At 55.6% G+C, this 57,671-nt stretch carries 51 protein-coding genes, 1 pseudogene and 1 riboswitch; of the genes and pseudogenes, 37 read left to right on the forward strand and 15 right to left on the reverse strand.

The genetic code is table 11. From position 1 onward, the window contains the following. The first annotated feature begins 374 nt into the window (after window positions 1-374). From KIH86_RS28620 to KIH86_RS28645, 6 genes are all read left to right on the forward strand, one after another. Window positions 375-1,097: a GntR family transcriptional regulator gene (locus KIH86_RS28620; RefSeq protein WP_223081508.1), complete on the forward strand. Its 723-nt coding sequence runs from the start codon at window positions 375-377 to the stop codon at window positions 1,095-1,097. 253 nt (window positions 1,098-1,350) lie between these two features. Next, a complete protein-coding gene (locus KIH86_RS28625) occupies window positions 1,351-3,732 on the forward strand; it encodes a phosphoketolase family protein (RefSeq protein WP_223081507.1) in 2,382 nt (793 codons plus the stop codon). A gap of 211 nt (window positions 3,733-3,943) precedes the next feature. Continuing rightward, a complete protein-coding gene (locus tag KIH86_RS28630; protein ID WP_223081506.1) occupies window positions 3,944-5,815 on the forward strand; it encodes a GGDEF domain-containing protein in 1,872 nt (623 codons plus the stop codon). Then, window positions 5,812-7,101, forward strand: coding sequence for an ABC transporter substrate-binding protein (locus tag KIH86_RS28635; RefSeq protein WP_223081505.1), 1,290 nt, complete (start codon window positions 5,812-5,814; stop codon window positions 7,099-7,101). Before KIH86_RS28630 ends, KIH86_RS28635 begins: the two co-directional genes overlap by 4 nt. A gap of 357 nt (window positions 7,102-7,458) precedes the next feature. After that, window positions 7,459-8,586: an SGNH/GDSL hydrolase family protein gene (locus KIH86_RS28640; protein ID WP_223081504.1), complete on the forward strand. Its 1,128-nt coding sequence runs from the start codon at window positions 7,459-7,461 to the stop codon at window positions 8,584-8,586. A gap of 153 nt (window positions 8,587-8,739) precedes the next feature. Further along, window positions 8,740-9,489 (forward strand): GNAT family N-acetyltransferase, encoded by a 750-nt coding sequence (locus tag KIH86_RS28645; RefSeq protein WP_223110790.1) that lies wholly within the window; start codon window positions 8,740-8,742, stop codon window positions 9,487-9,489. 36 nt (window positions 9,490-9,525) lie between these two features. Here the strand turns inward: KIH86_RS28645 and infC are convergent, their stop codons facing one another. The 5 genes from infC to KIH86_RS28670 all read right to left on the reverse strand — a co-directional run bounded on the left by infC (window position 9,526) and on the right by KIH86_RS28670 (window position 15,184). Continuing rightward, window positions 9,526-10,041, reverse strand: a complete 516-nt coding sequence (gene infC, locus KIH86_RS28650; protein ID WP_223081502.1) for a translation initiation factor IF-3 — start codon at window positions 10,039-10,041, stop codon at window positions 9,526-9,528. Between the two features lie 175 nt (window positions 10,042-10,216). Continuing rightward, window positions 10,217-11,035 carry an aminoglycoside N(3)-acetyltransferase gene (locus KIH86_RS28655; protein ID WP_223081501.1) on the reverse strand — a complete coding sequence of 273 codons (819 nt, stop codon included), beginning with the start codon at window positions 11,033-11,035 and terminating at the stop codon, window positions 10,217-10,219. 94 nt (window positions 11,036-11,129) lie between these two features. Beyond that, window positions 11,130-12,908: a putative bifunctional diguanylate cyclase/phosphodiesterase gene (locus KIH86_RS28660; RefSeq protein ID WP_223081500.1), complete on the reverse strand. Its 1,779-nt coding sequence runs from the start codon at window positions 12,906-12,908 to the stop codon at window positions 11,130-11,132. A 309-nt stretch (window positions 12,909-13,217) separates the two neighbouring features. Further along, a complete protein-coding gene (locus tag KIH86_RS28665) occupies window positions 13,218-14,507 on the reverse strand; it encodes a sensor histidine kinase (protein ID WP_223081499.1) in 1,290 nt (429 codons plus the stop codon). Then, window positions 14,507-15,184: a response regulator transcription factor gene (locus KIH86_RS28670; RefSeq protein ID WP_223081498.1), complete on the reverse strand. Its 678-nt coding sequence runs from the start codon at window positions 15,182-15,184 to the stop codon at window positions 14,507-14,509. The genes KIH86_RS28665 and KIH86_RS28670 overlap by 1 nt, the downstream gene beginning before the upstream one ends. Before the next feature lie 270 nt (window positions 15,185-15,454). On the opposite strand from KIH86_RS28670, the gene KIH86_RS28675 reads away from it, so the two are divergent. From KIH86_RS28675 to KIH86_RS28685, 3 genes are read left to right on the forward strand one after another with little or no spacing between them, the layout of a single operon-like run. Further along, window positions 15,455-16,198: a polyphosphate polymerase domain-containing protein gene (locus tag KIH86_RS28675; protein ID WP_223081497.1), complete on the forward strand. Its 744-nt coding sequence runs from the start codon at window positions 15,455-15,457 to the stop codon at window positions 16,196-16,198. Then, window positions 16,191-16,874, forward strand: coding sequence for a DUF4956 domain-containing protein (locus tag KIH86_RS28680; RefSeq protein ID WP_223081496.1), 684 nt, complete (start codon window positions 16,191-16,193; stop codon window positions 16,872-16,874). The genes KIH86_RS28675 and KIH86_RS28680 overlap by 8 nt, the downstream gene beginning before the upstream one ends. Before the next feature lie 26 nt (window positions 16,875-16,900). After that, window positions 16,901-19,039, forward strand: coding sequence for a carbohydrate-binding domain-containing protein (locus tag KIH86_RS28685; RefSeq protein WP_235775677.1), 2,139 nt, complete (start codon window positions 16,901-16,903; stop codon window positions 19,037-19,039). A 111-nt stretch (window positions 19,040-19,150) separates the two neighbouring features. On the opposite strand, the gene tlp is transcribed toward KIH86_RS28685, so the two are convergent. Continuing rightward, the gene (gene tlp, locus KIH86_RS28690; protein ID WP_223081494.1) at window positions 19,151-19,375 is read right to left on the reverse strand and encodes a small acid-soluble spore protein Tlp; all 225 of its coding nucleotides are present in this window, start codon (window positions 19,373-19,375) and stop codon (window positions 19,151-19,153) included. A 220-nt stretch (window positions 19,376-19,595) separates the two neighbouring features. Here tlp and KIH86_RS28695 point away from each other — a divergent pair, with 220 nt between their 5' ends. Continuing rightward, complete coding sequence (locus tag KIH86_RS28695) at window positions 19,596-21,563, forward strand: BglG family transcription antiterminator (protein WP_223081493.1); 1,968 nt, start codon at window positions 19,596-19,598, stop codon at window positions 21,561-21,563. A gap of 283 nt (window positions 21,564-21,846) precedes the next feature. Further along, entirely contained in the window at window positions 21,847-23,832 is a 1,986-nt protein-coding gene (locus KIH86_RS28700) for a PTS fructose transporter subunit IIABC (protein WP_223081492.1), read from the forward strand. A gap of 85 nt (window positions 23,833-23,917) precedes the next feature. On the opposite strand, the gene KIH86_RS28705 is transcribed toward KIH86_RS28700, so the two are convergent. Continuing rightward, window positions 23,918-24,895: a glycosyl hydrolase gene (locus KIH86_RS28705; RefSeq protein ID WP_223081491.1), complete on the reverse strand. Its 978-nt coding sequence runs from the start codon at window positions 24,893-24,895 to the stop codon at window positions 23,918-23,920. A 262-nt stretch (window positions 24,896-25,157) separates the two neighbouring features. On the opposite strand from KIH86_RS28705, the gene KIH86_RS28710 reads away from it, so the two are divergent. Then, entirely contained in the window at window positions 25,158-25,991 is an 834-nt protein-coding gene (locus KIH86_RS28710; RefSeq protein WP_223081490.1) for a sugar phosphate isomerase/epimerase family protein, read from the forward strand. Window positions 25,992-26,031: 40 nt separating this feature from the next. Here the strand turns inward: KIH86_RS28710 and KIH86_RS28715 are convergent, their stop codons facing one another. Both KIH86_RS28715 and KIH86_RS28720 read right to left on the reverse strand, forming a co-directional pair. Then, the gene (locus tag KIH86_RS28715) at window positions 26,032-26,658 is read right to left on the reverse strand and encodes a hypothetical protein (RefSeq protein WP_223081489.1); all 627 of its coding nucleotides are present in this window, start codon (window positions 26,656-26,658) and stop codon (window positions 26,032-26,034) included. A 186-nt stretch (window positions 26,659-26,844) separates the two neighbouring features. Further along, window positions 26,845-28,113, reverse strand: a complete 1,269-nt coding sequence (locus tag KIH86_RS28720) for a GGDEF domain-containing protein (protein WP_235775678.1) — start codon at window positions 28,111-28,113, stop codon at window positions 26,845-26,847. Between the two features lie 272 nt (window positions 28,114-28,385). Here KIH86_RS28720 and KIH86_RS28725 point away from each other — a divergent pair, with 272 nt between their 5' ends. From KIH86_RS28725 to KIH86_RS30045, 8 genes are all read left to right on the forward strand, one after another. Beyond that, the gene (locus tag KIH86_RS28725) at window positions 28,386-29,447 is read left to right on the forward strand and encodes an LLM class flavin-dependent oxidoreductase (protein ID WP_223081663.1); all 1,062 of its coding nucleotides are present in this window, start codon (window positions 28,386-28,388) and stop codon (window positions 29,445-29,447) included. Window positions 29,448-29,573: 126 nt separating this feature from the next. Further along, entirely contained in the window at window positions 29,574-30,380 is an 807-nt protein-coding gene (locus KIH86_RS28730) for a glycosyltransferase family 8 protein (protein ID WP_223081488.1), read from the forward strand. A gap of 96 nt (window positions 30,381-30,476) precedes the next feature. Then, a complete protein-coding gene (locus tag KIH86_RS28735; protein ID WP_407672379.1) occupies window positions 30,477-30,989 on the forward strand; it encodes an SRPBCC domain-containing protein in 513 nt (170 codons plus the stop codon). A gap of 368 nt (window positions 30,990-31,357) precedes the next feature. Continuing rightward, complete coding sequence (locus KIH86_RS28740; RefSeq protein ID WP_223081486.1) at window positions 31,358-32,332, forward strand: AAA family ATPase; 975 nt, start codon at window positions 31,358-31,360, stop codon at window positions 32,330-32,332. Between the two features lie 7 nt (window positions 32,333-32,339). Further along, window positions 32,340-33,440: a DUF58 domain-containing protein gene (locus KIH86_RS28745; RefSeq protein ID WP_223081485.1), complete on the forward strand. Its 1,101-nt coding sequence runs from the start codon at window positions 32,340-32,342 to the stop codon at window positions 33,438-33,440. Beyond that, a complete protein-coding gene (locus KIH86_RS28750) occupies window positions 33,437-34,723 on the forward strand; it encodes a hypothetical protein (RefSeq protein ID WP_223081484.1) in 1,287 nt (428 codons plus the stop codon). The genes KIH86_RS28745 and KIH86_RS28750 overlap by 4 nt, the downstream gene beginning before the upstream one ends. A gap of 134 nt (window positions 34,724-34,857) precedes the next feature. Beyond that, complete coding sequence (locus tag KIH86_RS30040; protein ID WP_223081483.1) at window positions 34,858-35,667, forward strand: methyl-accepting chemotaxis protein; 810 nt, start codon at window positions 34,858-34,860, stop codon at window positions 35,665-35,667. 74 nt (window positions 35,668-35,741) lie between these two features. Beyond that, window positions 35,742-36,563, forward strand: a complete 822-nt coding sequence (locus KIH86_RS30045) for a methyl-accepting chemotaxis protein (RefSeq protein WP_223081482.1) — start codon at window positions 35,742-35,744, stop codon at window positions 36,561-36,563. Between the two features lie 324 nt (window positions 36,564-36,887). On the opposite strand, the gene nudC is transcribed toward KIH86_RS30045, so the two are convergent. Then, window positions 36,888-37,736 carry an NAD(+) diphosphatase gene (gene nudC, locus KIH86_RS28765; RefSeq protein ID WP_223081660.1) on the reverse strand — a complete coding sequence of 283 codons (849 nt, stop codon included), beginning with the start codon at window positions 37,734-37,736 and terminating at the stop codon, window positions 36,888-36,890. Window positions 37,737-37,926: 190 nt separating this feature from the next. Here nudC and KIH86_RS28770 point away from each other — a divergent pair, with 190 nt between their 5' ends. Together KIH86_RS28770 and KIH86_RS28775 are read left to right on the forward strand one after the other, a co-directional pair. Continuing rightward, window positions 37,927-38,994 (forward strand): FIST signal transduction protein, encoded by a 1,068-nt coding sequence (locus KIH86_RS28770; protein WP_223081481.1) that lies wholly within the window; start codon window positions 37,927-37,929, stop codon window positions 38,992-38,994. Continuing rightward, window positions 38,975-40,060 carry a methyl-accepting chemotaxis protein gene (locus tag KIH86_RS28775; RefSeq protein WP_223081480.1) on the forward strand — a complete coding sequence of 362 codons (1,086 nt, stop codon included), beginning with the start codon at window positions 38,975-38,977 and terminating at the stop codon, window positions 40,058-40,060. Before KIH86_RS28770 ends, KIH86_RS28775 begins: the two co-directional genes overlap by 20 nt. Before the next feature lie 90 nt (window positions 40,061-40,150). Here the strand turns inward: KIH86_RS28775 and KIH86_RS28780 are convergent, their stop codons facing one another. Next, window positions 40,151-40,618 (reverse strand): MarR family winged helix-turn-helix transcriptional regulator, encoded by a 468-nt coding sequence (locus tag KIH86_RS28780; RefSeq protein ID WP_223081479.1) that lies wholly within the window; start codon window positions 40,616-40,618, stop codon window positions 40,151-40,153. Between the two features lie 167 nt (window positions 40,619-40,785). On the opposite strand from KIH86_RS28780, the gene KIH86_RS28785 reads away from it, so the two are divergent. The 13 genes from KIH86_RS28785 to KIH86_RS28845 all read left to right on the forward strand — a co-directional run bounded on the left by KIH86_RS28785 (window position 40,786) and on the right by KIH86_RS28845 (window position 53,009). Continuing rightward, a complete protein-coding gene (locus KIH86_RS28785) occupies window positions 40,786-41,370 on the forward strand; it encodes an NAD(P)H-dependent oxidoreductase (protein ID WP_223081478.1) in 585 nt (194 codons plus the stop codon). A gap of 112 nt (window positions 41,371-41,482) precedes the next feature. Continuing rightward, window positions 41,483-42,337, forward strand: coding sequence for an SDR family oxidoreductase (locus tag KIH86_RS28790; RefSeq protein ID WP_223081477.1), 855 nt, complete (start codon window positions 41,483-41,485; stop codon window positions 42,335-42,337). A gap of 416 nt (window positions 42,338-42,753) precedes the next feature. Then, window positions 42,754-43,587: a MerR family transcriptional regulator gene (locus KIH86_RS28795; protein ID WP_223081476.1), complete on the forward strand. Its 834-nt coding sequence runs from the start codon at window positions 42,754-42,756 to the stop codon at window positions 43,585-43,587. Between the two features lie 93 nt (window positions 43,588-43,680). Next, entirely contained in the window at window positions 43,681-45,669 is a 1,989-nt protein-coding gene (locus KIH86_RS28800) for an FAD-dependent oxidoreductase (RefSeq protein ID WP_223081475.1), read from the forward strand. A 220-nt stretch (window positions 45,670-45,889) separates the two neighbouring features. Next, entirely contained in the window at window positions 45,890-46,333 is a 444-nt protein-coding gene (locus KIH86_RS28805; RefSeq protein ID WP_223081474.1) for a winged helix-turn-helix transcriptional regulator, read from the forward strand. 137 nt (window positions 46,334-46,470) lie between these two features. Continuing rightward, window positions 46,471-47,004: a DJ-1/PfpI family protein gene (locus KIH86_RS28810; RefSeq protein ID WP_223081473.1), complete on the forward strand. Its 534-nt coding sequence runs from the start codon at window positions 46,471-46,473 to the stop codon at window positions 47,002-47,004. A gap of 346 nt (window positions 47,005-47,350) precedes the next feature. Further along, window positions 47,351-47,620 (forward strand): hypothetical protein, encoded by a 270-nt coding sequence (locus KIH86_RS28815; RefSeq protein WP_223081472.1) that lies wholly within the window; start codon window positions 47,351-47,353, stop codon window positions 47,618-47,620. A gap of 267 nt (window positions 47,621-47,887) precedes the next feature. Then, window positions 47,888-48,733: an EcsC family protein gene (locus KIH86_RS28820; RefSeq protein ID WP_223081471.1), complete on the forward strand. Its 846-nt coding sequence runs from the start codon at window positions 47,888-47,890 to the stop codon at window positions 48,731-48,733. Window positions 48,734-49,008: 275 nt separating this feature from the next. After that, window positions 49,009-50,427: a hypothetical protein gene (locus KIH86_RS28825; RefSeq protein ID WP_223081470.1), complete on the forward strand. Its 1,419-nt coding sequence runs from the start codon at window positions 49,009-49,011 to the stop codon at window positions 50,425-50,427. Window positions 50,428-50,654: 227 nt separating this feature from the next. Further along, a complete protein-coding gene (locus KIH86_RS28830) occupies window positions 50,655-50,945 on the forward strand; it encodes a DUF6509 family protein (RefSeq protein ID WP_223081469.1) in 291 nt (96 codons plus the stop codon). A gap of 273 nt (window positions 50,946-51,218) precedes the next feature. After that, a complete protein-coding gene (locus KIH86_RS28835) occupies window positions 51,219-52,145 on the forward strand; it encodes an AEC family transporter (protein ID WP_223081468.1) in 927 nt (308 codons plus the stop codon). A gap of 107 nt (window positions 52,146-52,252) precedes the next feature. Further along, on the forward strand, window positions 52,253-52,687 hold the full coding sequence (locus tag KIH86_RS28840; RefSeq protein ID WP_223081467.1) for an SRPBCC family protein: 435 nt from the start codon (window positions 52,253-52,255) through the stop codon (window positions 52,685-52,687). A gap of 1 nt (window position 52,688) precedes the next feature. Next, window positions 52,689-53,009 carry an ArsR/SmtB family transcription factor gene (locus tag KIH86_RS28845; RefSeq protein WP_223081466.1) on the forward strand — a complete coding sequence of 107 codons (321 nt, stop codon included), beginning with the start codon at window positions 52,689-52,691 and terminating at the stop codon, window positions 53,007-53,009. 83 nt (window positions 53,010-53,092) lie between these two features. Here KIH86_RS28845 and KIH86_RS28850 read toward each other — a convergent pair whose 3' ends face one another. Both KIH86_RS28850 and rpiA read right to left on the reverse strand, forming a co-directional pair. Next, window positions 53,093-54,058: a Gfo/Idh/MocA family protein gene (locus KIH86_RS28850; protein WP_223081465.1), complete on the reverse strand. Its 966-nt coding sequence runs from the start codon at window positions 54,056-54,058 to the stop codon at window positions 53,093-53,095. Continuing rightward, a complete protein-coding gene (rpiA, locus tag KIH86_RS28855; RefSeq protein ID WP_223081464.1) occupies window positions 54,055-54,756 on the reverse strand; it encodes a ribose 5-phosphate isomerase A in 702 nt (233 codons plus the stop codon). Before rpiA ends, KIH86_RS28850 begins: the two co-directional genes overlap by 4 nt. Before the next feature lie 146 nt (window positions 54,757-54,902). On the opposite strand from rpiA, the gene KIH86_RS28860 reads away from it, so the two are divergent. Continuing rightward, on the forward strand, window positions 54,903-55,859 hold the full coding sequence (locus KIH86_RS28860; RefSeq protein ID WP_223081463.1) for a sugar-binding transcriptional regulator: 957 nt from the start codon (window positions 54,903-54,905) through the stop codon (window positions 55,857-55,859). A 63-nt stretch (window positions 55,860-55,922) separates the two neighbouring features. Here KIH86_RS28860 and KIH86_RS28865 read toward each other — a convergent pair whose 3' ends face one another. Beyond that, a complete protein-coding gene (locus tag KIH86_RS28865) occupies window positions 55,923-56,282 on the reverse strand; it encodes an MmcQ/YjbR family DNA-binding protein (protein ID WP_223081462.1) in 360 nt (119 codons plus the stop codon). Window positions 56,283-56,328: 46 nt separating this feature from the next. Next, window positions 56,329-56,636: pseudogene (locus tag KIH86_RS28870) on the reverse strand (MaoC/PaaZ C-terminal domain-containing protein); the annotation flags it as partial. Window positions 56,637-56,782: 146 nt separating this feature from the next. After that, window positions 56,783-56,886, forward strand: a riboswitch (purine riboswitch). 173 nt (window positions 56,887-57,059) lie between these two features. On the opposite strand from KIH86_RS28870, the gene KIH86_RS28875 reads away from it, so the two are divergent. After that, a complete protein-coding gene (locus KIH86_RS28875; RefSeq protein WP_223081461.1) occupies window positions 57,060-57,650 on the forward strand; it encodes a xanthine phosphoribosyltransferase in 591 nt (196 codons plus the stop codon). Window positions 57,651-57,671 lie beyond the last annotated feature (21 nt).

The following is a 57,671-nucleotide window of genomic DNA, read 5'->3' on the forward strand; positions in this document are numbered from 1 at the left end:
ACAAGCGTTATATATTTGGTATATGCAGTATCGACAGCCTCTTCAGATATTAATTCATTAATCTCTCTTAATGCCTTATCAATGTATAATCGATCCATCCATTTATCGCCTCGCCAGCATTCAATATTTTTCCACAAAGTAATCTTAACACATTTTTTTGGGAAAGGAATCGAAGAAACACATGAGGGCTAATGCCTTAATGTTCTTGGTTGACTTATCTCCAGCTTACCGCTCAGTATAGGGGAAAGCGAAAGCTCGTTCTGTGGCGGCGAATGTATAAACTACCTTATGTTTATGATATAGTGAATAATACTATAGGTAATACAAGGACACTCACCTCCATATGTGATACAAGATTCGTAAAGGAGTCCCACATGGCAGAATTTGTCTACAAACAAATTGTTGATGACCTGAAAGAGAAAATCTTCGCCGGACAATTTCCGGACATGCGGCTGCCGGATGAGCGCACGCTGAGCGAAACCTATGGGGTCAGCCGAAGCTCCATCAAGCGGGCTCTGACCAAAATGGAAAGCGCCGGGATTATTTTCAAGAAGCGGGGTTCCGGAACCTTCATCAACCCTTTGTACATAAAGAACGAATCGATATTCAATTACGAGGGCTCAAATCTGGGGGTCACCGACAACTTTCAGATGCACGGCAAGAAGCCCAAGGTCAAGGTGCTGAGCTTCGAAGTGATTCCGCCGACGGAAGAGCTGCAGCGGGATTTATTTCTGGAACGGCATGATTTTGTCTACAAAATCATTCGGCTTCGCCTCTTTGACGACGAGCCTTTTATGATCGAGACCGGCTATATTCCGATCAAAATCGTCCAGGACCTCAACCAGACGATTATCGAGGGATCGATCTTTAATTATCTGGAGGACTCCCGCAATCTGAACGTGACCAAGTCGTTTTTATCGATTTTTGCGGAGCCTTCGGAGGCGAATGACCAGGAATTGCTGCACCTGGGAGAGAACGAGCCCGTAGGCATTATGGAGGGCATTTTCTTCCTCGACAACGGCACACCCTTCGAATTTTCCCATATGCGGTTTCATTACAAGTACTTGAAATTTAACACCTTCGTATCGGTTCAATAGCGGACAAAAGACCGTAACCGACAGGGACGGATCGACAAGGCCGGGGCTTAAAGCTCCGGTCTTTTTCCATCTGCATTCGCTTCAAATTTTATTGGAATCTCTGTACATAATAAGAAAATTAAATGTAGTTATGTCGATCATTCCCTTCATATTTCAAACTATGTTCAATATTTCACAAAATTGGACCGTATTATTTCTCGAAAAGGNATATTTTGGTACGTACCAATTTCAAATGAAATAGGGAGTGAAAGTAATGGGATTGGCAGTAGAGGTTGATTATTCATCAAAAGCGTATTTGGAGAAGCTTGATGCTTACTGGCGTGCAACCAATTACATCTCGGTCGGACAGCTCTATCTTAAGGATAATCCGTTGTTAAAGGAACCGCTGAAAGAATCCGACGTTAAAGTGAAGCCGATTGGACACTGGGGCACGATTCCCGGCCAGAACTTCATTTATGCTCATCTCAACCGTGTAATCACCAAATATGATCTGAACATGTTCTACATCGAAGGCCCTGGACACGGTGGCCAGGTAATGGTCTCCAACTCTTATCTGGACGGAAGCTACACTGAAATTTACCCGGAAATTACGCAGGACATCCCCGGCCTGAAGAAGCTGTTCAAGCAGTTCTCGTTCCCGGGCGGCGTTGCTTCCCATGCCGCTCCCGAAACGCCGGGATCGATCCATGAAGGCGGAGAACTGGGATATTCCCTCTCTCACGGCGTCGGTGCCATTCTCGATAACCCGAACCTGATCTCCGCCGTAGTAGTTGGCGACGGCGAAGCCGAGACCGGACCGCTGGCCGCTTCCTGGTTCTCGAACCGGTTCATCAACCCGATCACGGACGGCGCTGCGCTGCCAATCCTGCATCTGAACGGCTTCAAGATCAGCAACCCGACCATTCTGTCCCGCATGTCGAAAGAAGAAATCACGGCTTACTTCAAAGGCATGGGCTGGGAGCCGTTCTTCGTGGAAGGCGAAGATCCGGAGAAGATGCACCCTGAAATGGCAAGAGTGCTCGATACGATTATCGAGAAGATCGCAGCTATCCAGAAGAACGCCCGCGAGAACAACGATCTTACGCGTCCGGAATGGCCGATGCTCGTATTCCGCTCCCCTAAGGGCTGGACGGGTCCGAAGCAATGGGACGGAGTGCCGAATGAAAACTCCTTCCGCGCTCACCAGGTTCCGATTCCGGTGGACCAGAAGAACATGAAGCATGCTCCGGCTCTGCTGGAATGGCTGAACAGCTACAGACCGGAAGAACTCTTCGAGGATAACGGCCGCCTGAAGGCCGAGCTCGCCGAAATTCTGCCTAAAGGCGACAAACGGATGGGCAAGAACCCGGTCACCGATGCCGGCAAGCTTGTGAAAGAGCTGAAGCTTCCGGATTTCCGCAAGTTCGCGGTGGATAATTCCGTTCCGGGCAAGGTTACGGCACAGGATATGGCCGTTCTCGGCAAATACATGAAGGAAGTCATTGAGCTCAACGAAGAGAACCGCAACTTCCGGATCTTCGGACCGGACGAAACGATGTCGAACCGTCTGGGACCGGTGTTCGAAGTTACGAAACGCCAATGGCTGGATCAGATTATCGAACCGAATGATGAGTTCCTGGCTTCTTACGGACGCGTAATCGACTCCCAGTTGTCCGAGCACCAGGCTGAAGGTCTGCTGGAAGGCTATGTGCTGACAGGCCGCCACGGGTTCTTCGCCAGCTATGAAGCATTCCTTCGTGTCGTCGACTCAATGATTACCCAGCACTTCAAATGGCTGCGCAAAGCTACGGATCAAGGCTGGCGTGCAGACATTCCGTCGCTGAACGTTGTTGCGACTTCGACTGTATTCCAGCAGGATCATAACGGCTATACGCACCAGGACCCGGGTCTGCTCGGCCATCTGGCTGACAAGAAGCCGGAATTCATCCGTGAGTATTTGCCTTCTGACGCCAATTCTCTGTTGGCGGTATTCGACAAGGTGCTGAATGACCGTCAGAAGATCAACCTGATCGTGTCCTCCAAGCATCCGCGTCCGCAGTGGTTCAGCGCCGATGAGGCTCAGGAACTGGTCGACAAAGGTCTCAAGACCATCGACTGGGCAAGCACCGACAAGGGCGGAGAACCGGATGTCGTATTCGCTTCGGCAGGTACAGAGCCGACAATTGAAGCCCTGGCTGCCATCTCCATTCTGCATGAGAAGCTGCCTGAGCTGAAGATCCGTTATATCAACGTGGTTGATCTGCTGAAGCTGAGAAGCCAGAAGCTTGATCCGCGCGGTCTTTCCGACGAAGAATTTGAGCAATTTTTCACAAAAGACAAACCGGTTGTCTTCGCGTTCCACGGCTATGAAGGTCTGATTAAAGACCTGTTCTTCGAACGCCAGAACCGCAACCTGCATGTGCATGGCTACCGTGAGAACGGCGACATCACGACACCGTTCGATATGCGCGTGCTGAATCAGATGGACCGCTTCGACCTCGTGAAGGAAGCCGTGCTGAGTCTGAAGGACGCTTCCAAGTACAAGGCGATCGCCGATGAAATGGATGCGATGGTGAAGAAGCATAACGCTTATATACGCGAAGAAGGCTTCGATCTTCCAGAGGTTGAAAGCTGGGTATGGAAAGACCTGAACTAACATAAAGATTCCTCCGATATGCAGAAGGCCTGATCCCCGCGGGGATCAGGCCTTTTTTTCAATCCGGCGTGATATCCCTTATCTTCCCCTCCTAACGACCTCCTACCAAAGTCCCTAGAAATATAAGGAATCATTTTTACAAAACCTAACAAAGAGAGTGCGTTTTGTCGTAAAATAGAGTAAATGATCTTAAGCGAATTGAGGTTAACTGATGAAAGAAGCACAGTCGAGGCCTGAGAAGAAGCTATTGGCCGTCATTTTGTTATTGCTGGCGTTAGGTGCTGGTCGCTATTCGCTGCCGATGCTGGTCGGCCTCCAATTCTCCTTTCAAAGTCTGTTCACGATTCTGGCCATCCGGCTCATCGGGCGTCGGGCGGGACTTCTCATTTCTGTGGTAGTGCTGGCGGCTCAGTGGGGAATTTGGCACGGTCCGGTTACCGATGCGCTTCTGTTTCTGGAGATCGCCTTCCTGTGCTTCTACAAACGGAAGAATCCGGGCAGCTTCCTTCTGCGTGATTTGATGTACTGGGCGTTCCTGGGAGCGCCTATTCTTTATATTCTGACCGTTATCCAGGGACAGCCGTCCATGACCGAATCGATCCTGCTGATTACAATGCCGACGCTGAATGGAATCACGAATGCGCTGCTGTCCGAGCTGCTGCTAATCTATGTTCTTCCGAATCTGCTCTACTCCAAAAGGGGCAAGAAGGAGAAGGAGGATATCCCGCTTCAGGGGCTTTTGTTCCATGTGTCTGTAAGCGGAATCATTTTCGCCTTTATCTTGATTCTGGTCTTTACCGGACAGTATCTCGATAAGGCGATGCATCAGCGGGTGTTTCAATTCGCGAGCTCGCTTAGCTCCAACGTCCGGGATGAATTAGCCGGATGGACGGATGAAGACGATCGGATGCTGAGCCTTCATGCCGATCTGCAAGCTGGCAGGCTGGAGCAGCTCGTACTCAACAAGAATTCCGGCAATGCCCGGATTCTGATTACGGATCAGGACGGATATGTATACGCCGACAACCGGATGAAGGGGACGGGGAAGCGCTGGTTATGGCCGGAGGGCGAGTTCTACCGGTACAACGAGAAGATGTGGCTCTCTCTTCCCTCCGGCGATCATTTATATGAGCTGGCCCGCTGGAACGATGCGCTCTACATCCTGGACGATCCAATCAAGAGCCGCAATAATCTGCATGTCCTGATCCTGGTTCCGGCATTCGACTATTTACAGGATACGAAGTCGGTCTACAGCCTTATTCTGGGTCTTTCGCTGATCTCCATTCTAGTCATTATGCTGGGCAATGTCGTTCTGGGCAGAGTGATTCAACGGGCGATGGCGGGTCTTGTGCGGGCTACAAGCGGGCTGCCCGGCAGGTTGTCGAGCGGAGGCACTGTTGATGTAACGAAGGGGAGAATCTTTGAATTCAACAGGCTGATCGATAATTTCAGAGAAATGTCCGTCAAGCTAGGCAGCATGTTCCGGGAAGGAGAGGAAATGAACGGGCTGCTGCAGATGCAGGCTGAGAAGGTTAAACATTCGGAGCAGCTGTTCCGGCAGCTGGCCTTCTCCGATAATTTGACGAATCTGCCCAACCGGCTTTATTTCTCAAGCTATCTGGACCATCTTCAATCCGAGCTTGGCAATGGCAATGGAGCGTCGCAGGTGACGATGCTGTTTCTGGATTTGGATAAATTCAAGAGTATTAACGATACCTTCGGACATGAAGCGGGTGACGAAGTGTTGATCCATGCTGCACAGGTGCTGAGCCGCTCTTGCGGAACGGGGAGCGTATGCCGGATCGCGGGGGATGAGTTCGTTGTCATTCTGGAGGAGGCGGACTGTTCGCAGGCAGAGGAAATCGCGGAAGCCATTATTGCCGGAATCCGGGAGCCGTTTGTCCTGGGGGAGCGGGAGCTGTTCATGTACACGAGTATTGGGATCGCCTCATTTCCGGGAGATACTTCTGATCTGTCGAAGCTAGTACAGCTGGCAGACCGGGCAATGTACAAGGCCAAGCAGCAGGGCGGAGGCGGTTACGCCTGGTACTCCGCAGCCTGCAGGGAGGTGCGGGAGCAATGAGAAGCATATTTCGAATGAACCGGCTGTGTCTGTGTCTTCTGCTGTTATCCTTGACGGCATGCTCCGGCGATTATCCGGGATTGAGCCAGTTTCCCGCACAGAATTTGCCGTTCCGTGATCAGGAGGCGAATAAGTCTGAAGCCGCCCCGAACAAGCTGGTTATCTGGTCGTATTACGACATGACTAATTCCAATGATGTGTTCCATAAGGAGCATCCGGAAGTAGAGCTTGAGACCAAGCAGGTAGACTTCGATAAAATGACCGAAGCGTATACCAACGCGCTTGTATCTGACGATGCGCCTGATGTGATGATCTTTGACAGCGGTAAGATGGGAGATTTCAACGGCCTCGACGTCTTTGTGGATCTGAAACTTCCTGAATATCATTTGGAAAATGTAACCCGCGTCATCCCGAACACCCTCATTCCGCTGCTGTCCAGCTTCGACGGGAAAAGGCTGCTGGCCGTTCCGACCGGCTTCGGGGAAGCCCTGACCTTCTACCGGGAGGATTTGTTCCGGCAGAACGGGCTTCCTTCGGAGCCCGACGAGGTCGCCGCTGCTATGAGCACACCGCAGGGCTGGCTGAATATGGCTAAGAAGCTTCGGCAGAACGGGATTTATATCTTTCAGAAGAACACCGACCCGCTGGATATTACTTCGACAAGCGTTAGTCTTTTTAATAAAGATTTGGAGTTTAACTGCGGGGGCGCACCCTTTACCGAGGCGCTTGAAGTGGCAAGAGAGGTGAAGCGGTCGGGTCTTGCGCTGGGCGTCACTGTCTGGGACCAGGCAGGCCAGGAGGCTCTCGGCAGCGGCAGGCTGGCCATGTTCGTTACAGGCCAATGGGGAAGCTCCGATCTGCAGAATTGGGTTCCGGATCAGAGCGGCAAGTGGCGGGCGACTCGTCTGCCGCTTGGGATATACGGAATGAACGGCGGCGCTGTTGTGGCCATTACGAAGAAGAGCGCGAACAAGGAGCTGGCGGCGCAATATGTGAAGCGGATCGTCAACCTGACCGATCTGGGGAAGCCGGATGCGTACCTTGGCGGACAGAACACGACATTAATGGTCAGGGCCGATATTTGGCATTTGGGCGCTCTAACGCCTACTCCACTGGACAGCCAGGTGAAGGAGTTCTGGAATGACAAGCTGAGGGAGGCGGTAGAGTCCGATTTGCCTGTCGGGGAGCAGTGGGCCAACATCCAGACCCAGCTTGAAATCCTAACCAAGGACGACCGGGCCAGCCTGTTGATGAGGAAGAAGAACCAGTATGAGGCTGAGCCGTGAACAGGCAATGGTTCGGCATCATACCGGAATGAAGGTTATTATTATGGATTGCTCAGTATATCCCCGGCAATGCCAACGGATTCTGCTTGCTCAGCCCGCTTCCCCTTAATCATAAGCTTCTCGGCCTTAGGGCGAACTCTTGAATTTCACCTTGCTGGACACGCCTGATTACCGTTTCGATTTGTTCATCCATGGATCGGTCCTCCTCTTAAAAATGTTGTCAGGAACCGGACAAAGGGGCTGTCCCATCTACTAATCTGGTTTGTTAGTGAAATATAATAGTATTAGGATAACAAGGCTTACGAAACCTTGGTATAATTCAAAATGAAGCCGTCACCAATCAAGGAGGATCAGGTCATGAAGAATAACGAAAACCTCAAGATTTATAACCTGGCCGATATCGGGCATTTAAAAGTTCACGGCCGAACGGCGAAGAATCGGAGCCCGCTTACCCTGTTCTGGACCGGAAGCGGCATCGAGCTTAATGTTACAGGTTCCGAGCTCTGGATTGAAGTCGAGTCGGACTACGATTTGTATGAGCCCTGGATTCACATGCTGGTCAATTCCGCTCCCGTGAGCCGAAGAATGCTGACCGCCGGACGTTATTGGGTGTGTGTGTTTAGAGGCTTAAATGAAAACGCTGCTAAAAATATCCGCATTCTGCGCGAGGTTCAGGCGATGAGCGGAGACCCTTCTTGCTCGCTGCAAATTCATGCCGTGAAGACGGACGGCGACTTCCTCCCGGTTCCGGAGAAGCCGTACAAGATCGAGTTCATCGGGGACAGCATCACCTCGGGCGAAGGCATCATCGGAGACAAGGCGGAGACCGAATGGATTTCGATGTGGTTCAGCGCAGTCGATAACTACACGACACTGACGGCGGAAGCGCTGAATGCTGACTGCCGAATTCTCTCGCAGAGCGGGTGGGGGGTGCTGACGAGCTGGGACAATAACCCGAACGCCAACCTCCCCTGGTATTATGAGCAGGTATGCGGGCTGCTGAACGGAGAGAAGAATGAAGCGCTGGGCGCGTTTGAGCCTAATGATTTTGAATCCTGGCAGCCGGATGCGGTTGTGGTCAATCTGGGCAGCAACGACGGCGGCGCGTTTGTGTCCCCGGAATGGAAGGATGAAGTCACGGGCAAGGTCTACAAGCAGCGGCTGAATGAGGATGGCAGCTTTAATGAGGAGGATGTGTCGAACTTCGAGAAGGCTGCCGAGCAGTTTCTGTACACTCTCCGTAAAAATAACCGGCATGCCCATATCGTCTGGGCTTACGGTATGCTGGGCATGCCGATGATGCCGGCCATCTACCGTGCGGTGGATGCCTATACTCGGAAGACCGGCGACCGGAAGCTCTCGATCTTCCAGCTGCCGAACACGAATGAGGAGACGGTAGGCTCGAGAAGCCATCCCGGCGCCCTATCCCATCAAAAGGCGGCGCGGGAGCTGACGGAGTACCTGAAGGAGATTTTGGCGAAGTAGGCAGAACTGAGGGCAGTTGGATTTATTCCAAGACAAGGGCTTGCAGCTTGCGGTACTTATAAATGGCTGAATTAACGTGGACGGAAAATGAAAGGCGGGGAGTCTGCCATGAACAGGATAAGCCCTCTTGATATAACGAAGAAACTGGAACGCATGGAAATTGAACTTACGAAGCTGAACGCCAAACGCTCCCTCAGCAAGGCGGAAAGAAGGCTGGAGCTTGCCGAGCTGGGAAACTGTCTGCTGCTGAGAGATGCGGCGCATCCGCAGTCACCGTACTATAACCGCGTAAAGGGCTTTGGTCCCGGCGATATTCCGCTTCTGAGCCGGATTCTGGACCATTACGGCGAGTCGCCCCCTTGCTTCGATCTGACGCCGGATCATATGACGGCGGATGTCTCGCAGGCGCTTCTGAAGCAGAGATATATGCCGGCAGAGCAGCTGGCCTTCATGGCGGCCAAGCCCATGAAGCAGGAAATATCGGACCTGCCGGAGCTGCAAATCGAGCGGGTAACCGGGGAGAGCGCAGAAACGTTTATTTCCTGGATTGCCCGGTCAAATGGGGAGACTCTATACAGCCGCGACATTGTGGACCGGGTGAAGGGATACTTTCATGCTTCCCATTTTCATAATTATATGCTCACGATTGACGGGCAGCCTGCGGCCATGGGATCGCTTTTTCTGCATGGGAATGAAGGTTACCTCGCCAACGACTATACCTTTGAAGAATTTCGGGGAAGAGGCTGCCAGACGGCCTTGATCAGCCGCCGGCTGTCAATCGCTGCGGAGCTTGGACTGGAGTATGTCTATACCGATGTGGAGTTTGGATCGGTGAGCCATGCCAATATGAAGAAGGCCGGCTTCCACACGGCCTTTATCAATACATTCTGGATGCACGGGTAGAGAGGCCCGGCCTGTGGCCTAAGCGGGAGCCCGGAATCAGCGTGGATTAAGCTTCACTTGGGAGCCCTTTCCACCGCTCTGGATGCCGGTATCCTTCACCCCGACCGTCTTCAGATCATTTACAAGCCGTTCCAGGACGGCTCTGGATGCCGCGGCTTCCTTGGCGCCGGCTGCCTTGACCGTCAGCAGAACCGGCTTGCCGGCCAGCAGAAGCTTCTCCGCCTGACGGAGCTTGGTTTCATAGTCATGGTCTTCGATGAAGGCGGTGAAGCGAAGCTCCTTGGCCTTCTCGCGGCTGCCTCCTCCGGAAGCGCGGCTGTCTTCCGCTCTGCGGGCTGCGGACTCCTTCCGCATCGCTGCCTTCCCGGTGCCCTTGGCCATCAGGGTGCAGGGGGGCGGACTGCTCATCAGCGATGTGCAGACGAGATCGGCGCCTGCACTGACAGCCATCGCGAGCGCTTCATCCCTCGATATAACGCCGAGCTGCTCTCCATGCAGTCCGGTGAGGCTTACCTCCGACGCCTTGATTTGTTCGTTCATCAATACTGCCATAAATACGGAACCTCCCAATTGGATCGATAAAGCTATCATATACGGATGCGGGGTCGCGTTCAAATGCCGGATCACGCAGTACGGCGGACCGCGCGCCGCACGGTCCGCCGTACTTTTTCAAGGAGCTGCTGCGCCGATAAGCAGAGCAGCCTCCTTAATCACAAGATGCTGACGGCTAGACCCGGTTCCGCTCCATCCATGCGGCAGCCCAGTCCACAAGCGGACGCTGCTCCAGCAGCCGGACCTCGGCTCCGCCGATCCGGTGGACCGGAACGCCTGTGGCCGCGTCGTATTCCTGACCAAGCCGGATGAAATCGGAGTCGTCAACGGCCTGGGTTTCGTAGTCGATCCATTCCCGCCGCCCGTCCTTCATGACGGCGCTGCTCTCTCGGGCAAAGGCCTTGCCGGGGAAGCCTGAGATCGTCTCGGCGAGATGCAGCGAGGTGTTCTTCTCGTAGCCGACGCCGATGAGCAGGATATGTCCGTTAAGCTGGTACAGCTTATCCAGCGGCGAGCCTGAGCCGAAGATGTTGCTCAGATCATGATCCCGCGTCAAATAGTCGGCATGTTTGCCGACGGCCGCCACAGAACGCGCGGGGTGATCGGAACGGCAGGCGCCCGGCCACTTTCGGAACATTTCGGCGACAACCCCCATGCCGATGGCGGGGGTGATTTCCTTGTCGTAGGCAGGCCAGTGCTCGCGGATAACCGGCCACCACTCGGCCTTGGCCTCCCAATGCACGCCCGTGGAAGGGTCGAGATTCTTCCACGTCTGGGAGGGCATCATCAGCGTTCCTTCGCTGCCGACGATTTCGAGCAGAGCCCGGATCAAGGTCTCCGATCCGCCCACTACGTAACCAATCTTGCTTAAGGACGTATGGACGAAGATATGCTGGCCTTTGGAGACACCGCAGTCTCTGAAGGCTTTAACCAGATCCTCTTTCGTAAATATCCCCCGTATTTCCGCTTGTTCAAACGTTTGCAATGATTCCATCAGTCAAAAACCCCCCATTTTTTCGAATGAAGTGCACAAGTTATTTTGAATAAGACAAGCCGCCTCTATATGGAGAAGCGGCGGCATCCTGGGTTCAATGAGGGAGGTGTTCTTCCTCCCACCGGGCCAGCCAGCCCGGGATGTCCTCCGGCTTCAGCGGACGGCTGAAGTAATAGCCTTGTATGCGTTCGCAGCCATGCTTCAGCAGGTATTCGAGCTGGTCATGCTGCTCCACGCCCTCCGCAACGACCGCCATGTTCAGACGTCTGCCAATCATGATGATTTGCTCCACCAGTATGGCCTGGTTTGTCCTATGCGGGATGAAGTCGATGAAGGACTTGTCGATCTTCAGAGTGGATATCGGCAGATGGGTCAGATAGCTCAGGGAAGAGTAGCCGGTCCCGAAGTCATCCAGAGCGATCTTGACGCCCTGATCACGCAGCGCATCCAGCTTCGGTCCGATCAGCTCATAGGACTCGACAAGCACGGACTCCGTGATCTCAAGCTCCAGGCTTCCCGGCTTCAGACCGCAGGATTCCAGCGTGCGGAACACCAGATCGTTGAAATCCTTCTGCATCAGCTGGGGCATGGAGATATTGACCGATATGGTAAGGTGGCTGCAGCCCCGCTCATGCAGGGATTTCAGGAAAGCGCATGCGTTTCGCAGCACCCAGGCGCCAAGCGGGATAATGAGATGCGAGTCTTCGGCAATCTTGATGAATTTCAACGGTGACACGTATCCGAGAACCGGACTCTTCCAGCGCAGCAGCGCTTCGAACCCGGTCACCTGATTGAGCGACATGTCCGCCTGCGGCTGATAGACCAGCTCGAATTCATTGCGCTCCATGGCCGCGTAGAGCTGCTTCTCGATATTCATCCGTTCGGCAAAAATATCGTTGAGCGGATGATCGAACACGACGAAGCGGCCGCTTCCCTTCTCCTTGGCTTTGTACATCGCGATGTCGGCCCGCTTCACCAGCTCCATGATATGGCTGCCGTGATCGGGATATAAGCTTATGCCGATGCTGAAGCTGATATGCAGCTGGCTGCCGCCCATATCGATCGATTCCTTGAATCCGGCAAGAATGCCCGATATGAACACATCGATACAGGAGGGATCAGGCAGCGGCTCCAGCAGGATAATGAAGTCGTCCCCTCCGAACCGGTACAGCTTTCCCTCGCCGCCGAGAATGGAGAGCAGCCGCTCGCTGGCTTTGATGATCAGCCGGTCGCCAAATTCATGTCCGAGGGTGTCGTTGATATATTTGAAGTTATCGATATCGAGAATCAGGAGGGCAGCCCGTTGACTGGTGTCAGCCAGGAAGCTGCTTGCCGCATGCTCGTATAAGGCAAGCTTGTTGGGGAGATCGGTCAAGGCGTCATGGTACGCCAAATATTCCATCTTGCGCTCGCTTTCCGCCAGCATTTGCTGGTTATCGGTGAGCTGATCGTACTGCTGCCGGAGTTCTTCTTCCGTTGCGATGATTTCCTCGTAGGCGGCCTCCAGTTCTTCATGGCTGTGGGCCATTTCCCGGTAGGTTGCCTCCAGATTCTCCTCCATTCTCTTGATCTGCTTCAGCTGGCGGAGAATGAGAATAAATACCAGAAGGGCGGTGGTGAAGACGAAGAACCACCCCTTGATCATGTTGATTTCCTCGATCCAGCCGGGCGAGGTGACCAAAGCCGAAACCGCGCGGTCTGTCAGCAGAATCCACAAGCAGCCCACGATAAAGTAGATGCCGGCAATCCGGGCTGAGCCGAGCAGAGGATTAAAGGAGCGTTTCCCGGTAGCTGGAGATGGGTTGCGATGATCCGAGGCTGTGTCCGTTTCATGTGATCCCTGCTTGACCTTCCCGCCATTGAACTGCCGCATAATGAGTTCCTCCAAATCATAAACATTTGCCTACTGTTAAAATTTTCTCCGATGCCCCTTTGAAATCCTTTTTCCGCAAGCCAAAAACCCCTTAAAAAGGGGTCGCGGCGTCGATGTCTGATTATGGGGCAAGGAGCAAAGCCAAAAAAGCCTGGAACAGCTCAGGCTCTAGGGCAAAAGTATAGCACAGCGGCTATCGGCAGTCTAGCAAATTTTGTGAGCGATGGCATAATAAGACCGGTAGTCGGGACCTGGCGGATGCGGCCTGCTGCCTGGGCTTACCCGAACTCATGGAGCTGTGCGTATCCGTCAATACAGCTGGACATAGAAGGTGGTGGATTCCCCAACGATGCTCTTGGCGTAGATCTTGCCTTTATGCTGTTCGACAATCGATTTGGCGATTGCGAGCCCAAGCCCGTAGCCGCCCTGCTTGCGCGTTCTGGATGCATCGGTGCGGTAGAACCGGTCGAAGATCCGGGTTAAATGCTCGGGCGCAATACCGGCTCCCGTATTGGATACAGACAGCAGAATGCCGTTGTGGGCTTTTTTCAGAGTGAGGTTGATCGATCCGTGAGGGTTCACGTATTTCACCGCATTGTCCAGCAGGATCATCAGAACCTGTTGAATCTGCTCGCTGCTGCCGCGGACCATGAGCCCGGGCTCGATATCGTAATCCAGTGACAGCTGCTTCTCGAAAATAACGGCCTCCATCGTAAGAATTGTGTTCTCGGTCGCCTCGCTCATATTGAATTCTCTGACCATCATGCGGGTTCTGGAGTCGTCCATTTCAGTCAAGTACAGCAGATCGCTGGTCAGTCTGGACATCCGCTCCGCCTCCGACTTGATATAATTCAGCCACTTCGACTGGTTTCGGATCGTGTCCTCGCTATTGGCAAGCAGCACATCCGCATTGGTGTTGATGATGGCGAGCGGCGTCTTAAGCTCATGGGAAGCGTCGCCAATGAACTGCTTCTGCTTCTCGAAAGCCTCCTTGACGGGCTTGATCGAGCGGTTGGCGAAGTAACGGCTTGTAAAATAAAGCACGACCAGCATAACCATCCCCACGGCGGCGAAGGTGTAGATCAGCTTCGTCAGGATATCCTGTCTATCGGAGGTATCCAGGAAGACGAAGATATACCCCTCTGCATTCGGCTGCTTCAAATAGGTCCATTTGCTCCCGTCCAGCGAGAACGATCCGGTATCCTTCTTCATGGACAGGGCTTCCTGCAGAGCTTGCGGATACAGGCTGGCATCCATATCAAACGGAGCCTTGGTTGTCGTGATTTCATACGTCTTGTCCGTCTGCACCGTAAAGGCCACCGAGCGTTCGAACGCCTGGCCGCCGCCCCCTCCGGAGCCGCCATCCGTCGGACCGCCCCCTCCGGAAGGGCTTCCTTGATCCGGCTGCCCGGGGCTGCCGCCATCCCGTTGACCGGGCGACTTCTGGGGAGAATCTGCACTCCGGTGCAGTTCCATATCGATATCGGCCCGGACATTCTGGTACATAATGATATAGATTGAGGCAAAGGCCACCAGCATGATGAGGGAAATGGTAACCAGATTGACAATGAGGAACCGGTTTCGGAGCTTGTCGAACATTAGCTTGTCACCTCTAATACATAGCCAACCCCCCGAATAGTGCTGATCCGCACCTCCGAGTGCAGGAAGGCCATTTTTTTACGCAAAAAGGAAATGTAGACTTCAACGTTGTTGTACTCCACCTCGGAATCAAAGCCCCACAGCTTCTCGATAATCTGCTCCTTGGAGGTCACGGCCTGCTTCCTTGTCAGCAGCAGCTCCAGCAACTCGCTTTCCTTCAGGTTCAGCTTCATTTCCTTCCCTTTAACGGTAAGCTTCAGATTGCCCGGATGCAGCTCGACGTCCCCGAATTTCAATGTATCCTCGGGCAGCACCTCGCCCTTGCGGCGCAGGGCGGCACGGATTCTGGCCATCAGCTCTTCCGTGGAGAACGGTTTGGCGATATAGTCGTCCGCCCCGTAATCGAGCCCGGCCACCTTGTCCGAGATTTCGCCCTTGGCGGTCAGAAGGATGACGGGGGTGGGATTGCCTTCGCCCCGCAGCTCTTTCAGCACGCTGATTCCGTCAAGCTCGGGCATCATGATGTCGAGCAGCACGAGATCGTAGATGCCGCTATGCGCATAATCGAGCCCCGAGCGGCCGTCATGGACGATATCCACCGAGTAGTTGTGTTTTTTTAAAATTTGGGAGAGAGCTTCCGCCAGATGCACCTCGTCCTCAACAATTAATATTCTCATAGGTTGTTCATCCTCGCCTAATGTAGTCGTCAATTAAGATGAGGCCATTATATCAGGAATACCTTGAATGAACCTTAACCTTAAGGAAGGAGAGCCTCTGCCCCCTAATCTTTTGTTAAGAGAATGTAAAAGAAGATAAACGCCATGTAAAACCATTTAAGATTCATTAAAGGTTCGACGCTTAAGCTGTTCACAACAGCCGATGCGAAACATGAATGCAGCATCCATCATCATTCCAAGACTCCCCAAATAGAAAGGATTTGAACCGACATGGCGATCGAGGTGTTTAACCGGTATGAGAACAAATACCTGCTGGACGATGCGGCTTACCGCCGCCTTTACGAGGATCTGCTCCACTATATGGAGCCTGACGAATACAACAAGCGACATGAGTTCTATTCCATCAGCAACCTGTATTTCGATACGGCGCATGACTCGCTGATCCGAACGAGCCTCGCCAAGCCCAAGTATAAGGAGAAGCTTCGCCTGAGAGCGTACGGGGTGCCGGAGCAGAATGCCCGGGTGTACCTGGAGCTGAAGAAGAAGGTATTCGGTCTCGTTAACAAAAGAAGAACGGCGCTCTGCCTGGACGAAGCCTATGATTTTGTCCGCACCGGCGGGCTGCCGGAGATCAAGGATTACATGAACCATCAGGTGGTCAATGAAATCACCTACTTCCTGGAACGGTACAGCCTGCAGCCGAAGGTCTATCTCGCTTATGAGCGCAAGGCGATGTTCTGCAAGAACAACCGCGATCTGCGGATTACGTTCGACACCAATATCCGGAGCAGACGCTATGATCTGAAGCTGGAGAGCGGGGACCACGGGGAGCCGCTGGTGGAGGACGGAAGATGGCTCATGGAAGTGAAGGCGGAGAAGACGATTCCCGTATGGCTGGCCAAAATGCTCTCCGAGCACCAGATGTACCGTACCAGCTTCTCCAAGTACGGCAATGAATACAAGAAAATGCTGAAGAACGGCAAGATTGAAAGGGAGAGTGTCTTGTATGCTTGATTCAATTTTCTCAACGGCGCTGACGACTACCGATTTATCGTTTACCGATGCGATTGTGACCATTCTGCTGGCCATCGTGCTCGGCGCCCTGATCAGCCTGACGTATATGAAGACCAATGCGGCGGGATTCTCGCAAAATTTCACGCTGACAATGGTGCTGCTTCCTTCCATTGTGGCGATCATCATTCTGCTGATCGGCAGCAACGTCGCCAGAGCCTTCAGCCTGGCGGGCGCCTTCTCCATCATCCGGTTCCGAAGCGCACCCGGTGATCCTAAAGACATCTCTTATGTGCTGTTCACGATGGCGGCGGGCCTGGCCTGCGGTGTGGGCGCTTACGGTTATGCTGTACTGTTCACCCTGATTCTGTGCGGACTGATGTTTGTGCTGAACCGCATCAACTTCGGTGCTAGAAAAGGAGTGGACAAGATGCTGAAGGTGACGATCCCGGAAAATCTGGCCTACGAGGACGCTTTTGAGGAAGTCTTCAAGAAGCACGGCGTTAGCTATGAGCTGAAAAAGATGAGAACGACCGAGCTGGGAAGCCTGTATGAACTGGTCTATATGGTATCGATGAATGAGAACACGAATCAAAAGGAATTTCTGGATGATATCCGCTGCCGAAACGGCAATCTGGATCTCTCGCTGACGATGAATCCCCCGGCTGCGGACAACTGATAGTAAGCTAACGGATAAAGAAAGGAATGATTCTTATGAAAAATCTTCTAACAACGAGCAAGAAGCTGGCAATCGTCTTCCTGTGCGCCGCATTCATGGCGGCCTGCAGCTCCAACTCGGCTACAGAGACCAATACTGTATCCTCCTCGAACGCTACTGTCGCCTCGGCGTCTGCGACTGACGCGGCTGCGGGAAGCGCGTCGGCTTCCAATTCGCAGCTGGCGAACGTCAGCGTATCGGATCTTGTTACATTCGACGAGGACGACCAGTCGGCCGACTGGAGTACGGAGAATCCGGTCACGATCAGTCTGACCGGCAGCGGGGCCACAATTGAAGGTTCGGGCACCGAAGCTGCGGACGGATCGGTGACGATTACAGCAGCCGGAACCTATGTCCTGAGCGGCAAGCTTACTGACGGGCAGATTGTCGTCAATGTGCCGGATGACGGAGATGTTCATCTCGTTCTGAACGGCGCGGATATCAGCAGCAGCGACAACGCCGCTATCTACGTCAAGGATGCCGGCAACGTGAAGCTCACCCTGCAGGAGGGAACGGAGAACTCTGTTTCCGACGGCAAGACCTACGTTCTTGAGGATGCGTCAAGCGACGAGCCTGATGCGGCTATCTTCAGCAAGGCCGATCTGATCATCAACGGAACCGGAACGCTGAACGTTACCGGTAATTATGACAAGGGCATCAAGAGCAAGGACGACCTGAAGATTGTATCGGGCACGCTTAACATCAAGGCAGTGGATGACGGCATCGTAGGACGCGACATGGTTGCGGTTAACGACGCTAACATTACGGTTAATGCAGGCGGAGACGGCATCAAGTCGACCAATGATGAGGATGCCGAGAAGGGCTTTGTCGCGATTGCAAACGGCACGTTCAACATTACGTCCGGCAGCGACGGCATCCAGGCCGAAACGTCCCTTGTGATTGAAGACGGAACCTTCAACCTGGTGGACGGAGGCGGCAATGTGAACGGCGAGGTGAAGACGGAGGAGAACGGCCCGGGCGGAATGATGGGTGGCATGAATGGCGGCGGACAGGGCGCCGCGTCGGCTACGGCGGCTACAACGGCGGCGCAGACCACAAGCACTTCATCGTCGGACACGTCCGCATCGTCGGAAACCGAATCGACAAGCATGAAAGGGATCAAGTCGGCAGGGGATATGGTCATCAAAGGCGGGTCCTTTACCGTCGATTCGGCTGACGATTCCGTTCACAGCAACAGCAGCATATACATTGCCGGCGGTACGTTCAGCATCGCAACCGGGGATGACGGCATCCATGCCGATACCTCGCTGACGATTGCCGGCGGGACCGTGGACATCACCAAGAGCTATGAGGGCATCGAATCTGCGAATATTACACTCTCCGGCGGCGATATTCATGTGACAGCTTCGGATGACGGTGTGAACGCTGCGAGCGGCAGCAGCGATTCCGAGACGGGCGGCGGCGGGCAGCCGGGCTCCGGCAGCGCCGGAAGTAACCTGCTCTCCATCACTGGCGGGTATGTAGAGGTCAACGCGAGCGGCGACGGACTGGATGCGAACGGCTCGATTGAAATGTCCGGTGGAACTGTCATCGTCTACGGTCCGACGAATGACGGCAACGGCGCGCTGGATTTTGACGGCACATTCACGCTCACCGGCGGCACCCTCGTCGCCGCGGGCAGTGCGGGCATGGCGCAGGCTCCATCCGATGCATCTTCCCAGTATTCCATCGCCATGACCTTCACCGAGACGCAGAAGGCCGGAACTCTGGTACATCTGGAAGACGGCGAGGGCAATGAGATCCTGACCCTTGCCCCAGCGAAGGATTACCGGACGGTGGTTATCAGCTCCCCTGATCTGAAGAAGGACGGCTCTTATACCTTGTACAGCGGCGGAACATCGACCGGCACCGAAAAGGATGGCGTGTATACGAACGGAACTTATAGCGGCGGCAGCAAGGTAGTCGCGTTCAGCCTGGAGAGCATCACCACCTGGGTGAATGAATCGGGTGTCACTACGGCCCCGAGCGGAATGGGCGGCGGCGGAATGGGTGGAGGCGGCAAGGGAGGCCCCGGCGGGGGCGGCGGCATGCCTCAGGGAAGAGGTCCCCAGGATGCCGGTACAGACGCAGACGGTGCAGGCGGCGGGCAGACTTCATCTCAATAACCTCAGACGACAGAAGCGGTACAGTCCTATGCTTGCATGGGACCGTACCGCTTCTTTGTCTATTTCTCGGTAAACGCTCGGCGCCTAAAGGGCGCCGACAGGCGTCTATCCTTACTTGCCGGAGTGCTTCGCTTCGTCCTTGACTTCCTCGCGGAAGCCTTGAATGCTATCTTTGCGACGCTCGTTCTTCTCCTGAATCTGCTCCTGCTCTTCGCTGCTGATTTCAGAGCCGAACTCGTTCAAATAATCCTCGGCTTCATGGAGATTCTCCTGCGTGTTCTGTATGCTCTGCTGCAGATGCTCTACATTGTCGGACCGGTTATCCGGTTTAGCCATGGGTATCCCTCCTGTCAGATGAAGTGCGCATGGGCGCTAATCTGTATGTTTTGCGGGAAGGTGAGCTTTTATGCATAATTTCACATGGCTCTGTCTTTGCATATTCGGTATTTAGGCGAAGAATAATGTGCATATTTCCCTTGGAGGTAATTGTGCGATTTACCGGGAAATAGTATGCTAGCGTTGGCAACCGCCAATTCGGGCAAGGCAGGAGAAGCGAATGAATAACAGGCAAAATGAAATATGCCGGATATTGCTGTCGGAGTCCGATCCGGACCGGCTGCTGCTGATCCAGGATCTCGCCGATCAGGCGGGCTGCTCGGAGAAGACGATCCGCAGCGATCTGACTGCAATAGACGAATATATTAGCAAGTACCCCAATGCCGCCATTGTAAGAAAGCCGGGCAGGGGAATTTACCTCGAAATGGGCGAGGCGGACCGGTCGGAGTTATCCCGTGAGCTTCATAGCCTGGAAGCGGGAGGCGGCCGCGAGTCCGATGAGCAGAGAATGCTGCAAATCGCCTTCCGGCTATTAATGAATCCCAAGCCGGTAGCCGTTCAGGAATTGGCTGAGCTTTATTATGTGAACAAGGCCGTTATACGAAAAGATCTGGAGAGGATTGAAGGCTGGCTCCAGACCTTTAACCTGAATCTGATCTCGAGACAAAGGGTTGGCATCTCGGTTGATGGCCCGGAGAAAGCCAAGAGGCTCGCCCTGGCCCGGCTCGATCAGCTGATCGACCGGCCGGAGCTGACCGGACAGCTGATACAGAAGCAGTTCCAGCCGCATGAGGTGGCTGCTGTCAGCGGAGAGCTGAAGGAATTTCAGAAACGGCATTCGCTCTATTTTACGGACGAGGCGTTTGACAGCTTGCTGCTCCACATTCTGCTCATGATCAAACGGACCAAGCTGCACCAGCCGATTGCGCTTTCCGACAAGGAGATCGCCTTCTTGCAGGAGAAGGAGGAGTTCGCCTGGGCGACGGACTATCTGATCCGGCTGCGGCCGGTATTCGCGGTGTCGTTTCCCCCGGAGGAGGCGGCTTATCTTACGCTTCATTTGCTTGGCGGGAAGTTCCGGTTCAGGCAGGAGAGCGGAGCCTGGAGAAGAGTGGATGTGGCAGACGGCAATCCGCTGCTGCTGCGCCTGCTCGACCGGTTGACCTTGAAGATGTCCGAGATCAGTATGGTGCCGTTTTCCAAGGACAAAGTATTGGAGAAGGGGCTTAAGGTTCACCTTTACACCACGCTGAACCGCCTTCAGTACGGTCTTCCGGTGTCCAACCCCATGCTGGCGGAGATCAAAAATATGTACCCTTATATGTTCGACAGGGTCATTTCCGCACTTGATGAAATAAGGGACGAGCTTGGTTTATCGATTCCCGAGGAAGAAGCCGCTTATTTAACGCTTCATTTTCAGGCTTCCGTGGAACGGCTTCACGAGAACCACAACAGCCCCAAGAAGGCTATTATTGTCTGCCATATGGGAATCGGCATCTCACAGCTGCTGCGCACCAAGATCGAACGGAAATTTCCGGCCCTGCAGGTGGAAGCGGCGATGGCCAAGGCCGAGGTTCAGGATTATGTGTCCCGTCACGAGGTCGATCTGGCTATCTCCACCATCCCGCTTCCCGATCTGGCCATCCCGCATATTCTGGTCTCTCCGCTGCTGGAGACCCGGGATGAACAGAAGCTGGAGGAGAAGCTGAAGAACTGGGCGGAGCCGGGGGCGGCGGACCGGGAAGACTCGGCGTTCTTGAGCTACACGTCTCCGTTTCTCATCTTTTTACGCCAGGAAGCGTCATCGCCCGAGGTTGTGATCCGCAAGCTTGCGGAGCGGCTAATGGACAAGGGATACGCCCGGCAGGGATATCTGGAAAGCGCTCTATCGCGGGAGGTGCTGTCCTCAACAACCATTGGGGGAGGGATTGCGATTCCGCATGGAAGTCCCGAGCTGATTACCCAATCGGCCGTGGCGATCGCAGCCCTGCACACTCCGGTGACTTGGGGCAAGGAGAAGGTGCAGCTTGTATTTATGCTGGCGGTTAGGCATGAGGAAAGAGAGCAAATGCGGCGATTGTTCAAGGAATTATCGATCATCAGCGAACGACCCTCTCTGGTGCGTTCCCTGGCGCAGGAGACCGATGTCATGAAATTCCTGAGCAGGCTCAAAAGTGAAACGAAATAGCGCAAGATGCGGGGGCCATGTGGGCCTCCGTTTTTTATAATATAAGAGTGAATAAGCTGCGCGCTTATCGCAGCCTTCTATTTCTCGGTAAACGCATGGCGTCTAAGGACGTCGTAAGTTGTTTATCCTTGTAATCCAGCATTAGCTTCAATGGCCCGGTTTCCCGGCAGCCCAAATAATCCGTTTTTCCGGAAGTTCCGGTAAAAAAACGAGCAAATTAAGCTTAGATGGGCCGGTATACTAGAAATGTAAACGGAAACAAAAAGCGAAAGGGAGAATGACCATGAAGCTGTTGGCTATTACTTCATGTCCTAACGGAATTGCACATACGTATATGGCAGCCGAGAATTTGCAGAAAGCGGCTGCGAGAATGGGAGTCGAGATGAAGGTGGAGACTCAAGGCTCCATCGGTGTCGAGAACCAGTTGACGGAGCAGGAGATTCGTGAAGCGGATGGTATTATCATCGCCGCAGACAAGACTGTGCTTAAGGACCGGTTCGCAGGCAAGAAGCTGCTTGAGGTCGGCGTACAGGAGGGCATCCGCCATCCGGAAGAGCTGATCAAGCGATTTGTCGCCGGAGACGTTCCGGAGTACCGGGCCGAGCTGCGCTCGGCCGAAGATATCAAGAAGGAGAAGCAGTCCCGGCAAAATCCGGTATACCGCCACTTGATGAACGGGGTATCCTATATGGTTCCGTTCATCGTCATCGGCGGTCTGCTGATCGCTATTGCGCTGACGATAGGCGGCGAGAAGACGCCGGGCGGGCTCGTCATTCCGGAAGGGTCCATTTGGGCTACGGTCCAGTCTATCGGTTCGGCTGCCTTTACCTTTATGGTTCCGATTCTGGCCGGGTTTATCGCGATGAGCATTGCGGACCGTCCGGGTCTTGCTCCCGGCATGGTCGGCGGCTTCATCGCCGCCAACGGCAGCTTCTACGGCAGTGAAGCGGGCGCCGGATTTATCGGAGGCATCATCGCCGGCTTCCTGGCGGGCTATGTTGCTCTTGGCATCAAGAAGATCAAGGTCCCGAAGGTCATTCAGCCGATTATGCCGATCATCATTATTCCGGTTCTGGCATCCGTCATCGTCGGCTTGATCTTCGTCTATCTCATCGGTTCACCGATCGCTGACCTGTTCGAAGCGCTGACGAATTGGCTTGCGGGCATGCAGGGCACAAGCTCGGTGCTGCTGGCGCTCATTCTCGGCGCAATGATATCCTTCGATATGGGGGGACCGGTGAACAAGGTGGCGTTCCTGTTCGGTTCCGCCATGATCGGAGAAGGCAACTATGAAATTATGGGGCCGATCGCGGCCGCCATCTGTATTCCGCCAATCGGCATGGGCCTTGCGGCTATGCTGAACAAGCGCAAATTCGAACCGACCGAGCGCGAAGCGGGCAAAGCGTCGTTCGCCATGGGATTGTTCGGCATTACCGAAGGCGCCATTCCATTCGCCGCGCAGGACCCGCTGCGGGTCATCCCGAGTGTTATGGTTGGTTCGATGACAGGCTCGGTCATTGCAATGCTTGGTCATGTAGGCGATCGTGTCGCGCATGGCGGCCCTATCGTAGCGGTGCTTGGCGCCGTTGACAATGTGCTGATGTTCTTCGTGGCCGTCATCGTGGGCGTAGCGGTTACCGTTCTGCTGATCAGCCTTTTGAAAAAGAATATCCCGTCCGAGATTCCAGTCGCTCTGGCCGGGGCAGCCGTCCAGCTTGATGCGGTTCCGGCAGTACCCTCCCGCGAAGAGCAGGTTGCACCGCCCAAGAACGAGACGGCAGCGGCAAGCGAACAAGCGCCCGCCGTTCAGATTCAGCGGCTGACCGATCTGATGACGCCAAGCCTCATTCACCTGGATCTGAAGGGAAACAGCCGGGATGAAATTATCGATGAAATGATCGGAACGCTGGAACGTAACGGCGCCGTCACCTCAGGCGGGGATTTCAAGCAGGCGATTCTGGCCCGGGAAGAAGAGAGCTCGACGGGCATCGGCATGAATATTGCCATTCCTCACGGCAAATCGGACGCCGTCCGGAAGCCGAGCGTTGTATTCGGCATCAAGCGGGACGGGGTGGACTGGCAGAGCCAGGACGGAAGCGAAGCGCGGCTGATCTTCATGATCGCCGTACCCCGCAGCAGCAAGGAAAATGCGCATCTCAAAGTGCTGCAGATGCTGTCGCGCAAGCTGATGGACGATTCCTTCCGGGAATCTCTCCTGGCTGTCGGTACGAAGGAAGAGGCCTACCGTCTTCTGAATGAGGTAGAGTAGGAGCACGAACGGGTCTGCTATATCGGATCAAGACTAAAAAAGCGGGAAATGCCGGATAATCGGCATTTCCCGCTTTTGCTGCGGATTAATACAGGCTGGGAAGCTTGTCGAGCGTAACGGCATATTCGTGATGATAGGTACGATACAGCACTTCGTTCGTCGTCCATTCCTCCGAGGAGCCGTAAGTGTTGGACCAGGTCATATACCACAGCCAGGGCACGCGGGTCTCCGCCAGCTGTTCGATTGACGGGATCGATCCGATTTCCGCCAACGCGGCCGGCTTGCGGGATGGTGTTATCCGGATCAGCTCGTCGTATTCCGCTCTTCGGTCGGTATGCTCATGCTTCGGAGGATACAAGTCCCTGGAGATCAGATCGACAACATCATCCCCGACATAGCCCTCGGCCAGCGGAGAATTCCAGACCCAGATCAGATTGTTCAGCTTATGATGGTTGGTGTAGCGGTCATACATCAGCCGGTACAGCTGTCTTGCCGTCTCCGGCCCGTGCTGGCCCCACCAGAACCAGGTTCCTTCGGCTTCGTGGAACGGCCGCCAGATGATCGGAATATTCCGATCCGCAAAAGTTCGGAGCAGCTCCGCCATATGGTCCATATCGGACAGAAGAGCTGCGTGCTCCGGCGTTCCGGGAATAACGGCCTGTCTGGCGTCAAAGGTCGTGTTCTCGGAATAGAAGCTTTTGTCCCGGCCTCCAAACGGCGAGAACCAGTGCCAGGTGAAGGTAAGCAGCCCCTTTCGGTTCAGCGCCCAGTCCCACGCCTGCTCCAGCGTATTCTTGTTCTCTTCAATTTCCGTAAGGCATTCCTCGTCGGCATCTTCGTAATTGATCCCCGGCGAATAGGCAAGCAGCTCGAAGCCGCATAGAGCCGGAAGCCGGCCGGTTACCTCCTCAATATAGCGAAGCTCCTTCTGAACCGTCGTCTGCGTATGCTGGCCGGTGAGAATTCCTTTTCCCTCCAGATCGGCCAGATAGTTCAGCACGGCTCTTACTTCAGTGGAAGCCTCCGGGTTGCAAGGCTCTATCGTTTGATTGTATGTTGTCATTAGGGGTCACTTCCATTCAAAATAAGTTAGGATAACGTTATTATATTATAACAATATTATAATAACAATTATCAATTTCGTATATAGTCACTTTCTGATTTTATCCTGCCTTGATGACAGCCAAAGGCTGCTTTTTTGGAGGTATCATTCAAATCGTCCCCATCTGAGGGTCATTTCATTAGCGAATTGCGAGTGATTGCCGGGGATTTGTAGATCTAGGGAGCGGAATACCCTGAAGCGAACAGAAGGAGGAGTTGGAATCATGCGGCTGGGAGGTCCTGTAAGCAGCGGGAACAATGATCCGGAAGAGTGGATTGAGGCGTTGAAAAAGGAAGGCTACAGAGCGGCGGTATGTCCGCTGGAGGAGAATGCGGAAGAAGCGGCGATCCGGGAGTACCGGCTCGCCGCTGAGCGGCATGATATCCAGATCGCCGAGGTCGGCGCCTGGAGCAATCCGATCAGTCCGGATGACGGAATCCGCCGTCAGGCCGTGGCTTACTGCAAGCGCCGGCTGCATCTGGCGGACTTGATCGGCGCCCGCTGCTGCGTGAACATCTCCGGCTCGCGGAGCATGCAGTGGGACGGACCGCATCCGGATAATTTCGGAGATGACACCTTTGCGCTGATCGTGGATACGGTCCGCGAGATCATCGACGAAGTGGAGCCTGCGGCGGCTTGCTTCGCGCTGGAGACGATGCCCTGGGCGCTTCCGGATTCGGCTGACGCCTACCTGGAACTGCTGAAGGCAATTGATCGGAAGGCGTTCGCGGTTCATTTTGATCCCGTTAACCTGATCGCAAGTCCCCGCACCTACTACCGGAATGGCGATATGATCCGCGAATTTACCGCCAAGCTAGGACCCTGGATTGTCGGCTGCCACGCTAAGGATATTGTGCTCGACAGCCAGTTGACTGTTCACTTAAGCGAGACGACGCCGGGACAGGGTGCGCTTGATTACGCTGTGCTGCTGCGGGAGCTGCATAAGCTGAACCGGGACATCCCGGTTATTCTGGAGCATTTGCCTAGCGAAGAGGAATATCGCCGGGCGGCTGCCTATGTCAGAACCGTCGCTGCCGCTGAGGGCATCAGACTCTAAGGCAGGATGAGAATGAGATGGCCGATTGACAAAGGCAAGCTTAAGCGGTCTTGGGCTGCGTCCACTTCTCCACGAAGGGCACCAGCACCCAGATGGCGACGCTAGCGATGACGGCTGCGATGGCGGAACCGCCTGCATGCAGAAGCAGAAGCGGGACCCAGAGCAGGCTCAGGAAGAAATGCGTCTTGCGCATCCAGGGGCTTCGCACGCGCCGGATCAGGAAGCCGTAGCAGGCGATAGCCAGCAGGACAAGGAATGCCGCAAGTCCGGTATAGACGTTACGGTCGCCGAATTTGGTGATGAGATAATAGGCGCCGTGAATGGCGATCAGCGCCAGAGCGGTCCAGCCGGTGAACTTATGCAGCTTGTAGAGCAGCTTGCCCAGCTGTTTGACTGGCATGGAAGGCGATTTCAGCTTCTTCTTGAACCGGAGCCAGGTGAAGCTGACCGCTCCGCAGATCACCGCCAGCGTTCCAAGCAGCTTAAAGGGCTCCCACTCTTCCTCGCGTTCTCCACGGGGCGGCAGGCCCGCTGCTCCGGCGGAAGGGCGGGGGTGGTCTCCGCCGCCTCCAATATAGAAGGAATAGGCGATTAGCAGAAGACAGACGACAGCGATGAGGGCTGCGGGTATCCAGACGGCTTTGCTGGCGGGTTTGTTCCTGGGCATGGTTGATCATTCCCCTTTCGCAGAATTTTTTCATAGCTTATCATGGATTGTTTAAGTTTTAATTAAACTGGAATGTTTACATAGGTCAGAAGGAAGAGAGAAAGAAGGGGTCAGGTTATGAGAAAAAGGCCCCGGCCCGCCAGCTCCATTAAGAGAGCTGGGGCCGGGGCCTATCTATGCGGCTGGTCAGGAGGGCTCGTCGATGATCGTGAACGCATTCTGCGAGGATACCCGGTTGCGGCCGAGCCGTTTGGATTTCAGCAGAAGATGGTCGGCCTGAACATACCCTTTTTCCATATAATCTGGCTTGCCGACAGGGAAGTAATACAGCCCCGCCGATGCCGTGTATCCGACACGGGTGCTCCGTTCTCTGTATTCCACATCGACCAGCGTATTCTCCAGGCTGCCCAGTGTGACTTCGGCCCAATCCATGCACTGACCGTAGGTCCGGTTCCGCAGGATGACGGTGAACTCCTCGCCGCCGCTGCGGAAGAGGAAATCCTGGGAACCGAGGCGGGAGAAAAGTGTAGTTGCGAAATGCCGGATGATCCGGTCGCCGACTGTATGGTTGTAGCTGTCGTTGATTTTTTTGAAATTGTCGATGTCCATCACTATAAGCCCGATAATTTCGTCCGACCGGTTCAGCTCATCCATCTTCTGGTCCATGAAGGCCCGGTTATACGCGCCGGTGAGGAAGTCGCGGTAGGCCATCTGCTCGAACTTATCCCGCTCATGCTTGTCCTGAATGCTCTGCGCTTTGGAGTAAAAAGACAGGCTGACGACATAATTGAGCAGGAACAGGAAGAGCAGCATGCCCCACTCTCTCTCCATCAGGCAGACCAGCAGCATCGTATTGGTGATTGCGACCTTTCCGATATCGAGCAGGTTGCCGTATTTCAGCATGTTCTTGGCATTGCGGATCATATCCTCTTCGCCCGAAAGCGAAAAGGTGATGATGAGATTGATATTGGCCAACAGGGTCGCCAGTGCGGTTAGCAACGGCATAAGCAGCCAGTAAGCGAAGGCATAGGGCTCGACGAGCGGGTACAGCCAATGAAACAGAAAATAGCAGATGGAGCCGTTCAGGGAGTAGGAGCCGATATTGTAGAACATGTCGATCCCTTCATGGGGATCGGCCTTTTTGGTTCTTTTTTTATACAGATATATGGTAAAAGCGTACAGGAATTCGAAAATAAACACGCCCAGCGGGCCGGTAAACACTCCGAAGGACCATGTGTAGCTAATCCCGTATTCGATGGCTGTCGTTCCGCCGCGGGTAATGATCTTGAACCGGTAATAGACGGTCGAGAACAGCCAGAACATCAGCAGGGCGATGAGAAAGTCGGGGACCGGGACAGTCAGGGGGGCGGAATAGATAGCGATGAACAGACTGGTGAAAAACAGAAAAAAGTCAAAAACCCTTGCTTTCAGCTTCACGTTCGTTATTCCTTTCAAAGGGGGGCCTTCAAACGTTAAGATTCGAATGATGCAAAATGCCGGGAAAAGCGCCCTATCATTCTGTGAATCATCCTGTGAATTATATCATACACCGCTTTATCAGGACAGAGAAGGAAAGAGTTCCAGACTTCGGTAAAAAGGCGGATCAATTCTACGAGGGCTTCCTTGATAAATGTCTCGTGAAAGCACAAAATAAGGATATTACAATTTTACGCATTCATCCGCCGCGACACACGCAGCTCATGAATGGCGGCAAGGGGGACGAGCAGGTGGAGATTGGCCTGAGCACGTTTGTTGAGACTACGCCTGATGTGGTGACCGGCGAGACGGTCAGCCATGCACAGCGGATCAGGGAAGTGGTGGAGGAGATTATACTGGCCGATCAAGTGGGCCTGGACGTATTCGGGGTCGGCGAGCATCACCGCCGGGATTATGCGGCCTCTTCTCCCGCGGTGGTGCTGGCCGCGGCAGCCTCCAGGACGCAGCGCATCTGGCTGACGAGCGCCGTAACGGTTCTGTCGTCGGCCGATCCGGTACGCGTCTTCCAGGATTTCGCCACGCTGGACGCCATTTCGGCGGGCCGGGCGGAGATTATGGCGGGCCGGGGCTCCTTCATCGAATCGTTCCCGCTGTTCGGTTACGATCTGGAGGATTATGACGAGCTGTTCGACGAGAAGCTGGAGCTTCTGCTCAAAATCCGGGAGTCGGAGAAGGTGACCTGGAAGGGCGGACACCGGCCGGCGATTCAGAATCTCGGCGTCTATCCGCGCCCGGTGCAGAATCCGCTGCCGGTGTGGATCGGCAGCGGGGGCAATGCCGAGTCGGCGGTCCGCGCCGGGCTGCTGGGCCTGCCGCTCGTGCTGGCGATCATCGGCGGCCGTCCCGAGCAATTCGCGCCGATTGTGCAGCTCTACCGGAGAGCGGCGGCGCAGGCCGGCCATGATGTGTCCAAGCTGCCCATCGGCTCACACTCGCACGGCTTCATCGCCCGCACCGCCGAGGCGGCGGCGGAGAAGTTCTTCCCGTCCACCCAGGCGGCGATGAACGTCCTGGGAAGGGAACGCGGCTGGAGCCATTACGACCGCTCCAGCTTCGACGCCGCCCGCAGCTTCGAGGGCGCGCTGTATGTGGGCGACCCGGAGACGGTCGCGAAGAAGATCGTCCATCTGCGCAAGAAGGTCGGCGTCACGCGCTTCATGCTGCATGTGCCGGTCGGCTCGATGCCGCATGACGAGGTGATGGGCGCCATCGAGCTGCTGGGGCGGGAGGTCGCGCCCCGCGTGCGGGAAGAGGTCGCCCGCTGGGAGGACTCGGGATCGCCGGGAGCCTGATGTCCTGTCCGGCGGTGGCGGTTCCCCGGACGAGGCGATTCCTCTGCGGCCCGGCCCTTGCCTTGCCGCAGGCTTCTCACTATTATAGGAAGTAGTAAGAAGACGCTTACAGAATCGGGGAGCGCTATGAATGTTCTGGTCACCTTGAACTCGAACTACATCAAGCCGCTGAAGGTTATGCTGAAATCGCTGTTTCTTACCCATCCGGGGGAGCATTTTACCGTGTATGTTATGCATTCCGGCTTGACGGCGGCGGAGCTGGACGACTTGAAAAGGTACGTAGGGCTGGACGGACAGGATCTTGCCGTAATTACGGTGCGGGAGGATATGTTCGGCGACGCGCCTGTTGTGAAGCATTACTCGAAGGAAATGTATTACCGCATTCTCGCTTATCAATTCCTGCCGGCTGACATGGACCGGATTCTGTATCTTGATCCCGATTTGATTGTGATTAATGATCTGCGGGAGATGTATGATCTGGACATTTCGGACCGGCTGTACGCCGCGGCTTATCACGACCGGCTCTCGGTCAAGGAAATCAACAAGCTGCGCCTGAAAGCCTATGATCTGGAGGCGTATTACAACTCCGGGGTTCTGCTGATGAACCTTGACCTCCAGCGCAGGAAGATCAGGGAGCAGGAGATCTTCTCGTTCGTAGAGGAGAACCGGAAGCGTCTCATTTTGCCTGACCAGGATATTCTGAACGCGCTGTACTCCAGGTCAATCCGGACGCTGGACGAAATTCGGTACAACTACGATGCCAGATATTATTTGTATTATAGGCTGGTCAGCAATGGAGCAGTGGACATGGATTTTGTCATCCGCCATACGTCGATCATTCATTTTTGCGGCAAAAGGAAGCCGTGGAAAGCGAGCTATTCCGGCCCCTTCCACTCCTTGTACAAACATTACGAGCGGATCGCACTGCCTTAAGTGGAGAAGGATAAGAACGATCAGCCCGGCGATTGCTCGGCGCTGGCTGATCGCGCTGGGCAGCCGCGCTTAAGGAAGAATAGATTCCGGGGAGGAATAACAATGAACGAGATGACGGTTAGAGTGAACGGTACGGAGCTGATACTGGAGCGTGTCTTCGAGGCCAAGAGGGAGCTGGTGTTCAAAGCGTTCACGGAAGCGGAGCATTTGAAGCGCTGGTGGGGACCGAGAGGCTGGGAGCTGCCGGTCTGCAAGGTGGACTTCCGTCCGGGCGGTGTCTGGCATTACTGCATGAAGTGCGTCGACGAGAACCAGGGTGAGTTCTTCGGCATGGAATCCTGGGGCAAGGCAGTCTACCGCGAAATTCAGGAGCCCGAGCGTTTCACCTATACGGATTATTTCTCCGATGCCGAGGGGGACGTGCCGGAAGGACTGCCTCCTTCGGAGATTGAAATCCTCTTTGAGGAGCAGGACGGCCGGACCAAAGTGATCAGCCGGTCGCGGTTCGGCTCGGAAGAGGAGCTTCGGACTGTCATGGACATGGGGATGGAGCAGGGCATCCGGGAGACCTGGGACCGGCTTGCGGAGCATCTGACGGCTGTTCAATAAAGTTCGCAGGGCTTGCAGCCGGACCGCATGCAGCCAGGCTCGGCGGATAACAGGAAGGCGGGTTCAAGGCGGGCGCTTCAAAGGTGCCCGCCTTCCTTGCGTTCATGCATGCGGTATTAGAGCATTCCAATGCCCGCGTTCCGTCCGCCGCTTCCGATCTGTGGATGTTTGGATGTTGTTGCCCCGGCCAGATACCGGGAATTGACAATGGCTGCTGCAATCGGTCGGCCGCAGGAAGGAAATGGGGCTGGAGAGAGGGAAGTAATATAGAACTGCTTGCGCTCAGCGGCTCACCATGACATACAGAATAAGCGCTGAATTGACAGCGCTTTAAAGCCCGCGTATCGAATGGACGCAAGACTTATGGGATGGAGGCATGTAGTGTGGAACAGGTTCGCGCGCTGGCGCAGACGTTAAGGGACAATATCGGCCGGGTCATTGTCGGTAAAGGTGAAGAGGTGGATCTGCTGCTCACGGCGCTGCTTGCCGGAGGGCATGTGCTGCTGGAAGACGTGCCGGGAACGGGAAAGACGCTTCTGGCCAAGAGTCTGGCTGCTTCTCTCGAACTCAGCTTTCAGCGGATTCAGTTCACGCCGGATCTGCTGCCGTCGGATTTGACCGGCATTCATTTCTATAATCAGAAGGACGGGGAGTTTCATTTCCGGCCGGGGCCGCTGTTTGCTCAGGTTATTCTTGCGGACGAGATCAACCGGGCGACGCCGCGCACCCAGGCGAGCCTGCTGGAGTGCATGGAGGAACGCCAGATTAGCGTGGACGGAAAGACCCTCAAGCTGGATCGGCCCTTTATGGTGATGGCGACCCAGAATCCGGTCGATAATCAGGGCACTTTCCCGCTCCCTGATGCGCAGCTGGACCGGTTCATGATCCGGATGAAGCTGGGATACCCCTCCAGCCTGGAGGGTGTGGAAATTCTGAAGCGTACGGGCGGCGGAACCGGCGGAGCGCCGGATATCGGCCGGATCGCGGGCGCGGACAATGTGTTGTCGGCGCAGCGGCAGTGTGAGGAGGTCGCGGTCCGGGACGATCTGCTGGCCTATATCGTCTCCCTGGCGGAGGCGACCCGCAATCATCCCGAGGTGCTGCTCGGCGTCAGTCCACGCGGCACGCAGGTGCTGCTGCGCGCGTGCCGGGCTTATGCGGCTCTGCAGGGCAGAAGCTATGTGCTGCCTGACGATATCAAGGCGCTGCTGCTTCCCGTCTGCTCCCATAGGCTGGTCACCCGCAAGCGTTACAGCGGATCGGAAGATACCGCAGGGCGGATTCTTCAGGAACTGCTGGAGCAGATCCCCGTTCCGAGCGAAGAGGGAATGGAAGGAGCGTGACCTGAGAGTGGGACTCATCTGGCTGCTGATCTCCTGCGCTGCCGTCACGTGGCTTCAGGGCGTGCTGCTGGGCAGACGGGCGCTCGCCAACCTTACATACAGCCGGCAGCTCAGCGCCGGGACCTGCCATGCGGGCGACCGCATTGAAATGGTGGAGACGATCGCCAACCGTAAAAGGTTGCCCGTTCCATGGCTTCGGCTCGAAGCCATGCTGCCTTCCTCTCTGATGTTCACCCGCAGCAAGGAAACGTCCATCAGCAGAGGGAGCATTTATCAAAATCATACCAGCCTGTTCACGCTGCCGCCGAGAACCCGCATCACCCGCACCTACCAGGTGGGCTGCAGCGGGCGGGGTGTCTTCTCCATGGAATCGGTTACGATGACGGGCAGCGATCTGTTCGGAATTTATATGCCCAGCCGGACCCTTCCGCTCGGCGAACGTCTGGTGGTCTATCCGCAGCTGCTGGAAGAGAGCGAGCTTCCGGCCTCATGGAGAACGTGGCAGGGCGAACTCGCGGTCCAAAGATGGGTCGTGGACGACCCGTTCCTCCTTACCGGCGTCCGGGAATATGCATCGGGCGATCCGATGAACCGGATTCACTGGAAGGCGAGCGCCCGCACCGGGAAGCTCCAGGTGCACCGTACCGGATACTCCGCCGACCCGCGGGCGATGATCTGCCTCAACATTGAGGAGTCGGAGTCGATGTGGAGCGTGGTCACAGAGCCGGACCGGATCGAAGCGGCTCTCTCCTGCGCGGCGACCGCTGCCGCCTTGCTCATCCGGCAGGGGATGGCTGCGGGCTTCGGCCATAATGCCTACAGCGTGGCTGCGGGCGAGGAGGGCAGCCGCGCTGAACCCGGATACGGCATGCAGCATTTGGCAGCTCTGCTCGAGGCCATGGCGGCTGTCGAGCTGAAGGCCCGCATGCCGTTTCACGAGTTCCTGGCGCTGGAAGCGGGCCGGGAGATGAATGAGTCCTGGGACTATCTGCTGGTTACGGCTCATGTCTCGGACCGGATCGCGGAAGCGATCGGCCGGCTGGAAGCGAAGGGCCACCGCGTAACGGTTGTCCGGGAAGTCTTATGGAAGGAGGGCTCACGTTCATGAACCGCTTCATGCAAGCCCTGGGGTTATCCGGAAACTCTGGCCCCGGCAGAGCGGAGCTGGGACGGATGGCCGGAGCATCCCTGCAGGAGACGGCGGCGCTCTATCCGTTCGCGCTGCTTGCGGCCGTGTATATGCTGGGCGTATCGCCGCTTGGGCTGCTGGTCCTTGCCGGCGGCTTCCATTATGCCGGCACGCTTGCCGGAGACCGGCAGTCCCGCTCGGGCGGCTCCCGGCTGCTTCTGCCGGCACTAACGGCCGCCGCAATCGCCGTCGGCATTCTGGCTTACGGCCTGCGCCCGGCCGGTGCGGCCGGTGCCGCGGCGCTGCTGGCCGCCGCGGCGCGGGGGCTGATCACGGGACGCAAGCGGCTGTGGACAGGCGTGCAGCTGCCGCTGCCGCTGTGGGGCATCGCCGTCTCCGTGATCCTGTACGCCTATATCGCAGGCTCGAACCCGCCTGCGCTATCTCCGCACCGTACCGAGCTGTACGTGCTGTGCATGGCGAACCTGTTCGTGCTGCTGCTGCGCTGGAATACCGACCAGGTAAGGGCTGCTTCGCCGTCGTACGAAGTCGACGGGCAGACCGCTTCCCGCATTGCGGCCGTCAACCGCCGCCTGACCTGGCTTGCGCTCATCCCGATCGTCCTGATCGGCGCTTGGCAGGGCTTCGGTCCGCTGCTCCTCCGGCTGGCCCGCTGGCTGATTTCGCTGCTGCAATCCAGCAGCAGTCCGGCGGAGCCTCCGAAGCAGGAGGAGTCTCTGGCCGCCGCCGAGCTCAGGCGTATGGCCAAGGAGGAGATCGGAGGGACTCCGCTGTGGCTAACCATCCTCGGTTATACGCTGCTGGGGCTGCTGAGTGCAGCGATCGCTGCAGGATTAGCCGTCCTGCTCTACAAACTTCTGTCCAAATGGCTGCCGGAGCGCTTGCGTCTGTGGGTCCGGGGTCTGCTTCAGCGGTTTCGCAGGCTCCGGTTGATCCGGCGTGCCCCGGGAGAGCAGGCCGAATATATGGACGAAGTCGAGCGAATCGAGGTCGTCCCGCCCAAACGGCGGAGATGGCGACGCCTTAATGCCGAACGCCAGGAAGCGGGAGACGATCCCCGTCAAGCCTATCGGCAGCTGATCGCCCGGGCGGTGAAGCGCGGATTTCTCTTCCGTTCAAGCCGGACACCGTCCGAGAATGGGGCCGAACTGGAGGCGGGAAGCCGTTATACGGATTATTCGCCGGAGGAAGTGCAGCGGCTGATCGCCCGCTATAATGAGAATCGTTACGGCCGTCGGTAGCGCAGTGCCTTGTTTTGTGAATTTTCGCATAAATTTACGATAAACCGGATACGGCTCGTCCTGTCGGATTTATAATGATCCTTAAGCGTCATCGCGAGAATCATTATTCCATGGATAGGGCAGGTTGATTTCAGATGAGCAAGATAGAACAGTTGAAGGGTTTGCTTGGTATTATTCAAAGCACGCATGCCGAGGATGCGGCCGTAGTTCTGGCGGACACGGAGAAGGTAGTGGCCTATCTCCCGGGAAGAACCATCGATCTGAAAGTTCCGATCGGGGCGGGAATCGAGAACTTCAAGGGAACGGTATCCTACGCCGCGCTGGAGACTGAGCAGGTGCAGCGCGAAGAACGCGGGTCTGAAGCCTTCGGCGTGCCTTATATTTCTTCGGCGGTGCCTGTTATGGAGGATGGCCGTGTCGTCGGGGTAATCGCCTCGATGGTCTCCAGCCAGCGGAACATCCGGCTTCAGGAGGGGGCGCAGGAGCTGTCCTCGCTGGTGCAGGAAATGACCGCGACCACGGAAGAAGTGACCCGTTCCGGGCACGGAGCGGCAGCAAGACTGGATGAACTGGCCGAGCAGTCGAAATCCATGCTGCAGCAGATCGAGAACAGCTTTCAGATTCTGACCTCGGTCAAACGGATTGCCGACCAGTCCCATTTGCTGGGCCTTAATGCCGCGATCGAATCGGCGAGAGCCGGAGAGCATGGCCGCGGATTCGAAGTGGTGGCGAAGGAGATCCGCAAGCTGGGAGCAAACAGCGTGGATCTGGTCGAGCATATTCAGGAACAGCTGGAAGGAATGAAGCAGTCGATCGTCCAGATGAACGATTCCGTTCACGAGATTCGCGAGTATGCGCGGTATCAGGCGCAGTCTATGGAAGAGCTTGGCCGGGCCTACGGGCATATCGCGGGTACGGCTCAGGAGCTGTCGGAACTTTCCTGAATGTCCTCTATTCAAGAATCTCTTTAAAATGTCGATAATGACTTCAATTAAACAATCATTTTAAGGAGATGCATATGGATACTCTCACCGCTTTGGTTCTGGCAGCACCTTACTTCAAGCAAATTCATGCGCAGGATATTATGGTTGGGATTACGGACAAGGAAATCTTTCATTACTACGCCCCCAGTGAGAAGCTGAATTTCGGGCTGGTCAAGGGGAGCCCCGTTCCGAAGGATGATCCGACGCTGATGAATGCGTTGGCGGGGCATGTGACAGTCAATCGTCTGCCCGCCGAGCTTTATGGAAATGCCGTGATCTCGACGGCAGTGCCCATTTTCGGGGAGAATCAGGACATTATCGGTGCATTGGCGATTGCCTATACGCTGGATAATGAAGAGAAGATAGAGAGTCTTACCTCCCAAATCAGCGGAATCAGCGGCCAACTGGTCGACATGGTCCAGACCGTAGCGGCGCAGGCGGAGGAACTGTCGGCCACCACCTCGCAGATTCTGGACAACTCCCGCCAAGCGGTAGGGGAATCGCAGCAGGTCAATAAGGTTGCCGGCATGATCCGGGAAATTTCCGAGCAGACCAATCTTCTCGGCTTGAACGCGGCGATTGAGGCCGCGCGTGTCGGTGAGCTCGGCGCTGGCTTCGGCGTTGTAGCATCGGAAGTGCGCAAGCTGTCCGTGCATACGAAGGACGCGACGAAGGAAATCGAGCAGGCGCTCGGCAGCGTGCGGAGCTCCATCAAGCAGATGGAGACGGAGATAGAATCGATCGCCGCTTCCTCTACTGCGCAGGCCGAGCTGGTTACCCAGTTCAGCGACGTGATCGAACAGTTAAACCGCACAAGCAAGGAAATGGCGGATTTTATTCAGTCGGTGGCAGGTTAAACCGTTAAGAACCTTTCTTTGACGAACACTATTGATTGAACTGAAGCATCAGCTGTGAGAGAAGGCCGAGCCTTATGGGGGCAGGCCTTTTTCTGTTTGGTCAGCGGTTGTCAGTGGTTGAAGGAAGGGCAGCGCTTCTTAAGGCGATCAATAAATAGAAGGGAAAGGCAGCCTGCCGTGCAGGGCCTTTCCCTTCTTCGCACCTGGGGGATTATGAGGGAAATGGACGGGCATGCAAATGCATGACGTTCTGTGATGAGCCTGAGGAAGCTTCCTTTATTCCGCCACCCTCCAGCTTCGCGTATGCCACTGGGGAATAAGTTCTTAGCTCCGGGAATATTGACCGATATACCAGTCGATGATTTTTCGGGCAATGCTGACCTTGGCTGGAATATTCGGCAGGCTGTCCGGCCGGAACCAGTCCGCATGGACGATCTCATCGCCGTCCACCGCGATTTCGCCGCTCTCGTAATCCGCCAGGAATCCGACCATCAGGGAATGCGGGAAGGGCCATTGCTGGCTGCCGAAGTAGCGGATATTCGTAACCTTCAGTCCGACCTCCTCCATGATCTCCCGCTGGACACAGTCTTCCAGCGTCTCGCCGGGCTCGACGAAGCCGGCGATCAATCCGTACATATTATTCTGGAAGTGTCCGGCGTGGGCGAGCAGAATCTCATCGCCCTTCAGAACGGCCGTTATGACGGCCGGTGCGATACGAGGATAGCTGACGAGCCCGCATTCCGGACACTTCCGTGACCATTCGGTTTCCGATGGCACTGTCCGGGTACCGCAGCGTCCGCAGAACTGATGGGTTTCATCCCAAGCGAGCAGCTGAACGGCCTTGCCTGCCAGGTGGAATAAGTCCTCATCCATGGCTTCGTACAGTGAGCGGAGGGGACGGAAGAGAAGTCCTTGCGGCTCGGATGCATTCGGGGCGGCTTCGGCGGCGAAGCAGGGAATGCCACTGAACGTTCCAAGATAAAGAGTGCGGATGGAGGCAATCGTCAGCTCTTCCAGCGAGTGAGCCAGGGGAACAGCAGCCGCGCCGGCATCTTCGGTGACAAGCAGTTGGCCTGCGCGGAAGACGAACCAGTTGGCGGGACCCTCGAGACCGGTCTCCTGCACTACGGACGGGACATAACGGTTATAAATGCTCAGTCTGGGTTTGGACATATGATCATGGACCTTTCCTTGGCCGGGATACCGCGGCATCAGCGGTGCCGGCGGCAACCCGGCCATCCTGAATTTTCCTCTAAGGATAGCAAAAAAGGGGGTGGCTGACAAACCGTCTACCGTAAGAAATGCCGCAGACACCGGGGAAAGGCTATGTTAAACTTGGCAAAATGTTAAAGGGGGTTCGAGGATGAGAGCGGTGCGTTTTACCGGCTGCGCTGAAGCGCAGACCTATTTGAGCCGTAACGCGGACAAGAGCAATATCTGCGTTCTGTTTGCGCCGGTTCCCCATGTTCTGGAATTATCCGCCGTAGCGCCGCCAGGAACCATCCTGTGTTCAACCGCCGGCGAGTATTCTTTCGAAGGCTTCGAAGAAGGCGTCATCACCGGTTTTGAATGCGCGGCCGCGGAAGCGGAGATCGTGGAAATCGGCGATCCGCCTATTCTGAGCCTGGACAGGCTTGAGGAAGCGTATGGAAGGGTGGCGGATAATCCCGAGGCTTTCATGCTTCTGTTATGCGACGGCCTTAATGGAGGCGAAGAGGTCTTGCTGAGCGCCTTCTTTTCGCTTCGTCCGGATTTCAAGATTATCGGGGGCAGTGCAGGCGATGGGCTTCAGTTCAAGGAAACGTATATTTTCGCGGATGGACGCCGGGTGTCGAATGTCGCACTGCTGTTCTCCCCGAAGGGCCGAACTTCGCTGGTCAAAGAGAATATTTATTCAAGAACCGGCACCACAATGCTGGTGACGAAAGCCGATGTGCTGAACCGGACCGTGTACACATTCAACGACCGTCCTGCCAGCGAAGAGTATGCGAGGCTGCTCGGGGTGCGGGAAGAAGAGCTTGCGGAGCACTTTATCAACCATCCGCTTGGCAAGGAATATGAAAGCGATATTTTTATCGCTTCGCCGATGAAGGTCAATAGCGATCGGTCCGTCACCTTTTACTGCGAACTGATGGCGAATACGTTCGTACATCTGCTGAAGCCGGAAGACCCGCTGGAGGTGGTACAGCGGACGCTCCGGGGGGCGCCCCGCAGTCCCTCCTTTGTCTTCGCCGTTCACTGCATCCTGCGTTCGCTGAAGTTCAAGCAGGAGAAGCTGTGGGAAGGCTATGACCGGGAGATGGTTGGCTACTGCCGGAATATGGCGGGCTTTGTAAGCTATGGAGAACAGTATTACCGTCACCATTCCAACCAGACGATGGTGATGCTTGTGGTAGAGGGGGATGAAGATCATGCTCAGCATACTGTTTAAGCCGGGGAGGCGCAAAGCTTCAAAGGCCGAGGCCTTGGACGAGCGAGAAAATGAGCGGAAAGAGGCGGCCATTCAAGCTACTCAAGCGCCGGCGGGAGAACGCCCCGGCAAGGACCGGGAGGGAGATGTCCAATCTTCCTTGGAAAGGGCAGACGCCATGAAGTTCGTCTTCGTGCTTGCAGGGCAGCTGCAGCGGGAGACCGACGGCCTCCTGGATGAGGAAGGCGTCATGACGAGACGCTTCGGTGAGCTGCTGAAGGGCACCGGCTATACCTCCGAACAGATTCGGGAGGTCCGGCACCATCTGGAGAGCCTGTCCCGGAGCAGCGAACAGACGACCGAACGGATCGGCCAGGCGTTCGAGAGCTTCGATGCCTCGACTCGCAAGGTGGATCAGGCGAAGCGAGAGAACGGAGTCATCGCGGAACAGTTCGGCCACGTATCCGGCATGTTCAGCGAATTTATGGAATTGTTCGATGGGCTGGCGGCCCAATACCGGCAGATTGAAGGCTTCGCTTCGGTTATTGCAGAGATCGCTTCCCAGACCAATCTTCTGTCCCTCAACGCTTCAATCGAGGCGGCTCGTGCCGGAGATCAAGGGAGAGGCTTTGCGGTAGTGGCCGATGAAATCAAGAAGCTGGCCGACAGCACCCAGCAGAACGCGAAGGACATTATCGGCTCGCTTGGGGCCATGACGGACGCGATATCGAGACTCCAGCGGAAGTCGACGGACGGTATGGAGATGATGCAAGGGACCAATGTGCTGGTCGGCAGCTCCGCCGTCTGGATGGATGAAATCGCCTTTGCCCAGCAGGAAGTGAAGCAGGTGCTGGACAGCGTGAAGGAATCCCAGGACCGCAACCTTGGCGAGATTGCCGGCATCCACGACAAAATGCGGGAGCTGGCCGAGAAGTCGGCGCAGGACAACGGCCAGTTCGAGGCACTGATGCTGAGCGTTCAGAGAAAAGCGGACGGATATCTGAAGATCCTGCACCATCTGCGGCAAATTCGCAGCCTTCAGGAGAGAAGAGAATCCGGAGAGTCAGGGAAGGATACCCGGGAATAACGGGATGATTTGGCGAAGCGCCGCCCGCATTTCACCTGACCTCATCTCCTTCGACCTCATCTCCTCCGGCTCTGCGGCCGGGTAAGAACATTATTCTTTGCCACTATGACTGGCTTGGCCGGGGGGACCTTCGTTCATCTTCAATAGCTTGTCTGACAGCAGCTCCAGCGCTGCCGTCACCTGCCCGGCTTCATCCGGTGTTAAATTCGCGTATTTGTCTGCGACCACCTGCTCGAGTCTTGAATCAGACAGCATCATCAGCTCCTGTCCCTCCGGGGTCAACTCCACGTAATACACTCTCTTATCCTCAAGGGCTGCTCGTTTGGCCACCAGAGATTTCTCCACCAGCTTCCTGACCTCGCGGCTTGTATTCGGCAAGGACATGCCCGTGCAAGCAGCGATCTGTCCCAGGGTCACGCTCTTCTCGCTATATAGAAAATGCAAAATTTCGAACTGAAGCAGCGTAATCGCCTCAGGCTTGATCGCAAGCAGCAGCTGACTCGTCAGCTTGCTGAACCCGATGCCGAATACCTGCAGCTTCTGGGCTAACCGTGTCATTGATATACCCATCCCTTCTCGACTAATGCAAAAATGCTTATGTGAAATCATTATGACAAAGATTATTTTATACCGCAATCTATATATCATTTGACAACTATTTAACAAAGACCTAATATACTTGTAAAATGAAAATTATCATTTGATAAGTAAATGGAGGGATAAGATTGAATACGCTGATTGTCTATGCCCATCCGAGCCGCGAGAGCCTGAACGGTGCTTTTCTGGAAGCTGTCCTGCAGGGCATCCAGAAGAGCGGAGGAACCGGTGGGGCAGAGGTGCTCGATCTGTATGCGGAAGGGTTCAATCCTGCGCTGGTGTATAACAAGGAGCGGAGAAGAAGAGATATGCATCTTGACCCCGAGCTTGAAAAATACAGAGAGCAGATTACACGCGCGGACCGGATTGTATTCATTTACCCCATTTTCTGGGGGCGTCCGCCGGCCATGCTCCTGGGGTATATCGACCGGATGTTTGCTGCGAATTTCGCCTATCGGAGCCGTCCGAACCGCGCGCAACCCGAGGGGCTGCTGAAAGGTAAAAGCGCAGTCTGCATCTCCACAATGAAGGGTCCCGCCCATTATCCGCTCTTGCTGCTGAATAACGCCCATAAAGTGCTGATGAAGCGCGGTCTGTTTCATTATGTCGGCATCCGCAAAGTGAAATTCTTCGAGTTCGGCTCCATGGAGGGGGCAAATAGCGGCCAGGCGAAGAAACTGGCCAAGGTAGAGCGGTTTTTTGCAAAAAGTTAAACCGATTAGGGCAACCTTCTTCAAAAGGGGTTTGACAATCCGATTGTTTGTAACTACAATGGTTACAGATTGAATCGTTATTTAGCCTTGAACTTGAATGGAGGAGAACATGATGAAAATCGGATTAACGGGAGCGACCGGCCATTTGGGCCGTTTTGTGGTAGAGGCCTTGCTGAAGAAGGTTCCGGCTGAGCAAATCGTCGTCAGCGTGCGTCAGCCGGAGAAAGCGGCAAACCTTAAAGAACGCGGAGTAGAGGTGCGGCACGGGGACTTCGACAGCCCTGAGACGCTGTCTTCGGCATTCGCTGGTCTCGACCGGCTGCTGATCATATCGGCCGACGGCGATACCGAGACCCGCCTCCGCCAGCATAAGGATGCTATCAACGCGGCGAAGGCTGCGGGCGTAGGTTTCATCGCTTACACAAGCGCGCCGAAAGCGGATGAGAGCAGCCTGTTCCTGGCCGAGGTGCACCGTTTCACGGAAGGCGTCATCCGCGAGAGCGGCATTCCTTACTCGTTCCTGCGGAACAACTGGTATCTGGAGAATGAGGCCGGCTCCATTCTGGCGGCCAAGGCCGGGGCACCATGGGTGACCTCCGCAGGTTCCGGCCGCGCCGGCTGGGCGCTGCGCCGTGACTACGCCGAAGCCGCTGCAGCCGTTCTGGCCGGCGAGGGCCATGAGAACACCATCTACGAGCTCGGCGGCAAGCTGCTGACCCAGGAAGAGCTGGCCAGCATCGTCGCAGGCGTGCTGGGCAAGGAAATCCCGGTTCAGCAGGTGGATGACAGCACCTATGCCGAGATCATGAAAGGAGCGGGCGTTCCGGAACCGGCGCTTCCTATCGTGGTCGGCATTCAGCAGGGCATCCGTGAAGGCACGCTTGAAGTCGCGAGCGGCGATCTGGAGAAGCTGCTGGGCCATCCGGCTACTCCGCTGGAAGAAGGAATCCGCGCTTTGCTGGGCTAAGGCTTAGCAGTACAGATGAAGGAGCGGACATAGAGATAGTATAAGAAAGTGAAGAGGCCGCCGCCGGAATGATCCGGAGGCGGCCTTCTTTGTGCGGAAGACATCAATCATTGAGCTTTTGCATGAAGTGATAATTTCTGTCTATATGCAGGTTATTCTGGTACATGGATAAGAACAGCGTTTACAATAAGAGTAAAAGAACGCCCGGACGAAAGGAGTAGCTAGCTTCGGCTCAAGCCGTCCTTTGTATCTGCTATAGCGGGCCCTGCCGGGGTAGGGGAGCAATCCCGGCTGGACTGTGGAACGCAGCATCGTATGCCCGGGGTGGACCGGACACCTGCTGCCTGGGAAAGGACAGACCTATGTAACTCGGTCCACGGCGGGCGAATCAGATATAGAAAGCTGGGGAATGTTTGGTGAAATATTCGATTGGGGAGTTCGCCTCGCTTCTCGGGGTGACGGCGGATACCCTGAGACTGTACGAGAAGCATGAAATCGTCCGCCCGCTGAAGGACCGGAGCAACAACTACCGGTTCTTCGGCGATCTCGATGCCCGTGATCTGCTGATGAGCCGCTGGTACCGGAGTATGCACATCCCCTTGCCTGAAGTGAAGGAACTGTTGAGCGGCAACTGCCGGGGCCGGGTTATGGACAAAATTACGGAAGCCGAAGCCCAACTGGAGGAAGAGATTCGCCAGAAGACGCTGCTGCTGGAGCGAATCAGCGGCATTGCCCGCGATCTCGGGAGACTGGACGACTCCTTGTATTCCTGCAGCGTTATCCGGCTTCCGGGCATGTACCGGCTCCGCCAGACCCAAGGGGACCGGCTGGTTCAGAAAGACTCGTTGAAATCGATCGCGCCAATATGGATGGAGCTGCTGCCGTATGTGTTCTATTCCTTCCGTATGGAAACCGGCAGCCTTGCCGGTGAGAAGAGGGGCCCGGAATACAGCTGGGGCCTGACCTTGCTGGAGGAAGATATTCCGAAGCTCGGCATCGAAATCCGGGACGGCGAGGACGTGGAATACTGGCCGCCGGAGGAATGCATCAGCTCGGTCATCCTGAGCCCGCATGAGAAATATCTGGAGCCGGAGGCGTACCGGTTCATGCTGGATTACGCGGCCGAACACGGCCTGTCGGCCTCGGGCGACGTCCGTGGCTCCATTCTGCTGACCGAGCGGTTCGAAGAAGGCTGGCGGACCTATCTCAAGATTCACATTCCGGTACATGCGCTAAGTGAACAGGATTGAGAATATTTTCACAATTCCTTCATTGACCTTGGTGCTGCACCAATGCTTATACTTCTGCCTGAATACGTCATCACACACTGGGGGAGTAAGGCAATGCGCAAGCTGCAAGCAGGTAAATGGAAAATTGGATTGTTATGTGCCTCGCTGATCCTGCCTCTTCTGGCCGGATGCAGCGGAGATTCATCCGAGCCGGCGGCATCGGCGAAGCCCAAGGCTTCAGCCGCAGCGGCGGAACCCGCCGCATCGGAGACGGCGAGCGTTCCGTCCTCGTTCAAGGCAGGGACCTATGCGGCTAAAGCCGAAGGGAAAGACGGCGAGCTGGAGGTCAAGGTGGCGCTGGACGATCAGTCGAAGATCACGGATATTCAAGTTGCATCGAATGAAACCGAGGGTATCGGGAAGACGGCGATTGAGACGTTGAAGAAGGAGATCATCGACAACCAGTCTTTGTCGGTCGATGCGGTCAGCGGCGCCTCCGAGACGAGTTCAGCCATGGTTGCGGCTGTCGAGGATGCCCTCAAGCAGGCGGGCAGTGACGTGGGGAGCTTCAAATCCCGGGAGATTCAAAAGGCCGGAGAGGGCAAGACCGAGAAGCTGACCGCCGATGTTGCCGTTGTGGGAGCCGGAGCATCCGGCGTGTCGGCGGCCGTGTCGGCAGCCGATAAAGGCGCGAAGGTCATCATTATCGAGAAGACGGCGACAATCGGTGGCGCGAGCAATTTGTCGTGGGCAGGTAAGTTTTACAACTCGTCAGCGGCTCTGGAGAACGGGGTTAAAGTCAACGTGGAGAAGGAGATTACCGACTGGATTCGAGGCAATCACTGGCGGGTCGATGCGGCGGACCTCCGCCAGTACGTCACCAAATCGGGCGAGACGTACGATTGGCTGGCCGAGAAGGGCTACAAGACAACCTTCCTGAACTTCTTCGGCGAACAGCTGCATGTGCTGCCGGCTTATGAGACCCGTCAGGCTACGCTGCGCAAGATGCTGGCGGCCTCGGTTGAGGCCCACGGCGGGCAGGTGCTGACGGAGACGACCGGCAAGAAGCTCATAACGGACGGAAGCGGTGCGGTGACCGGCGTTGTCGCCGAGAAAGCGGACGGAACCGTGCTGGAAGTTTCGGCGAAGAGCGTCGTGATCGCTACCGGCGGTTATGCGGGTAACAAGGAAATGGTTAAGGAGAACTTCGGGTTTGAAGGAATCAACGGCGGATTGGGCCAAAATATCGGCGAAGGTCTGCGGATGGCCTGGGACGCGGGAGCCAGGGTTCCGGATAATTTCGGCGGACAGATGCTCCACCAGACGCTGGCTCGGGCGACTGAAAATCTGAAGAAGCAGTATGAGCCGTTTCAGGCGAGCTATCCGCTGATGCTGTCCTATCTGCCTAACTTCATGAATGTCGGTCCGTCGGGCGCGCGGTTCCGCGATGAGGCGGCGACCCTGGAGGCGGTGGCGGCCGCGAACACCAGCGCCTTTAACGGCGCGTATCACCTGGTAATCGTATCACAAGCGCAGATTGACGCGCTGACCGCGAAAGGGATGAACGGCGTGAAGGCGCCGAGCCTGCCGGCCATGCCGCCGGAGTTCTACGCATCGTTCACCGACCAGTTCAAGCTGGATACTCCTTGGAAGGATGCCGGCAAGGTGCTGGATGCGATGGTTGCGAACGGCGACGGCTATAAGGGAAATACACCGGAGGAGCTGGCGAAGAATGCAGGCATGGACGTGGCGGTATTCACCGAAGCGTTCAACAGCTACCAGAATGCCATCAAGACCGGGGTGGACACCGAATTCGGCAAGGACAAGAAATACCTGATCCCGATGGGCGATCAAGGTCCGTATTATGCTATCATCGCCGAGATCAACAACCTGGGTTCGGTGGGCGGCCTAATCGTCAACACGAAATTCCAGGTGCTGGGCGATAAAAAGGTTCCGGTCAAGGGGCTGTACGCCGTAGGACTGGAATCCGAAGGCGTGCTGTTCAACGATACCTATGTCGGCAACGGCGTAGGCATCGGGTACTCCTTCACCTCCGGACGGCTTGGCGGGGAAGATGCCGCGACAAGCGCACTGGCGCAATAGCAGCGGCGGCCTGCCCAGGCCGAAGATTACCAGCAGTGTCCGCCCTGAACGGCGCGGGCACTGCTTTTTTGCTAGAAACAGGCATAACAGAAAAGACAGGAGTGAAGAGGTGTGATAGAAGCAAGGGGTCTGGGGATGTGCGGATCTGGGATGTGGGATATCCGGGTATGGTATAGTGGAAGCAAGACCCGGGCGATTATCGCCGGATAGGAGCGAAAGAATGTCCGACCAATTAAGAGAGGAAATCCGAAACAAGATTGTGAACGGCGACTTTCACTGCGAGAAAGAACTTACCCTTTCGGTGATTAGCGGCAAGTGGAAAGTGGTTATTCTATGGCATTTGGGCGTGGAAGGACCGCATCGCTTCAGCGATCTGCAGAGGCTTTTTCCAAAAATTTCACATAAAATTCTGACCCAGCAGCTTCGCGAGCTTATGGAGGACGGCATCGTTCACCGGGAGGTCTACCCCGATATTCCGCCGAAGGTGGAGTATTCCATGACAGAGCTCGGGATGACGCTGCTGCCGATCGTCGAAATGATGTACGACTGGGGCAAAATGCGGATCGGGATGATCCGGAGCGAGCTGAATCCTGAATCAGCCGTTGAGGAAGAGAACAAAGATTGCCGGGATCAGGTGAAATGCGGCAGTCAGGCGCAGGGATAGGGTGGGGGATTTGACCCGGAAGAGAGCAGGGGCGGTAACCTTTTGGTAACCTCTGCACGAAAAAGTGCATTCTTCCCGGTTCAAGGCGGCGGCGTTAGAATGGGACCATACACCGAATTTGTGGAGGAGAGATACCCATGTCGAAACAAGCGCTGCTTATTATTCCGCCGGACCGCTTCAATGAAGATGAGCTGTTCCATCCGAAAGCCGAGCTGGAGCAGGCCGGAATCACCGTAACGGTGGCAAGCACCAAGACCGGCGAAATTACCGGAGACAACCAGGGCAAGGTGGTAGCCGAAGCCGTATTCTCTGATCTGCCAGCTGGGAACTACGACGTTGTGGCGGTAATCGGCGGATCGGGAACGATCGATTATCTGTGGGGCGACGAGAAGCTTCAGCACTATGTAAAAGAGGCTTACAACCAGAATATTCTGGTCGCCGGCATTTGCGCGGGTTCCGTTGCTGTGGTGAAGACTGGGCTGCTCAAGGGCCGTCAGGCCACCTGCTACCCGGTCGATGTCATGATCGATCAGCTGAAGGCGAACGATGTGAACTACGTGGTTCAGCATGTCGTTGCGCACGACGATATCATCACAAGCGACGGCCCGGAAGGCGCCCGTGCGTTCGGCCAAGCGCTGGTCGAAGCGCTCAGTGCTAAGGCGAATGCCTGATTACGATAATGGATAGCGGTTTGAACAAGGGACGGCTCGAAGGGCTCGAGGCCGTCTTTTTTCATGCCATTTTACCGGCTATGACATTTACCATTCTCTGCTCACAGGGAAAGAACCGGGCTGGACGGAAGGTTCAAGATTTATGTCCGGCATGTCAGGGCTGGGCTCCTTTTTTCGTATATAGTTGACCATCATCATGCGAATGATATCGCGCGCCGGGAGCCGCGGGTGCTCGTGGTGTGAAGGAACTCTTACCGGCCTCGCGCATGCATAATCGGGTTTCATTTTAGGCCATCCTACACAGGAGAAACCAGTACAAGCAAGTACAAAGGAGAGGTTCTTATTTATGAAACATTATGAGTCGAGCATGCGCACGAACAGCACCGTCGATCAGGCCGAGGATGCGGTGGTCAAGCTGCATAACGCCGTTACCCAGGCCATGAGCCATCCCACCGAGCAAATGACGCAGCAGGCCGAGAACAGTCTGGCCCATGCGGAAGAGGCGGTCAAGCATGCGCCGGAGGGCTCGGTCCAGGGACATGGCGTGGAGTTTGCAGAAGAGATGCTGGCCGATGAGAAAAAACGGTTGTCACTGGTAGACAAGAAGCTGCGCTGATTGCGGCGGCGGTTTGCGGCCGGATATATCGGCTGGCAGCCCGAGAGGTAGGCAATCCGGCACTTTGACAGGTGACAATCCGACATCTGACAGCCCGGCAGCCCGACCACCAGATGCAGGCAACCCGGCGCCCGCATCCGTTAGCAGCCCGGCACCTCAGCGGGATGATTGGCTGCCATAGTTTCGCGCTCACGTTCTTTTTGCCGGAAGGACTTTCTTCTCCCTCTTTTTTAGGGTATATAGAGAATAAAAAGGAGGGGCTAACGCATGGAGGAGACAAGGACTCAGGGGGCAAGGCTGGAGACGCCGGAAGAGCTTCGCGAGGCGCTGCAGGAAATCAGGCAGTGGGAGAAGGAACAGAAGCAGCTTATGATTTGGGAACGATTCACCCGGCTGCCCTTCAAAATCCTCGACAAGCTCACGCCCCGAGTCGTTCATGAAGCGCTCGGGAAACTGCTGGACGAGATAGGCGGCTTCATCCAGAACGGCGGCAATTATCTGGTTGCCGGCCGCAGGGTGGGTGAACTGGTCGCAGAGGCCAGCCGCGAGAATGGAGGAACGGGAGCGGGACCGTATCCTCTGGCTGTTATGGACGAAACGGCGCAGTGGCTGTCCAAGAGCCGGAGCAATTTCGCCATGGCGCAGGGCGCCACGACAGGCATCGGCGGATTGTTCACGCTGGCGGCCGATATTCCGGCCGTGATCGGGCTCTCGCTGAAGGCTATACAGGAGATCGGACTCTGCTATGGCTACAATCCGCTGGACAAGGAGGAACGCATCTTCGCCGTCAAGGTGATGCAGGTCGCCTCCGCCGAAACGGCCTCCCGGCAAGCGATTTTGGCGGAGCTGGACATGGAGATGGGCGAAGGCGGAGAGCTGGGCGGCGGCGAAGGAGCCGCTGTGTCGAAAATCCAGGGATGGCGGGAGGTCATCGCCTCCTACCGGGACAGCTGGAGCTCGAAGAAGCTGCTTCAGGCCGTTCCCGTCGCCGGCATGTTCTTCGGCGCCTTTACGAATCGCGAAATGCTGAAGGGAGTATCGGAGACGGCCATGATGCTCTACCGCAAGCGGCGAATTCTCGCCAGACTGGCGGAGAAGGAACCTTCAGCCTAAGGTCTACTGCGTCGGGGGATGCTCTAAGCTGTACTTGGGATTGAAGTGAATCAGTCGTTGAACCAAGTGCGTTGGACCGAGCGCCTTGAATGAGGTGCTTGCAAGAATGCCACGGAACGAATTTTGCATTTGGCCCGGATCGCGAGATGGACAAGCGATCCGGGTCTTCTTTTTACATATAAATGAATAATGGTTAAGCCGCCCGCGTATGAACCGCCGGCTGGGCTCCTGCATAGTGTATAGCAGCATTTGGCACTTGAAGGGGGCTTTGCGGTATGGACATCACGTTATCGGCGATCCATTACGTATACTTGGCGTTTATTGTCTTTATTATGGCGCTGCTGATCCGGCGGCGTGACACCACAATGATCTGTGTGGCGGGAATTTTCTGCCTCGGCCTCATCGCGACGGAGACGCTCGGCGGCTCGGTATCCGGGATCTTCAACTCCTTCGTCTATGCGACCAAGGAGCTGATGGGCACGATCATGATCATCTCCATCATCGTGGCGATGAGCCGGGTGCTGGGCGTCACCGGCATTAACGAGACGATGGTGTCGCCGCTGACCCGGTTTCTTCGCACACCGGCCATGGCGTATTGGGGCATCGGGATCATTATGCTGATCTCCTCCCTCTTTTTCTGGCCTTCGCCGGCGGTTGCCCTGATCGGCGCCGTCCTGCTGCCCGCGGCCCTCCGGGTCGGTCTGCCGGCTCTCGGCGCAGCCATGGCCATGAATCTGTTCGGCCACGGCATCGCCCTCTCCGGCGACTATATCATCCAGGGCGCGCCGAAGCTGACGGCCGACGCCGCCGGGCTCCCGGTCGGCAGCGTCATGGAAGCGAGCGTGCCGCTCGTCATCGTCATGGGCGCGGTGACGACGATCACCGCCTTCTGGATGATGCGGCGGGATCTGAAGAACGGAACCTTCCGGGACGGATTGGTTCCGGCAGCACAGACGGGCGACCTGCTCGGCACATCGCCCGAAGCCGCCTCCGTGAAGGCCATCCTCGGCCCGCGAACCCGGAGAACGCTGGCGGCGGTGATTCCCTCCCTCTTTTTGGGCGATGTAATCGCCATGGTCGTGCTGAATCTTCAGGGCGGGGACGCGACCGCCCTGATCGGCGGCACGGCGGTGCTCATCCTGATCTTCGTCACCCTGCTTGCGCATCGCAATCAAGGACTGGAGCAGGTCACTTCTTATCTCATCGATGGCTTCGGTTTCGGCTTCAAGGTATTCGGTCCCGTTATTCCGATTGCCGCCTTCTTCTATCTTGGCGATTCCGCCCTCACCGAGCTGTTCGGGAAGCAGGTGCTTCCCGGCGCTTCGCACGGCATCGTCAACGATCTCGGCGTTGCCCTCGCGAACGCCGTGCCGCTGAACGGCAGTGTCGGCGCTGTTACCCTCGCGGTTGTCGGCGCCATTACCGGCCTCGACGGCTCAGGGTTCTCCGGCATTTCGCTCGCCGGCTCTATCGCCCATCTCTTCGCCACCGCCATCGGCTCCGGCGCGGCGACGCTCACTGCGCTCGGCCAGGTCGCCGCCATCTGGGTCGGCGGCGGCACGCTCATTCCGTGGGCGCTCATTCCCGCGGCTGCCATCTGCGGCGTCAGCCCCTTCGAGCTGGCCCGCCGCAATCTGAAGCCTGTTCTCATCGGTCTTGCCGTCACGACCGTCTTCGCCATGTTCCTCATTTAGCGACTTTTCCATCGCCATACACCGGCGGCGTTCTCCGAGAGGCGACGCTATCCGACACCCTTCGTCATATGATAGTTCTTTTCAGTACTACTAAATTCGCCATCATTTTTAAGGCTTCCTCTGCGTTTTGGGGCGGCCTTTTTGTATATAATAGAGAAGAATGCAATACTTGCCGCGGTTCTATAAGCGGCCGTGCCATTATTTCATACAGAAGAGGCGGATGTCAGATGCTGGCGATTTCAGAGTACAGTGTGGATAAGATCCGGGACCCGTTCGGCATTATTTCCGGGACCCGTTATGAATTTATGATCAAGCTGGATGTTCCTGAGGATGATGAGCTCTATTCGGAGAACGGCGTCAGCGTGCGGGCCGTTGTGAAGAAAGAAGGCGGAACGGTCAGCGTCGTGACTTACGATGTGATGGAGACGACGACCCAGAAGCTGATGGATTTTGATCTGGAGGATGACGAAGAGGAAGAGCTTGCGGCATTCTGCCGGGAGCATCTGCCGGAAGAGTAAGCCTGGATCAGACCCGAACCACCACAACTTGAATGGTAATTGAACACCAAGCAATCCCCCGGGATTTTGCATTCTGCCCCGGGGTATTTGGCATGTATGGGGGAACGGCAATCTGCCAAGGGGCATACGTTCACAGATCATTTTGCTGAGAAACTTATAAATATGTCATGTGTAATAGGCTCGGGCTATAAAGCTATTCATTACAAGTCTTGGACGGATAAAGGGTCTGGGGGTATAGTGGGGACAAATTCGAAGATGATCGGGGTGTCCTGATTGATTCAGACTGTTCTGTCCACACTATATGAAGTCATTGTGCCGCTCTCGATTCCCGTCCTCGCCGGAGCGCTGCTCAGCCGCTTTCAGAAGCTCGATACGAAGCCACTGCTGACGCTGTACCTGTACTTTCTGAGCCCTGCGATTATTCTGGATACGCTCGCGCATGCCGAGATTTCGTATGATGACATCTATTTGACGCTGGCGTTCGCGCTGCTCAATCTGCTCGTCCTCTGGGCGGCAGCTTCCGGGCTGGGCAGACTCTTGAAGTCTTCGGCAGCCGACCGGGCGGGGCTGACCCTGATCTCCGCATTGACCAACAGCGTCAATTACGGGCTGCCGCTCGTGCTGCTCGCTTTTGGCCAGGCGGGACTGGACAAAGCCTCCGTATACGTGATCTCGCAGATGATCATTGCCAACACGGTCGGGGTGTATTTCGCGGCCCGGTCTTCTTTTTCCATCCGCAGCGCCGTGAAGTCGGTCTTCTCGCTTCCCGCTATTTACGCCGCCATTCTGGCGCTAATCCTGCGGGGCTTCAATCTTCATCTTCCTGCGGAAGTAGAGAGGGGGGTAACGATGGCTGCTGGCGCCTACTCCCCGGTTGTTCTCGCCATACTGGGCGCCCAAATGATGAAGGTCGGAACGATGCCCGCCGTCAAGGAAGGGCAAACGGTATTCTGGACGGGTCTGGCCATGCGGATGGTAGGCGGTCCGCTGCTGGCGCTGGCTGTTCTTACGCTGCTCGGAATCACAGGCATGCTCCGTTCGGTGCTGTTTATTCTAGCCTCCATGCCGGTTGCGGTGAATGCCGTTGTGCTGGCCGAGCGCTTCGATGCCTCGCCTTCGCTTGTATCCAGGTGCATTATGTGGACGACGCTGGCTTCTTTTGCCGCCCTGCCGGTTCTCATCTCGGCAATTGGCGGTTGAGGATCAGAAGGGGATCGGAAATTGACATGAAACCAAATGGTTATATATAATGATATTGTGAAACCTAAAGGTGTTATAAAATTGATGTACAAGGAGATATCGAGTCCATGGATTTGAATAACGAGCAGAACCTGCCTGATGTCGTGCAGACGGTAACGATTGAAGCGCCGATTGAGAAGGTATGGAGCAAGGTATCAACCTCCGAGGGAATCGCCCAGTGGTTCATGCCAAATGATTTCAAGGCAGAGGTCGGACATGAGTTTCACCTTCAATCGCCGTTTGGGGCCTCACCCTGCAAAGTAACGGAAGTGAATCCGCCTTACGGGCTGTCCTTCAACTGGGACACAGAGGGCTGGACGGTTGCGTTCAAGCTGAAGGATCTGGGGGAACGGACGGAATTTACCCTGATCCACGGCGGCTGGAAGCGGCCGGACGAGCTGGTCGGCAAGGCGAACGAGAAGGCTTCGGTTATCCGCGACCGGATGGCCGGCGGCTGGGTTGCCATTGTGCAGGAACGCTTGAAGAAAGCGGTCGAAGCCTAAGATGGAGGCGGCGGAGAAGCATGATGTGTTCCAGGCGATTGCCGATCCGACCCGCAGGCAGGTGCTGATGCTCCTCGCCGAGCAAGAACGGCCTATTTCCGACATCGCGGCCCATTTTCCCGTCAGCCGGACCGCCATCGTGAAGCATCTGCATGTGCTAACCGAGGCGGAATTGGTCAGCGGCCGCAGGGTCGGCCGGGAGAAGCTGTATCGTCTTCAGCCAGGTCCGCTGGAAGAGATCCGGGAATGGCTCGCTTACTACGAGCGTTTCTGGAGCAACAAGCTGTCTATTCTGAAGCACATCTCCGAGAACGAACCGTAACAAGAAGCCGGCAGCCGCACGCGGGAAGCGTGATGGCGCCGGCTTTTTGCCCGGAAAAGGGTACTCAGGATGTGTGCGGTCCTCTATTCAAAAGGATAGGTAATTCCCCACTGCTCTCTGACCCGGCTCATGATCTCCATCACGTCAAGCGACAGGCCGAGCGTATTGTTTCTTCCCGTGCGGATGGCTTCCTCCATATCCCGAATCTCATAATTCAGCGCCAGATCGGTATCTCCGTCCAGGATCAGGTCCTGGGTTCCGTCCAGATATTGGACAATCGCTTGGGAAGCGCGGGGGAAGTTATCGACGGTAATGAAGCCATTCTCCCCGGCGACAATGCCTCGCTTCGGCATCTTGGCCCGCATGGTCAGGGAGATGACGGCCATTTCATCGGCCGAATTCTTGAGCAGAATGCCAGATTGCTCGTCGACGCCGGTCTCGAAAGGCTTGCAGGTGGTAAGCACCTCATTAGGCTGACGCGACAGAAAGAATCTTGCGAAAGATAATGCATAGGTGCCGATGTCGAGCAGCGCCCCGCCAGCAAGCTCCTTGCTGAAGAAACGGTTGTTCACGTCATATTCTTTATGGCTGCCGAAGGATACCTGGATCATCTTCAGCGGTCCGATTTTGCCCTCTTCGACGATCTGCCGCAGCTTCGCATACAGGGGCATGTGGTAAATCGTCATCGCTTCAGCCACAACCAGACCGTTCGCCTTGGCGAGCGAGGCGATTTCACGGAGCTGGCCGATATTGACGGTTATCGCTTTTTCCGCAAGCACATGCTTGCCCTGCCGCAAGCTCTCTATAATATATTCATAGTGGCTGCTGTGCGGAGTGGAGATATAGACAGCGTCGATTCCGGAATCCCGCAGCATTTTGCGGTAATCTCCATAAGCTCCGGCGGCGCCGTATTCCTCGGCGAAGCTCTTCGCTTTCTCCAGGGAACGCGAGCTCACTGCATTCAGCGTCCCGCCGGTCCCCTTCATGGCCTGAGCGAACTCCTGCGCAATAGCGCCCGGGCCGATAAGGCCCCATTTGATACCGCTCATTGTAACTCCCCCTCCGTGATCGGATATTTCGACAGCCAGGAGATCCCGTCTTCGGCTGCGATCAGCACATCGGTTACTTCTTCGGTGAATAGCGAGGTCTCCACAACCCCGGGAATGGATTTAAGCTGCAGCTGCAGCTCGCTGATATTGTCTACATCGCTGAAAAAAATATCCAGCAGCGGATTGCCGTCCTCGGTGGCCGTGTATCCGTCCTTGGCTTCGCTGCGGCGAAGAACTGCTCTGCCGCCAAGTCTGGCGGCTTCGGCTTCCGTATAGGCGAGCGCGTCCTCCAGTACCTCCAGCACGACCGGCTTCCGGAAGGTCAGCCGGCTCACGACTTTGCCTGCGTCGGCCAGCAGCATGTAGCGTTCCGCCATCCGGGCAACAAGTTTCTCCCTCGTATGAATGCCTCCGCCGCTCTTGAGGGCATTGAAATCCTCGTCAACTTCATCGCATCCGTCAAAAGCGACAGCCAGCTTGCTGACAGAGCCGGTATGCGGCACTGTCAGGCCATTCTGCAAGCACAGCATCCGGGTCTTGAAGGATGGGGTGACCACCTTGACGTTGATGCCGCTCTCCTTAATATAGCTGATCAGATAAGAAACGGTGCTTCCGCCCCCAAGCCCGATTATGGTTCCGTCTTCGATAAAAGTGAGCGCCGCTTTGGCGCATGCCTGCTTCAGTTCGTCGTCTTTCATCCGTTTCGCTCCTTCCGCATTGATCATCAGCACAAATGTGCACTATAATAATTAATGTGCTAAATCGGCGCCTAAAGCATATAACTGTGGGGTCCGCCTGTCAAATGCAGTCTGCCCTGGAGAGAGATCGCGAAGGAGAGCTTGGTATGGATGCAAAGCCCGATCGAAAGCTGCTGGTTACCATTGCGCAGATGTATTATGAAGACAATATGACTCAGAATGAAATCGCCCAGAAGCTGGGCATTTACCGCACGACCATCAGCCGTCTGCTGAAGAGAGTACGCGAAGAGGGCATCGTCAAGATTACTATTAATTATGAGGATGGCGGGACTTCCGGGCTTGAGCGGCATCTGAAGGAACGATTCAGCCTCAAGGAAGCCGTAGTGGTGCCGGCGTCCGTCAGCGATGCCGGTGCAAGAGTGCGTGCGCTGGGGGAAGCGTGCGGGCAATGGGTAGCGCGGCTCGCGCGCAAAGACGAAGTGATCGGGTTCTCCTGGGGAAGCGCCATGTCCATGGTAGCCTCCAGCTTGCCCTATGCGGGCAGGCCGTTCGTTACCTTCGTGCCGATGGTTGGAGGGCCGGCGGGTACGCTTGACAGTGAATACCATGTCAACACGATCTGCTATCAGGCTGCTTCGAGGTGGGGGGCCAGGTCGAGAATGATTGATCTGCCTGCTGTCTCGGAGCGGGAGGAGCTGCGGGAGCATTGGGCTGGGTCCAGGCATTACCGGGAAATATCCGGGCTGTGGGACCGTCTGGGCATAGCTGTATTCGGAATCGGAGCCTTGCGGCAGCGGGGCAGGAAAGAGTGGCAAGCGTTCTACGGCGAGGAAGTGATCAGGGAGCTTGTGGATGGCCGGGCGACAGGCGATATCTGTTCCCGTTTTTTCGATCAGGAAGGCCAGCGGGTGCGTACGGTTCTGGATGACAGACTGCTGACGATTACACCGGAGCAGCTGAGCCGGGCCAGATATACAATAGGTGTTGCCGAATCGTCCGAGAAGGCGGACGGAATCCTCGGGGCCCTGCGCAGCGGGTGGATGAATATGTTCGTAACGACGGAAGAGACGGCACAGATGATTCTGGATATGGAGAACGTCTGATGATGTAGAAGAATAAAACAGCGGCAGCCTTTGACGATAAGAGGACAAGATTGCCGCTGGCGATTAAAATTGTGGCAGATTTGCCTTGCCCTTTTTCACTTTGGGTCTCGTAAGCTGAAAGCTATGCTGCACCATTTCAAAAATATCATCATCCTGCATACTGCCATCCAAAATAACGGTGTTCCAGTGCGTTTTGTTCATATGATAGCCTGGTTTTACATCTTCAAAAATGCTGCGGAGGAAATCGGCTCTGACAGGTTCACACTTGAGGTTTACGCAAAGATGCCCGTTATAGTTGAAAATCATTGCGAAAATTTTGTTGTTGCCCTTGTGGCGTATTGCCGCCCAATTCTCATCAAAAGGGTAGTCTTCATAAACAGCCGGACAATTCAGACAGTACTCAATTATTTTCTCTTTATCCATCGGCCCTCCATAAGCTTGTCTTATTTATTAACTAGAACGGATAATTCACCTTCACAAGGGCATGCAAAGTATCATCCGGATAAACCGGTTTTATGAATTTGATATTGTTCATTGCTGTACCCGCAATAACATCATTACCATAGCTTCCCGTCTCAACCTAAAGCTTAAATGAAACTGCTAAAGTTTGAATTCCTGAGGCGATAATTCCATTGAATCTCCCCTGCATTGCTTTCTCTCGTCCAAATGCATATATTGCGGGTCAAATTCAGAAGCGAATTTGTAGATGCTTTCTTTGGATAAAGTTAACGATTTAGTTCGAAACTCCTGCCCGAGATAAAATTCATGGAAGCGCATAGGTATACTCCTTGTTTGAATCTTTTTCATTTTATAGTTTATCATTTATTGAATGGTCTTGTCCGTTGGTATATTGATTACAGGCGAGCAGCGGGAGGGAACCGGATTTTTCCTTGTGTCGATGGGGACAGGCGTGTAATATAAAGGGCGTGCCCAAACAAGCAACTCATATAATGATGGGGATAAGGCCCATAAGTATCTACCGGACGACCATTGCAATTGTCCGACTATGAGTGAATAGCGCAGCCGGTGCCTTTCGCGAGGGGAGCTTCACCCCCATTTCAGGATAATCCGGATGCGGACACGCCAGCCGTGTTTGACCATAAGGGAACTACACCCCAAAGGACAAATTCACTTGAGAGACTCAGGGAATCTGTCCTTTTTTTGCGTTGCGTCAATGAACGAAGGAGCGAGTAGAATACGATGAAGGTATTGGAAGAGCGCATTAGACAGGACGGCCGGATTTTGTCGGATACGGTGCTGAAGGTGGATTCATTTCTTAATCATCAGGTAGACACCACGCTGGTGCTGGAGATTGGCCGGGAGTTCGCAAGGATTTTCGGCGGCAGACCGATTACGAAGGTGCTGACGATTGAAGCGAGCGGCATTCAGTTCGCGATGGCAGCGTCGATTGCGCTGGGGGTTCCTTTTGTCTATGCGAAGAAAAAGAAAGCAGTCACCCAGGAGGGCGAGGTCTATTCGGCTCCGGTGCATTCGTTCACTCGTGGAGAGTCGTACCTGGTGAGCATTTCGCGGCAGTATCTCGGTCCGGACGACAAGGTGCTGATCGTCGACGATTTCCTCGCCACGGGAGCGGCACTGGTCGGCCTGGCCGATATTGTACAGGAATCGGGCGCCGAGCTGCTGGGCGTCGGTTGCGTCATCGAGAAGAGCTTCCAGGAAGGACGCGGACTGCTCGAGGCGAGAGGCATCGAGGTACATGCGCTGGCGCGGATCGCGTCCATGGCTCCGGGAGAGATTGTTTTTATCGGAAACGAAGCGGTTATCGGGTAAGGCGTACCCTCTCCGTCGAAA

Origin of the sequence: Paenibacillus sinensis, from assembly GCF_019904155.1 — a bacterium.
GTDB classification, from domain to species: domain Bacteria; phylum Bacillota; class Bacilli; order Paenibacillales; family Paenibacillaceae; genus Paenibacillus_AQ; species Paenibacillus_AQ sinensis.

Coding starts and splice junctions, on each gene's coding strand:
- KIH86_RS28620 (WP_223081508.1), top strand. CDS start 375: ATGGCAGAATTTGTCTACAAACAAATTGTTGATGACCTGAAAGAGAAA.
- KIH86_RS28625 (WP_223081507.1), top strand. CDS start 1,351: ATGGGATTGGCAGTAGAGGTTGATTATTCATCAAAAGCGTATTTGGAG.
- KIH86_RS28630 (WP_223081506.1), top strand. CDS start 3,944: ATGAAAGAAGCACAGTCGAGGCCTGAGAAGAAGCTATTGGCCGTCATT.
- KIH86_RS28635 (WP_223081505.1), top strand. CDS start 5,812: ATGAGAAGCATATTTCGAATGAACCGGCTGTGTCTGTGTCTTCTGCTG.
- KIH86_RS28640 (WP_223081504.1), top strand. CDS start 7,459: ATGAAGAATAACGAAAACCTCAAGATTTATAACCTGGCCGATATCGGG.
- KIH86_RS28645 (WP_223110790.1), top strand. CDS start 8,740: ATGGAAATTGAACTTACGAAGCTGAACGCCAAACGCTCCCTCAGCAAG.
- infC (WP_223081502.1), bottom strand. CDS start 10,041: ATGGCAGTATTGATGAACGAACAAATCAAGGCGTCGGAGGTAAGCCTC.
- KIH86_RS28655 (WP_223081501.1), bottom strand. CDS start 11,035: ATGGAATCATTGCAAACGTTTGAACAAGCGGAAATACGGGGGATATTT.
- KIH86_RS28660 (WP_223081500.1), bottom strand. CDS start 12,908: ATGCGGCAGTTCAATGGCGGGAAGGTCAAGCAGGGATCACATGAAACG.
- KIH86_RS28665 (WP_223081499.1), bottom strand. CDS start 14,507: ATGTTCGACAAGCTCCGAAACCGGTTCCTCATTGTCAATCTGGTTACC.
- KIH86_RS28670 (WP_223081498.1), bottom strand. CDS start 15,184: ATGAGAATATTAATTGTTGAGGACGAGGTGCATCTGGCGGAAGCTCTC.
- KIH86_RS28675 (WP_223081497.1), top strand. CDS start 15,455: ATGGCGATCGAGGTGTTTAACCGGTATGAGAACAAATACCTGCTGGAC.
- KIH86_RS28680 (WP_223081496.1), top strand. CDS start 16,191: ATGCTTGATTCAATTTTCTCAACGGCGCTGACGACTACCGATTTATCG.
- KIH86_RS28685 (WP_235775677.1), top strand. CDS start 16,901: ATGATTCTTATGAAAAATCTTCTAACAACGAGCAAGAAGCTGGCAATC.
- tlp (WP_223081494.1), bottom strand. CDS start 19,375: ATGGCTAAACCGGATAACCGGTCCGACAATGTAGAGCATCTGCAGCAG.
- KIH86_RS28695 (WP_223081493.1), top strand. CDS start 19,596: ATGAATAACAGGCAAAATGAAATATGCCGGATATTGCTGTCGGAGTCC.
- KIH86_RS28700 (WP_223081492.1), top strand. CDS start 21,847: ATGAAGCTGTTGGCTATTACTTCATGTCCTAACGGAATTGCACATACG.
- KIH86_RS28705 (WP_223081491.1), bottom strand. CDS start 24,895: ATGACAACATACAATCAAACGATAGAGCCTTGCAACCCGGAGGCTTCC.
- KIH86_RS28710 (WP_223081490.1), top strand. CDS start 25,158: ATGCGGCTGGGAGGTCCTGTAAGCAGCGGGAACAATGATCCGGAAGAG.
- KIH86_RS28715 (WP_223081489.1), bottom strand. CDS start 26,658: ATGCCCAGGAACAAACCCGCCAGCAAAGCCGTCTGGATACCCGCAGCC.
- KIH86_RS28730 (WP_223081488.1), top strand. CDS start 29,574: ATGAATGTTCTGGTCACCTTGAACTCGAACTACATCAAGCCGCTGAAG.
- KIH86_RS28740 (WP_223081486.1), top strand. CDS start 31,358: ATGGAGGCATGTAGTGTGGAACAGGTTCGCGCGCTGGCGCAGACGTTA.
- KIH86_RS28750 (WP_223081484.1), top strand. CDS start 33,437: ATGAACCGCTTCATGCAAGCCCTGGGGTTATCCGGAAACTCTGGCCCC.
- KIH86_RS30040 (WP_223081483.1), top strand. CDS start 34,858: ATGAGCAAGATAGAACAGTTGAAGGGTTTGCTTGGTATTATTCAAAGC.
- KIH86_RS30045 (WP_223081482.1), top strand. CDS start 35,742: ATGGATACTCTCACCGCTTTGGTTCTGGCAGCACCTTACTTCAAGCAA.
- nudC (WP_223081660.1), bottom strand. CDS start 37,736: ATGTCCAAACCCAGACTGAGCATTTATAACCGTTATGTCCCGTCCGTA.
- KIH86_RS28770 (WP_223081481.1), top strand. CDS start 37,927: ATGAGAGCGGTGCGTTTTACCGGCTGCGCTGAAGCGCAGACCTATTTG.
- KIH86_RS28775 (WP_223081480.1), top strand. CDS start 38,975: ATGCTCAGCATACTGTTTAAGCCGGGGAGGCGCAAAGCTTCAAAGGCC.
- KIH86_RS28780 (WP_223081479.1), bottom strand. CDS start 40,618: ATGACACGGTTAGCCCAGAAGCTGCAGGTATTCGGCATCGGGTTCAGC.
- KIH86_RS28790 (WP_223081477.1), top strand. CDS start 41,483: ATGAAAATCGGATTAACGGGAGCGACCGGCCATTTGGGCCGTTTTGTG.
- KIH86_RS28800 (WP_223081475.1), top strand. CDS start 43,681: ATGCGCAAGCTGCAAGCAGGTAAATGGAAAATTGGATTGTTATGTGCC.
- KIH86_RS28805 (WP_223081474.1), top strand. CDS start 45,890: ATGTCCGACCAATTAAGAGAGGAAATCCGAAACAAGATTGTGAACGGC.
- KIH86_RS28810 (WP_223081473.1), top strand. CDS start 46,471: ATGTCGAAACAAGCGCTGCTTATTATTCCGCCGGACCGCTTCAATGAA.
- KIH86_RS28815 (WP_223081472.1), top strand. CDS start 47,351: ATGAAACATTATGAGTCGAGCATGCGCACGAACAGCACCGTCGATCAG.
- KIH86_RS28820 (WP_223081471.1), top strand. CDS start 47,888: ATGGAGGAGACAAGGACTCAGGGGGCAAGGCTGGAGACGCCGGAAGAG.
- KIH86_RS28825 (WP_223081470.1), top strand. CDS start 49,009: ATGGACATCACGTTATCGGCGATCCATTACGTATACTTGGCGTTTATT.
- KIH86_RS28830 (WP_223081469.1), top strand. CDS start 50,655: ATGCTGGCGATTTCAGAGTACAGTGTGGATAAGATCCGGGACCCGTTC.
- KIH86_RS28840 (WP_223081467.1), top strand. CDS start 52,253: ATGGATTTGAATAACGAGCAGAACCTGCCTGATGTCGTGCAGACGGTA.
- KIH86_RS28845 (WP_223081466.1), top strand. CDS start 52,689: ATGGAGGCGGCGGAGAAGCATGATGTGTTCCAGGCGATTGCCGATCCG.
- KIH86_RS28850 (WP_223081465.1), bottom strand. CDS start 54,058: ATGAGCGGTATCAAATGGGGCCTTATCGGCCCGGGCGCTATTGCGCAG.
- rpiA (WP_223081464.1), bottom strand. CDS start 54,756: ATGAAAGACGACGAACTGAAGCAGGCATGCGCCAAAGCGGCGCTCACT.
- KIH86_RS28860 (WP_223081463.1), top strand. CDS start 54,903: ATGGATGCAAAGCCCGATCGAAAGCTGCTGGTTACCATTGCGCAGATG.
- KIH86_RS28865 (WP_223081462.1), bottom strand. CDS start 56,282: ATGGATAAAGAGAAAATAATTGAGTACTGTCTGAATTGTCCGGCTGTT.
- KIH86_RS28875 (WP_223081461.1), top strand. CDS start 57,060: ATGAAGGTATTGGAAGAGCGCATTAGACAGGACGGCCGGATTTTGTCG.